Here is a 43,335-nt window from a genome sequence, read left to right as displayed (position 1 = left end):
TTACCTCGTATTTTGTATAAGGATTCGACACCCATATAGCAAAGTCGGTAACTCTCAACCTTTCAAGGTTCAGTGTCAGATCACGTCGTGACTAATACAATTAATACCAATTTCATTAGGCGAATTCGCTCGGTTAATAAAATAATAAATCTCCTCAACTTGTATTGTTAGCCGAGGTGAGGATTTATCAATCAAGCCACACTCATCCATCATCGTAATCAGGACTAAATCGCCCGGACATGCGGTAATAGGTAAAGTTGTGTCATCGAACAAGCATTCAATATTAATATGTTTAAAAATAAAAATTTGACTGGCCGTTTCTAACTGTTCATCAGTTAACCCTTCCTCATACGTACCCGCAACGCCCAGAACCCGATTAGATTTAATGATATTAAATTCCTGTTCAGTGACAGAAACACGACGTAAAAAATTCATCTCATATATCCCGGTTATGTTTTTTAATTAATTCAAAATCAGCCTGACAATCCACACAGCGGGAACAACCCATTGCCTGAGTACGGCGCAGTGCAGGAATAGCCTCACCGCAGTCTTCACACGCAAACACGGAAACCCCGACCGAGCGGTTAACATGGGCGGCTATACGGCGTTCCAGCACTTCGTCAGCGTGTTGGCAAGCACGGTCGATAACATCAAACATAGTTCCATTCCTGCGCCTGGCGGTTGATGCTCTCCGATTCGCTTTTCAGCAGGGCAGAACTTACCGAGTATTCCATTTTGTTTTTCAAAACATGTGCGGATAATCTGTCTAAACGGGATGAAAACAAATCGGCATAATGCTTGCGCTCATCCTCCCGTACCTGCTTTATTAATTGTTCAATATCTTTATTTCCCATTTGTTATTTTCCTGTTTTTAGATAAAAAGAATCCCTGACGTGTTGACGCCATTAAAATTAAATCGGTGATTGTTATTATTTAATTAGAGAGCGATAACTTAGGCAATATGCCACTTGCCGCTTTAATTAAATTAACAGCTTTAATTAAACTCACTCGCTCTTCAGGGGTAAACTGACATAATTCCAGTCCATGCCTGTCTGTTCCTATCCGTGCAAGATAAAAAATAGCCGATAGCAGGCGTTTATTATCCGCATATTGAGGATTACGTTTATCACGCATGTCATCAATAAAGATAGCCAGTTGTTCATTACCGGACTTAAATACCTGCGCTCTGATTTTAGCCAGTTGATTTAATCCATTAACCCGCGATTCAATCGGCAATTTAAAAGCCCGTTGTTCTGTTGATTCAAATTGGTATTCCGTGTTCATTTACTTCACCTCATCTTAGACCAAGGATGCGCCCATGCCTGTCATTGCATCCATTGCGGAACTCAGCGCCGGGTTTGAGTGCAATCGTGATGAAATCGTCACACCCGCCAGCGTTAATAACCGCACTGCGTTATTAACCGTCTTCTTAAACTCCGCTATACGGGTCTGGCTAAAATGCTCACCCGAAACAGCCTCACTTGCCAGCTTTCCCACTTCTGCCGTAGCTCCTAACAAGTAACTTGGCATGTTGGCATCACACACTTCATTCACCGGCACTGATGGCTGACACTGTAATTGCTCCAGCAGACCATCCAAAATGGAAGCGTCTTCTGTTGCATCGGTTAACTTCATTAAGTCAACACAAGTCAGCATGTGAGGTTGCTCAGGGTTCAGCTTGTTGCGTAGCATTTGTGGCGTCATGCCGATGCTTTCGGCAATTTGTACTAAGCTACCTTTATGCGCATTGGAGAACGCACGACACGCATTATCAAAGTGGGATTGTTTGGATACTTGATAGTCAAACATTGCTTTAATTCTCCAAAAGCGAAATGCTTCACTCGTGTTACGCGTTAAGTGAAACTGGAATATGACAATCAGCTATTGCTTGTAGCGTCAATGCAACCATGTTGATTTCCACATTCTCATTAGCACAGGCTTTCTTACGGATTGGTAAACGACCATCACGAACCATGTCACGTGCTGTGCTTAAGGCTAGATTGTGAAGACGGCAATACTCTTTTATTGGAAGGTATGGTGTGGGGAAGTTAATTGAAATATTAGGACGCATAAGGCAAACTCCATTAGTTAACTTTAAAACGATTGCTATCGGTTGCTATCGATTGCTGACGAATAATAGCTTTTCACAAAACTGAGGCTAAGATTATATCGTAAAAAACTACACGTCAACATAGTTATTCGCTTTTTACGACAAATCTCTAATTCACTATGACCTTATTAGATATTGATATGACCGGGGACAGCGCCCCTGTACTAGATCGCATAATCGAAGCCTATGGCTTTACATCCAAAATTACGCTTGCTCAGCATTTTGATATGGCATCGAGCAGCTTAGCCGGAAGATATAAACGGAATATTTTTCCTGCTGATATGGTCGTTCGTTGCATGGCAGAAACTGGTGCTACCCTTGAGTGGTTAGCAACTGGTCAAGGAAAGATGTTTGCAAACGAGCAACTAGACATCATGAAATTTCAAAATCATAAGCTGATAGATGGAAAACTATATCAGTCTGGTTACGTGATGTTCGATAAGGTGGTGTTTACAGCTGGTATTCCGCTACCATCCGATCCTATTTGTGTTTTAGATAATAAAATCCATTACATTATCGACCGCAAATTTGTTGATGTTTATGACGGCACATGGTTAGTTGAGATTGAAAGTAAAACCAGTATCCGCGAGTTAACTAGAATTCCAGTTAAACGTGTTCGTGTTTCTGGTGTAGGAATGGCATTTGACTGTGACCTAAGTGATATAACAGTTATTGGTCGTGTAATCAAAGTAATAAAGGATTATTGAAGTGAAAGTTATAAACTTTATATTAACAATAGTAAAATTTTCTTTACTAATTTTCTTAGCTCTATTTTTTATTACTGGGATAGATTTCCATTCCAAAACTATCCCTGCAAACAAAACGTTTGTTAAAACTTTATTATTCATTACTGCTTCAATCTTCTGCTACTTATCCTATCGTTGGGTTTGGATACCACGTAAAAAAGCAAAAAGCAGCACTACGCCTTTATTTGATAGAACTTCTTCTATAACTGACAGAATTAGCGCCGAGTTTGAGAATACCAAAAAAGAACTCAATATTGATGAATCAACCAAACACAATACAACTGGCAATACTGAAACTATTAATCATCAAGAAAAAAATAAAAATCAAGAAGTTAAAGATGAAACTTACTGCATGCAAAATGGCGAAGCCCTCATTTGGGAAGGAACCACCAAGCCAGCTTCATTAAGAATGATTGGGGAAACTCAAAAAATTCTCGGTATCTTCACTAAACTGACTATTCGAGAAGATGGCGAATTTTATCTTGATATCACTAACACTGATACTGGTGAAATTACTCAAATAAAAGAGAAAGAGATTTTTTCAGTAATTACAGTTGGTTCAACCAGATATAACTTTGTAGAGCTTTGCAGAAAGGTATTAAAATTAAATCTCTCTGAGGTTTTCGATTATGCGAAACTCATCAGGAAAAATGCTACTGAGATAAAATTAATCAATAATTTTGAAGCCATCTCATCAACCTTTACATATTTATCTGGCTCAGGAAAGAGCCGCCGCACTGTAGATATAGATAAATACCTAAAGAATGGTTACGGCAATGAATATATTTCTGGTTATTGTCACTTGCGCAACGAATACAGAACATTTGCTGTTGGAAAAATCCAGACAATGATTTCATCTGAAGGTCATAGAAAATATTATTTTCATGATTGGTTAACTAACGTAGCTGGCATCAAATAACAAATGGCAATAAAGAAACAATCTAACGGCAAATGGCTAGTTGAACTTTATCCCAACGGCAGGAACGGGCGCAGAATCCGCAAACAGTTTGCCACCAAAGGCGAAGCCACAGCCTACGAACGCCATATCTTAGATGAAACCACAGATAAGCCCTGGCTTGGAGAGAAGCAAGATAAACTCTTTCTTTCTGAACTGGTTGATATCTGGTATCGGGCACATGGTATAACGCTGAACGACGGTGAAAGCCGTAAGCAGATGATGCTTTTTGGTTGTCAGGCAATGGGTGAACCTTTAGCAACTGAATTCGATGCTAAGTTATTTTCTGTTTACCGCGAAAAAAGGTTAAGCGGAGAAATAACCCGTGCTGACAGAGTTAAATCGGTTGCCCCTCGCACAACTAACCTAGAGCTATCTTATTTCCGAGCTATGTTTAATGAGCTTAGTAGGCTCGGTGAATGGAAAGAAGATAACCCGCTAAAGAATGTCCGAGCGTTCCGTACTGATGAATCAGAAATGGCATTTCTGACTAATGAACAGATTGTAACGTTATTAGAATCTTGCACCAAAAGCAGAGCTAAAGATTTGCTGATTATCGTCAAGATAGCTTTATCAACAGGGGCAAGGTGGTCTGAGGCGGAAGAGTTAACAGACTCACAAGTCACACCTTATAAAATCACGTTCACCAAAACAAAAGGCAAACGCAACCGGACTGTTCCGATCACGCCAGAGCTTTACGATGAGATACCGAAGAAGAAAGGCCGATTATTCACGCCTTGCTATTCGGCATTCCGTGCTGCAATTAAGCGTGCAGGTATAGAGTTGCCACATCGCCAGTCATCACACGTAATGCGCCACACGTTCGCATCACACTTTATGATGAGCGGAGGTAATATTCTTGTCTTACAAAGGATACTGGGTCACACCGATATCAAGATGACCATGAGGTATGCACATTTTGCCCCAGATCACTTAAATGATGCCTTGATATACAATCCGTTAGTGCAGTTAAAAAATGGCGGCAGAGATCCCCAACCCTCGACAACAATCGATAGCTATCGCTGCATAAGCCTTTGATAAATATATAAATTACTGATTTTACTGGGGTATTTATCGGACTCTTAATCAATTGGTCGGGAGTTCGAGCCTCCCACGACCCACCAGATTTATCAAAGGCTTACGTTAATTTCGTAAGCCTTTTTCTTTACCAAGGATACCCTTACAAAGTAATAGAAAGTATAACTGGTGAATTTAATTCTTGTACAAAGCGAGAAGTGTTAAGGCACAAAAAACCTCGAGATTAGGGGCTGTTGATGTTTTAAGGTCATCAACAGCCCCTAATATAAATAAGATTAAACCACCTCCCAGACAATCAGGAGGTGGCTGGTCTTTATCTTTTTCCTTTATTTCGACCACGAGGTAGGCTTGCAGAGCCTCTGCCACTTGCAGAACCTAAGCCACTAGTCGATGGTAAATTAGATGATCCCGGTATACCGCCCCTGCTTCCCATTGGATTTTGGGCAATTGATTCATAGAATAATGGTGGCGCTTCACTATAAGCAGGTGGGGAACCGTAAGAAGGTGGTGAGCCATAAGCAGGTGGTGAACCATAAGCAGGTGGCGAGCCGTAAGCAGGTGGTGAACCATAAGAGGGAGGAGCAGCTCCATGAGAGGGAATATTACGTGAGCGTCTGTCTGGGCGCCCTCTGACATTTCTGCTTGAAGCATGCGGAGGCGGTAAATTAGATGGGCCTGGCGCAATACCACTTCTCACTGCTTCATAGTATTCTCGAGTTGGGGATCGTTGTACATCCTCCTCTGCCTGTGGTGGCGATGTAGCGCTAAGTAATCCGGCAAGCTCAAATTTGTTTATCGCCTCAGTTTCATCAAAGGTATATGACAGATGAGGGAGAATATCCTTCAGATATGTATCTATGGGTATACTATTGAGATGCTTATTCCGCCGTAATATATATTTACTTTTGTCACTTGTATCGTCATCACTGCGTATAAATCCCATGCTCATTAGTCTGGCGTAAGTATAGATATCATCTTCATTTTTTAGAGAGGGGGGTCTTAGTTGGTTTAATTCCTTGTATTTTATTTGTATTGATTGACCTCCACCCGCTATGAGATAGATGCTGACAAGACATCTTTTGCGCAGAATATCGAAATACTTCGATAAGTTCAGTGTGGTACTCGATGAATTATCCATATACTTCTCCTTACAAAGCAAAAAAAGATGAATAGTTTTTTATCCTCCTATTTTTACCAAAAAACAAGCGAATAATTCTTAATAATCTACCTTCTGCCTACTCAATATCTCGGAACTCAACTCCAAAGTATTACTTTGATAATATGTGTTTTTTAAAGGCATAGGGATATCATCATGACCGTCACGATAGGCGTTGTTTGCCAATATTGCGAACAAACCAAACCGATACGTAAACACGGTACAAGTAAAGCAGTTTTTCCACGCGATAAGAGAAAGCGATTGATATGACGATGGATGTTTTGGCCTGCTTTGGATACAAAAAAATCGGTCAATACCCATGTCTTTGGTTCCCGAAACGACGAAATCTGCCGAAAATTGCTTGATTGATTGGTATAGAACGATTTAACGAATCGAAATAATCTGGCCTATTAATACTGAAAGATTTTGATCTGGGTATCATAAGTCGATTCCCTTAGTCATAAGGATGAAGGGACTACTAATTATCGATTGGCATAGTGTTGTGTGGTTAGAAACTAGCAGGCCGGTATACACATGGTCAAGCCTTCGATATTGGTATCCTTCTCTACATTGGCAACCGAATTTGATGATTTCGCTATACAGTGATCCAGATAAACACATAAATATTTTTCATTTACAAGATGAAATATTAGCCACGCAAGCTGAACCCTACGTTATTTTCATTGTACTTGAAAATTGAATTCGCGTTCACTCAACTAATAACAACAGTAACCAGACAATAATTAAATAGGGAGATATCAAAGTTGAACAGAATATTACAACCCCCTCACCAGAAAAAGCAGCTCAATATGTTTATATCAATATCGGCATAGTGATAAATAGAGCAAATTATACGTTAGTAGATATTTTATTCCGCCAATAGTTAATTATATGTTTTTGACAAGAATGAAATAAAAAAATATTATTGCGGCTGGTGTCAGAACCGCTACCACAAATATATCGCTTAAATAGAGCGAATATGAATAAAACTTAAATTTAGCAATGCCGAGATGGTGGTGAATATAATACCCCGTAGTGGGGAATCAGCCCAACCTTTCTGTGGTCGGCTTCTGAACATCTTGGCAACTCAATTAGGGATGTTTAAAAATGAAAGCATTATCTATTATTGCTCTTGTATTTGCTGCTTTGTCTATCTTTATTCCAGTTGGTGGCGTATTTATCGCTATGTTTTGTAGTGTTCTTGCTCTAATAACATTTTATAAAACCCCAACATTATCTGGTGTAACGTTTGGTATTAACATCATTTCTACGGCGTTTCTATCACCAAGCCTTATGGTAACGGCTGCCTCAATACACAGCGACGGTGGCGATGGCGTAGGGCTTTATTGGTTCTATGTTGGCTTTCATATCGTTCTTTTTGTATTGGCAATTATTATTGCCATGATTTTGAAGAAAAAAGCAAGTAAAAAAGAAACTGCTACAGCGAGTTAATTGCAAAATGCCCCTTAAAAAGGAGCTTAATAATCACGCAATAACTGTATCAGAAAACACCAACAAACTTGACATTAGATAATTAAAGACAGAATTAATAATTAATTAACTTAATGTATGTGGATATATAAATGAAAAACGTATTGAAATGGGTAGGGATAGTATTTGTTGTTATTATCGTTATAGGCTTCATTGCAGGAAATGGAGATGAAAGTAAATCATCAAACAACAATTCCTCTGCGGCAGCGTCATCGAAAAAAGCCATTAAGTTGACCGAAAATGAATTAAAAAGCATCAAGGACACAATTCGCGATGACGTGGAAACCAGCTTTGATGGAGATAGTTCGCAGCTAGATACGGAGTATTTAGCTGTATCAGCCAGAGAAATGCAAAAAGTCTACGCAGGCAATGAAGCCAGAGGTGATAAGATCTACAAAGGTAAAAAAATTATCCTATCTGGCACTATTGATTCAATAGATTCTAGCTTTAGCGATATTCCTGTTGTGACATTAAAAACAGGTGATATGTTTAATAAGGTACATGTCAATTTCTCTAAAAAATATAGAGATCTTGCCGCCGAGTTAAATAAAAACCAGAAAGTTAAATATGCCTGCGTTGGCAGTAGCGTCATTATAGGCTCTCCAACGGTGCGGGATTGTACTCCGGTTTCAGAAGCTGTAGATGAATTGACCGATAAATTTGTATCATCTGTAAATAATGCTTTAAAAAATCCAGGTAAAGCAAGCGAGTATGATAAACAAGTCATTCTTTCTGTTAAGATTGCTTCTGTAGCAACAGAAGATTTTAAAACTTGCAACGTCATTGATCAGAAATGTTTATCTTCTGCCATCTCTAAGTACGGTGAAGATAATTTGAAAAATAATGAAGAGATTAAGGCAGTAATGGAAAAGTTAGGGATAGATCCCGTTACACTCGAAATATAATTCAGCCCCGAAAGGGGCTTTTGCCATTCTTCGACTGTGCAGATCTGTCAGCGGTAAATTTACGAAGATTATCAATAAAATGATTGCTGGAGATAAACCAATAAGCCCCTGAATAATCAGAGGCTTTTTATTTTATTGGATTATTTGGTCTTATAATGCGCTTCTGCTTCAATAAAACGCTGTTGTGTCGCCTGACTTGGCGCTTTTCCTAGCAAGCTCACCACAATAATGGCAATCGTCGCGAAGATAAAGCCTGGAATAATTTCATACAGGGCAAACCAGTGGTACTCCATCCAAACCAGTACGGTAATCGCTCCCACCAGCATACCAGCCAACGCGCCGTTACGGGTCATTCGTTTCCAGAGTACGGAAATCAGTACCACAGGGCCAAATGATGCACCAAATCCGGCCCAGGCATTACTGACTAAAGCCAGTACCTTATTGTTCGGGTTGGTTGCGATCACGATGGCAATGATGGCTACCAGCAAAACCATCATACGGCCAACCCATACCAATTCTTTCTGGCTGGCTTTGGAACGTATAAATGCTTTATAGAGATCTTCAGTCAGTGCGCTGGAACACACCAGTAACTGACAACTCAATGTACTCATAACCGCAGCCAGTACCGCAGACAGCAATATTCCGGTGATCCACGGATTAAACAAGAGCACACCTAATTCGATAAAGATACGTTCACGGTTTTGTGATACTGCCCCGGCCTGATCCGGATATATTTCAAAATATGAAATACCAAAGAAGCCAACGGCCACAGTACCTGCAAGACACAGTAACATCCACGTCATACTGATGCGACGGGCTTTATGTATAGTCTGATGGGAATCAGCCGCCATGAAACGAGCCAGAATGTGTGGCTGACCAAAATAGCCCAATCCCCATCCCAGCAAAGAAATAATGGCAATAATATTCAGATTCTTAAACATATCTAAATAGGCCGGATTTTTTGCTTCAATAATATTGATGGCGGAGTCAACTCCTCCCACTTTGAACAGAACCAGCACAGGGACCAAAATCAAAGCAAAAATCATCAACGTTGCTTGAACCGTATCCGTCCAGCTTACTGCAAGAAAACCGCCGAGGAAGGTATAGGCTATGGTCGCCAATGCACCCAGCCAAATTGCTTTCTCATAGCTGATACCAAACGTGTTTTCAAACAACAGACCACCCGCCACAACACCCGATGCACAGTAAATAGTAAAGAAAATTAAGATAACCAGTGCAGAGATAATACGCAGGATTTTACCTTTATCTTCAAAGCGATGGGTGAAATAATCCGGTAACGTCAATGCGTTGTTATTCACTTCAGTATGTACGCGTAATCTACCCGCGATCCATCGCCAATTCAGGTATGCGCCCAGCAATAGCCCTAATGCGATCCAGCTTTCTGAAATACCAGAGAAAAAAATAGCCCCCGGCAACCCCATCAATAACCAGCCACTCATATCAGAAGCGCCAGCAGATAATGCTGTTACCACACTACCTAATCTTCGTCCACCCAATATGTAATCATCAAAATTCTTGGTGGAACGATAAGCTATGAAACCTATCAGCAGCATTGCTGCGATGTAGATAATGAAGGTAATGAGCATTGGTGAATTTACTGTCATGCAGGTTCTTCTCCATAGTGTTTTTATAAATTATGTCTCTGCAAATGTGTCATTTGCGTAAATAATGTCATCTTGATTTGAAGTATTTTAAGTGACACCTCACTTGTTTATCAGGCGGTAACAAGTTGTACCTGACGATGCCATTAGTTTTCATACGTACTATTTACATTTGTAATTATTTTAAAATTACATTCTATCCTAAATTAGCCAAAACATTTTTAACAACTAATTAACTATATTTTTATAAAAAACGCTTGCTAAATCACATTTATGACCCAAAAAGTTGCACCTGGAATTAAGTCACTGGTTATACCTAAAATTCATACCATCAAAGTAAAACCATTAAAATATTAATAACATAACTAAATATCAATAATAAATTTCATTGAAAAAATGATGAAAACAAGATTAGTTTCACAAAATTAGAATAATCGCTTTTAACAAAGTTGCACAAAGTTGCAACATGAAAGATATTGTTACGTAACTTGTTTTAGTTTTACCTATTAAGGAGTGAAAATGGGTAGTACCACGATGGGTGTTAAACTCGATGAAGCAACGCGTAATCGAATTAAAACCGCAGCACAACGAATTGAACGCACACCACACTGGCTAATTAAGCAAGCCATTTTTAATTACCTTGAACGTCTGGAAAATGAAGAGAAGTTACCAGAAATATCAGCGGGTCAGGATAACAAAGAAGAAATGATTTCCGAAGTAGAATCACAGATTGAGGCGTCTTATCAGCCATTTCTGGATTTTGCCGAGCATATTTTACCCCAATCGGTGAAACGTTCTGCAATTACTGCGGCCTATCGTCTCCCTGAAATCCAGGCAGTTCCTATGCTACTGCAACGTGCACAGCTATCTGAAGAACAAACCAAAGCAACTCATAAGCTCGCTTATTCTATCGCCGAAAAACTGCGCCAACAAAAACAGGGCATTGGCCGCTCAGGTTTGGTTCAGGGATTGTTGCAAGAGTTTTCACTTTCGTCACAGGAAGGTGTGGCATTGATGTGCCTCGCCGAAGCGCTGCTGCGCATCCCCGACAAAGCCACCCGCGATGCCCTGATCCGCGATAAGATCAGCAACGGTAACTGGCATTCCCATTTAGGCCAAAGCCCTTCCATGTTTGTCAACGCTGCAACGTGGGGTCTGCTGTTCACAGGTAAGCTGGTGTCTACCCATAATGAAGCCAAGTTATCCAAATCCCTCAACCGCATCATCAGCAAAAGCGGCGAACCGTTGGTGCGTAAGGGCGTAGATATGGCGATGCGCCTGATGGGTGAGCAGTTTGTGACGGGAGAAACCATCGCTCAGGCGCTTGCCAATGCCCGTAAACTGGAAGAAAAAGGCTTTCGCTATTCTTATGATATGCTCGGCGAAGCTGCATTAACCGAAGACGATGCGCAAGCCTATATGGTTTCCTACCAGCAAGCTATCCATGCCATCGGCAAAGCATCAAATGGCCGTGGTATTTATGAAGGGCCAGGAATTTCCATCAAACTTTCTGCCCTGCACCCACGTTATAGCCGTGCCCAGTACGAACGTATTCTTGATGAACTCTACCCTCGCCTGCTTTCCCTGACCTTACAGGCTCGCCAATATGATATCGGTATCAATATTGATGCAGAGGAAGCCGATCGTCTGGAAATCTCTCTCGATTTGCTGGAAAAACTCTGTTTCGAACCCAAATTAGAGGGCTGGAACGGCATTGGTTTTGTTATTCAGGCTTACCAGAAACGCTGTCCTTTCGTCATTGACAGCATGATTGATTTGGCACAGCGCAGCCGTCACAGATTGATGATCCGTCTGGTGAAAGGCGCTTACTGGGACAGTGAAATTATGCGTGCCCAAATCGATGGACTGGAAGACTATCCGGTGTATACCCGCAAGGTTTATACCGATGTTTCCTACCTTGCCTGTGCCCGCAAACTGCTTGCTGTCCCTAATTTGATCTACCCACAATTTGCTACCCATAACGCCCATACTCTGTCTGCCATTTATCATCTGGCAGGACAAAATTATTATCCGGGACAATATGAGTTCCAATGTTTGCATGGCATGGGCGAGCCGCTTTATGAGCAGGTTGTCGGTAAGATCTCAGAAGGTAAACTTAATCGTCCATGCCGTATTTACGCCCCGGTAGGCACGCACGAAACCCTATTAGCCTATCTGGTACGTCGTTTACTGGAAAACGGCGCCAATACTTCGTTTGTCAACCGCATTGCAGATACTTCCCTGCCGATTGATGAATTAGTCGCTGATCCGGTAAAAGTTGTCCAGGAATTGGCACAGACCGAAGGGCAAATCGGCCTTCCCCATCCCAAGATCCCCCTGCCACGTGATTTGTACGGCAAAAACCGCGTTAACTCGTCAGGTCTGGATCTCTCCAATGAACATCGTTTGGCTTCCCTTTCCAGTGCCCTGCTCAGTTCGTCAATGGAGACGTGGAGCAGCGAACCGTTGTTAGGAGGTAATGAGCAACCGACGGGGGAGCTGCCTGCGGCTAAACCGGTGAATAATCCAGCCAGACATTCCGATATCGTCGGTTATGTTCGTGAAGCCACTGAACAGGAAATCAGTCATGCGCTGGATGTGGCAACCGATGCCGGCGCAATTTGGTTTGCCACGCCACCCTCAGAACGTGCCGCAATTTTAGTGCGTGCAGCGGAGTTGATGGAAAATAACCTGCAATCCTTGCTCGGAATTCTGGTTCGTGAAGCGGGTAAAACATTCAGTAACGCGATTGCTGAAGTGCGCGAGGCCGTGGATTTTCTCCACTATTACGCCAGCCAGGTTCGCCAAGACTTCGCCAATGATACCCACCGCCCCTTGGGACCTGTCGTCTGTATCAGTCCGTGGAACTTCCCTTTGGCAATTTTTACCGGCCAAATCGCGGCGGCATTGGCAGCAGGCAATAGTGTTCTGGCTAAGCCCGCAGAACAGACCCCCCTTATTGCCGCCGTTGCGGTAAAAATATTGCATCAGGCGGGGATTTCTCGCGATGTACTGCAATTACTGCCCGGACAAGGGGAAACCGTGGGAGCGTCACTGGTTGGTGATGAACGTGTACGCGGTGTGATGTTTACAGGCTCTACCGAAGTTGCCAGCTTGTTACAACGCAATATTGCCCGCCGCCTCGATGCACAAGGCCGCCAAACGCCGTTGATCGCAGAAACCGGTGGCCTGAATGCCATGATTGTCGATTCTTCTGCGTTGACTGAACAAGTGGTTACCGATGTCATCGCTTCCGCTTTTGACAGTGCCGGCCAGCGTTGTTCTGCCCTGCGTATCCTGTGTGTTCAGGAAGATGTAGCGGAGAAAACGATCACCATGCTGAAAGGGGCGATGGCTGAATGCCGGATGGGTAATACTGAGCGCTTGTCCACCGATATTGGCCCAGTCATTGATGCCGAAGCGAAAGCAAATATCGAGCGTCATATCCAAACCCTGCGCACCAAAGGCCGGACAATTTATCAGGCGGTATATGAAAATGCCTCAGACGATCAGGCGTGGTCACAAGGTACTTTCGTCAAACCAACCCTGATCGAGTTGGAAAGTTTTGATGAATTGAAGAAAGAAATTTTCGGGCCTGTCCTGCATGTCGTCCGCTTTAAACGCAATGAGTTGGATAAACTACTGGAACAAATCAACGCGACCGGTTATGGCCTAACCTTGGGCGTCCACACCCGTATTGATGAAACCATCGCGCAAGTCATAGGCAAAGCTAAAGTCGGCAACATCTATGTCAATCGCAATATGGTCGGTGCCGTTGTCGGCGTACAGCCATTTGGCGGCGAAGGTTTGTCAGGCACAGGGCCGAAAGCGGGCGGGCCACTTTATCTGTACCGCCTGTTGTCACAACGCCCGCTCAACGCCGCCAGCCAAACCCTGGAGCGGCAAGATACAGAATATGAACTTGATGCCAAAGTCCGTATTGCCCTGCACTCGCCGCTCTACAAGCTGGCAGATTGGGCCACCAAGCAGAATCATGAAACATTACATCAGGTGATCCAGGAATACAGCTTACTGGCACAAGGCGGAACAATACGCTTATTGCCGGGGCCAACCGGGGAACGCAATACCTATACCCTGTTGCCGCGTGGTCGTGTCCTTTGCCTCGCAGATAATGAACAAGATGCATTGGTGCAATTAGCCGCGGTACTTTCTGTCGGTTGCCAGGCTATTTGGGAAAAAGACGAACTGCATCAAGGATTACACCATCAGTTACCCGATGAAGTTCGTCAACATATTAATTGGAACAACGATTGGCAGAATGAAGAAACAGAAATGGAAGCGGTTATTTACCACGGTGATAGCGACCAATTACGCCAAGTATGCGAAGTTATTGCACAACGTAAAGGGCCTATCATCTCCGTACAAGGTTTTACCCGCGGTGAAACCAATCTGCTGTTAGAGCGCTTACTGCATGAACGTTCATTAAGTGTTAATACGGCAGCGGCGGGAGGTAATGCCAGCTTGATGACTATCGGTTAATGTTATTTTTTCGTGCCCGTCATTTGTATAAAGCCATTTATTTAATGATGAAAATAAGTGGCTAAATTAAATGGTTAAAAGTAAATTGATTTTAACTGGTTAATTAAAATTAATTCATTGTAAATATTTAACCATTTACGCGGTAAAAATAACGTAACAGACTAAAATACATAGAGGGGAATGCGTGATCATCCATCACACTCCCCTCTTAAATCGTTTCAATTTGACAACATTAACTATCGGTACAATCAATCAATGACCGTTTTGTTGCCAACTCAGATATTGCTCATATTTACGCAGGGCAATATTGTAATTGCTGAAAGCAGATTGCGATAATTTCTCACTGAGTTTTTCCTGAATTTTTTCTGGCGTAAACTCACTGGTTGGATAATTACTTGAAGTCAGTAACTCATCCAAACGCCTTAAACGAACCACATATTCACGCACCGTACTATGGCTCATCTCCGTTTGTTCAAACAGATACTGCTTAAACGACATAATGTCGAAATAATCAGTCTGGCTATTGCAATAAATCTCACTACAAAAGCGGCACAACGCTACAAATTTACCCTGCAACTCATTCCAGGTTTTGTCATCCACCAATTCAGTCATCTCAGAAATCGCTTCCTTATTGATGACCTGACCGTTAAAAACAAGCGAAATACGGTCAAGGGTTTTATGACAGTGCAGACAGTGAGTCTGGCTATGTTTATAGTCTTTAATATAACGGCTAAGAGGCCGTTTCTTTTGTGTTGTAACAGACATAAGAGAGAAAGCCCTGTGTATAGTCTTAACAAAAAAAACAAACAAAAAGTTACTTTTCTGGATTCAGACGCGCCCTCAGCCTTTTTATCGCCTGGCTGTGAAGCTGACTGACGCGGGATTCACCCACATCAAGCACTGCGCCGATCTCTTTAAGATTAAGTTCTTCCTGATAGTACAACGTAAGCACCATCTTTTCCCGTTCAGGCAACGATTCAATGACATCGATCACCCGTTGACGAAGATCACCTTCCAGCAATTGTTGGAGAGGATTGGCTTCATGCTCTTCCTCAATCACAGGTTCACAACTTTCACCGTGAATTTCGTGCCATTCATCATAAGAAAACAGTTGGCTGTTATTCGTATCTAACAGTATTTGCCGATATTCTATCAGATTAATCTTTAATTCTTTAGCAACTTCCTGCTCACTGGCTGGACGGCCTAACTCTTGCTCAAGTTTACGGATGGTTTGCGTGACTTCACGTGCGTTACGCCGCACACTACGCGGAGCCCAATCACGACTCCTCAACTCATCCAACATTGCACCTCTGATGCGCTGTACCGCATAGGTGGTAAAGGCGGTTCCCTGCATGGAATCAAACCGATCCACCGCATTCAGTAAGCCTATGCCACCGGCCTGAAGCAAGTCATCGAGTTCTACACTGGCAGGCAATCTGACCTGTAGCCTCAATGCTTCATGGCGAACTAGTGGTACATAGCGCTTCCAGAGGCTATTTTTGTCCATCACGCCTTCGGCGGTATACAAATCGCTCACAACAACAGACACCTTTGGATAAGAGACTGGATACCATTATCCAATCCCCTAATCGGTACAATCGTTGGAACAATGAAGTAAAAGCGCTTCTTTTTCACCTATGCGAAATTTTTGTTGTCCGCCCAAATGGATCACAAGTTTCAGGCTGTCCTTGACAATAGCTAAAAAAATAAGGATCGGCGAACCGATCCTTATTTTATAAACGTTGTTTATGCAGGCTGCCCCGCATAAATGTTCTACTGGAAAATAAAAATTAACGCAGCAGAGACAGAACGGATTGTGGGATTTGGTTCGCCTGAGCCAGAACAGAAGTACCCGCTTGTTGCAGGATCTGGCCACGGCTCATATTGGACACTTCCGTTGCGTAGTCAGCGTCTTCGATACGGCTCTTCGCTGCGCTCAGGTTGTTAACGGTGTTATTCAGGTTGTTAACGGTGGACTCAAGGCGGTTTTGGACTGCACCCAAGTCGCTGCGCATATCGTCAACTTGAGCCAATGCCTTATCCAATGCTTCCAACGGATTAGCAGTTTTTACAACAGCTGCTTTAGCTGCAACAGCTGGTTGAGCTGCAACAGCTGGTTGAGCTGGAGCAGTTGCAGTAGCTAGAACAGCTGGTTGAGCTGCAACAGCTGCTTTAGCTACAACAGCAGGTTCCTCAACTACACTAAAGTCCTTTAGCCCCAGTTTTTCGCTATTAATTTGTCCGAGTTTGATATCGATCGTTTCACCATCATTAGCTCCAACCTGAATTTTCATTTCAGTTACACCACCATTCAGTACCTTGGTGCCATTGAACTGAGTTTGTGTAGAAATACGATCGATTTCCTCCAGACGCTTAGTGACTTCTTTCTGAATGGATTTCCGGTCACTTGCAGAGTTAGTACCGTTTTCAGACTGAACAGTCAGTTCACGGATACGTTGCAGGTTGTTGTTGATTTCGTTCAGTGCACCTTCGGTCGTTTGGGCAATGGAGATACCGTCGTTAGCGTTACGGGAAGCCTGATTCAGGCCTTTCACGTTCGCCGTAAAACGGTTAGCGATCGCTTGACCAGCCGCATCATCCTTCGCGCTGTTAATACGTAAACCAGAAGACAGACGTTCAATAGCGGTGCCCAGAACACCTTTAGATCTTGTCAGGTTATTCTGCGCCAACAGCGAGGAGTAGTTGGTATTAATGACTGATGCCATAGTAGAGTTCCTTTTAAAATCAAGCCGATATAATTAGTTTGAGCCTATTGCTCACGGTGTTCATCACCGACAACAGTTTTATCGGCTGCTTAAAAAGAACCTTTAATATTTCTTGAAAAAACTTTTTTATTTTTTTCTCTCTTTTCCCCGATAACCCAAACAGCGCCCGTTCTCATCAATTATTCCGTCCATCAAAAAAATCATTTTGTCAGTAAACTTTTCGTCAATTAATCCGATAACACACCCAGTGATACTTTTTATTAAAAGGAGTCAATATGGCTATTTCCACAGTAGGAGCCACATCTGGGGCATCCGGGAGACTAGATCAACTTGAAGCACAAGAAAGAAAACGTTTACAACCAATAACTCAGCAACAAAGCAGCCATAAAGCCAAGCTAACCGGTTTTGGCACATTAAAAGGCAGTCTGGAAAAATTAAAGAGTGCATCCGAGGAACTGAAAAAGTTCGATAAACTCAGTACCACGAAAACCAGCGAAGATCATAAAATATTTACGCCGAGTACAGATTCCAAAGCCAGCCCGGCTAGCTATGACATTGAAGTCGAACAGCTTGCCAAGGCTCAATCCCTGAAATCTACGGCAGTTGCTGATGTACAAACCCAGTTAGGCAAGTCAGGCCAAGGCACCCGTACCATTACGATTACGCAACCCGGTGAAAAAAAGGCAGGCGAGAAAGAAAAAGGGCCGATGCTCATTACCCTGAAAGATAATGAAACCTCCCTGGTTGAAATCCGCGATGCCATTAATAAACAAGAAGGCAACGTGAATGCCAGCATCATCAAGGCAGAAGATGATAAAAATTATCTGATCCTGACGTCGAAAAAAGCCGGCACAAAATCCGTCATGACGATTGACGTTCAGGGTGATGATAACCTGGCCAGCTTTCTGAACTACAAATCTAACAGCGACGGCAGCAGTGCTAGCAGCACGAGTACAATGGAGCAAGTGGCAGCGCCTGCTAATGCAAAATTAAAAGTCAATAACATCCAGATTGAACGCCAGACGAATGAGATAAAAGATGCCCCCGAAGGCATTACCCTGAATTTGAAAAAGGTTTCCGAAAAAGCAGCCGATGGAAAAACACTAAAATTAGAAACATTGGTGGTTTCCCGCGATATAGAACCCATGAAAGAGGCGATTAAAAAATGGGTGGATAGCTACAATGAACTGCAAAACACCTTCAGTTCATTGACCAAATTCAAGCCCGTTGGGAAAGGCGAAGAAGCCTCAAAAGACAATGGTCCCTTGCTGGGTGACAGTACATTAAAAAGCATTCAAAACCAGCTAAGGCTACAACTGTTTGCGGCACAGGATGTGGCGGATATTGCGACCCTCAATAAACTGGGCATCAAACAAAAATTGGATGGTACGCTGGAAATCAGTAATGAAAAACTGGAAAAGAACCTAAAAGAGAAACCGGCTAATGTTAAAGCGTTCTTTAAAGGTGATGGCGAAAAAACCGGTTTTGCCACCCAGACCTATAATTTATTGAAAAAAACCCTAGATAGCCATGAAGGCACTATCGACACAGCCACAGAAGGTATCAAAAAGACGCTGAAAACACTGGAAAAGCAAGCAGAACAGACTAACAGAAACATTGATGCCACAATCGAGCGCTATAAAAAACAATTTACCGCACTGGATAAACTTATCGGTTCAATGAATTTATCTCTGGCCCAACTTTTAGGATAAAAAAGGACACTAATGTATCAACATACGGCAAGCCAGTTATACGCTCAGGTCGATCTTGAGAGCGAAATTATGAATGCCTCTCCCTATCAGTTGATTCAGATATTGTTCAACGGGGCGCTCAGCGCCCTGCGTCGTGCGATTATTCTGATGCAACAAGGGAATATTCCAGAAAAAGGCTTAGCTATTTCAAAGGCGATCAATATCATCGATAATGGTCTGAAAGCGGGATTAGATTTCGAGAAAGGCGGCGAGATTGCCCAAAATCTGTTTGCTTTATATGATTATATGGGTCGTCGTTTACTCCATGCCAATTTACGCAATGATGAGAAGGCCATTACCGAAGTAATTAATTTACTTACCGAGATTTCAGACGCTTGGCGGCAAATAGGTCCTCATTACAACGCCAGTCAGGATATTGTTTAATGAAAAATGATATGGATCTTTTGTCAGCTTACCAGCGGATCCTGAGTATAAGTGAGCAAATGATTGAGTTAGCTAGAAATGAAAAGTGGGATGAACTGGTTGATATGGAGATCACTTATCTGACGGCAGTGGAAATAGTGACTTTACTATCAAAAAACGCAGACGCTCCCATTTCATTACAGCAACAATTGACCAAAATTTTACAAGCTGCCTTGGATAATGAAAAAGAAACTAAGAGATTGTTGCAAAGAAGGTTAAATGAACTCAGTGACTTGATTAAACAGGAAAGCCGTAAACAACTCTTACATGATACCTACGGGCAGTTCCCGATCAATAGCTATGAAATGGAGTTGACGACGACGGAGTCAAAATAGAGATAACACAGACACCCGTGATCCCATTTAACAATAATACTGCTTAATGGTGTCATTTATTTTTTCATTTTAGGTTAGGTGTCAATTCGTCACTATCATTTTTTTGGTTAATCTAATTCGGCACTTTATTGTATTTATAATTTGCAAACAATCAAGATATCTTATCTATAATTTTTAACAAAAAATTAACCAACAAATGATAGTGGCGACTCACTGGAGAAATTAACCGGATATATTATCATTAGGTATTATTTTCAATGAGAGGATAAATAATACTAACAAACTATATAAATAACTTTGTTATCATTGTAATATTATTCATTCATCAAATAGGATTTTCTTAGGCAATCGTTTTTATCGCCAACTCAATTAGTTAGACCGAAGAGTGTTCATTAACCGAAACCCGCTTCTTATATCGATATCACGCCTGAAAAGAGAGTGACACCCACTCCCCTGACTGATAATAAATAACCATCCAGCGAGAAAATGAATAATCTTGAATGGCGGCTAAAAATGCAGAAATGGAATAATAGAGGGAAATAGATTAGAGCATTAACCAGCCAGTATATAAATCCTGACAGCGATTTTATGTCTTTCTTTGTTGAAAAAATATGAAAATAATTACACAACCAACAGAAATTAAACCAAAAGAAGAAACCCAAAATCCAGTCTAACCCATTTATGCTCTTCTCTTTCCAAAGAGAGATTATGGTCATAGCTGAATTTTTAAAGACAAAGACTAAAAAAATACACACGGCTTGTTACAGCTGATCAGTGATACTCATCATCTGTAACATCCCGTCATCTGTATAACTCAATATTCACCTGAAACATCACACCTGCATATTCATAATCTCGTGATAGGCGCTAACCAGCTTATTCCTCACCTGAATGCCCATTTGCAGGGAAATGCTCGATTTTTGCATCGTTACCATAACATCATTTAACTCCACACCGGGCGCCCCCAAAGTGAAATTTTGTGCCTGCTTGGTCGCATTCAGGCGGGTTTGGTTTATTTTTTCCACTGCCGCAGTCAATTGGCTGGCAAAACCGCCTTGTACTGGAATAGGTTTGGCAATGTTTGCTGCTTGTAATGACTGGACCTGCATCTGTTGCAGTACACCTTCAATTGCCGGAATTGACATAAAAACCTCGCGTTAAATCACCCTATTGATTATGTGATTAAGTGCCATATTAGCCATAGGCTGATTGGCAGTTTCCACGACTGCCACCGTAACATAGCCTTTCTAAACTAAAGCGGGTAATTAAAGTAAAAATTCGAAGCTTATTGTGCCATTAAAAGAGGTGTGAACAGCGAATAATGATGGGATTAATAGTAGAAAGAACCTTTTCGCTTGCGTATGGGGAGTCTGTTTTGTTACGCCACGCTTTTAGTTTTCATGTTGACCAGCAAGGCAAGGATCGTCTATGAGTGCAGCAACAACCGACGTTGAAAACCAAAATAAAGGTTTCAACGCTATCATCAGCAGGATAAAAGCTGATCCAAAAGTTCCGTTATTAGTTGCTGGCTCTGCTGCCATCGCTATCGTTATCGCCCTGTTTCTCTGGTTACGCAGTCCCGACTATCGGGTGCTTTACAGCAACCTGAGTGATAAAGATGGCGGCGCGATCGTTACGCAATTAACCCAAATGAATATCCCTTACCGTTTTGCCGACAATGGCTCGGCCCTCATGATCCCTGCCGACAAGGTGCATGAGACTCGCCTGAAACTGGCACAACAAGGATTACCCAATGGGGGAGCTGCGGGTTTCGAACTCTTGGATAAAGAAAAGTTCGGTATCAGCCAATTCAGTGAACAGATAAATTACCAGCGCGCGCTGGAAGGTGAGTTGTCTCGTACCGTGGAATCACTTGGCCCGGTCCAGAGTGCCCGTGTCCATCTGGCCCTGCCGAAGCCTTCCCTGTTCGTTCGTGAACAAAAATCACCATCAGCCTCAGTGACAGTGGGATTACTGCAAGGCCGGGTGCTGGATGAAGGACAAATCAATGCCATCGTGCATATGATTTCAAGCAGTGTTGCTGGCTTACCCGCAGCCAATGTCACGATTGTCGATCAATCCGGGCGCCTGCTAACACAAAGTGATGCCACCGGCCGTGATTTAAATACCACCCAGTTGAAATATACCCAGGAAGTGGAAAACCGTTTCCAGCATCGGATTGAAACCATTCTGGCACCGGTGGTTGGCCGGGGTAACGTGCATGCACAGGTCACTGCACAAATTGATTTCTCCCAGCGCGAAGAAACCGCGGAAGAATATAAACCTAACCAACCCCCGAATCAGGCTGCGGTTCGTTCTAAACAGAGCAGTACCAGCGAGCAAAGCGGCGGGCCATTGGTCGGTGGTGTGCCGGGGGCATTATCAAACCAGCCAAGTGCTGCCCCCAGTGCGCCCATTGAAAAACCGAACGCCAATGCCAAAGGCAACGGTGACGAAAAATCTGACCAACCGCGCAACAATACTAACAAAAACAGTAGCTACGAGCGCATGTTAAGCAATAACCGCAATAACCGTTATGACGAAACCACAAACTACGAAGTGGATCGCACTATTCGTCATACCCAATTGCAGGCTGGCGCAGTGAAACGTCTTTCGGTTGCAGTTGTGGTTAACTATGCCACCGTTCAGGGGGAAAAGGGCCCTGAAACACAAGCGCTGACACCAGAACAATTATCACAGATTGAAGCACTAACCCGTGAAGCGATGGGTTTCTCTCCTGACCGGGGTGATAGCCTGAATGTGGTTAATACACAGTTCAATGACACCACCGAAGTGATAGCGCCGTTGCCATTCTGGCAGCACCCTGCCCTACTGGAGAAATTGTTGGAAGCCGGCCGTTGGTTACTGTTTGTCTTCGTTGCATGGTTACTGTGGCGTAAGATGATCGTCCCACAAATCGCCAAAAAACGTGCAGCGGAAAAAGCGGCCTTGGAAGCGCAAAAGAACCCGCCGAAGCAGCGCGTCGAAACCCATGCTGAATTGGACGAAAAAATGCGCCGCAAGTTAGCGCGCCAACGTGTCAATGTTGAGCTTCAAAGCCAGCGTCTCCGTGAACTGGCAGAAAAAGATCCGCGCGTCGTCGCGCTGGTGATCCGTCAATGGATGAGTAACGAACAATGAGCCTGACCGGAACAGAAAGAAGTGCCGTCATGTTAATGACCTTGGGAGAAGATCAGGCGGCCGAGGTGTTTAAGCACCTGAACTCCCGTGAAGTACAACAACTGAGTGTGGCGATGGCAGGGACGAAACAAGTCTCCAATCAGCAACTGGTTGAAGTGCTGGCCGCGTTTGAAGAAGATGCGGAGCAGTACGCTGCCCTTAGCATCAACGCTAACGACTATTTGCGCAATGTCCTGATCAAGGCATTGGGTGAAGAGCGCGCTTCCAGCTTGCTTGAGGATATCCTTGAGTCCCGTGATACCACGACCGGCATCGAAACGCTCAACTTTATGGAGCCGCAGATGGCGGCCGATATGATCCGCGATGAACATCCACAGATCATTGCCACCATTTTAGTTCACCTGAGCCGGGGTCAGGCAGCCGATATCCTTGCCTTGCTGGATGATCGCCTGCGTAACGATGTCATGCTGCGTATCGCCACCTTTGGTGGTGTACAGCCATCTGCGTTGGCGGAATTGACGGAAGTACTGAATAACCTGCTGGATGGTCAGAACCTGAAACGCAGCAAAATGGGGGGTATTCGTACTGCGGCAGAAATCATTAACTTGATGAAAAGCCAGCAGGAAGAAAGTGTCATCGAGGCGGTTCGCTCCTACGATAACGAACTGGCACAGAAAATCATTGATGAAATGTTCCTGTTCGAAAATCTCATCAACGTGGACGATCGCAGTATCCAACGTCTGTTGCAGGATATCTCAACCGATTCCTTGCTGGTGGCATTGAAAGGTTGCGATCAGGCACTGCGCGATCACTTCCTCAATAATATGTCGCAACGTGCTGCTGAAATCATGCGCGATGATTTGGCGACTCGTGGCCCGGTACGGATGTCCCAAGTGGAAGCCGAGCAGAAAACCATTTTGCTTGTTGTGCGTCGTCTGGCAGAAAGTGGCGAAATGCTCCTAAATGGGGGTGACGATACCTATGTCTGATAAGTCGAATAATGGAAACTGGCGGCCTTGGCAGCCAGGTGAATTGACTCAGTGGGAAACCCTGCGGGCAAAACTGGAGCCAATGGATGAGAAACCGGAGCCAAGCGAACAGGATCGGCTGCTGGAACAAGCAAGAGTGCTGGACGAGCTAAAAGAACAAGCGCGTCAGGCAGGTCATGCGCAAGGTTTTTCTGAAGGCCAGATACAAGGCTATGAACAAGGGCTCAATGAAGGCCGACAAGCCGGGCTGGAACAAGGGTTGCAGGAAGCCAGACAGCAACAACAAGTGATTATCGATCAGTGGAAAGCCTTGCTAACGGACTTTAACCATTCACTGGATGGTTTGGATACGGTGATTGCTTCCCGTCTGATGCAACTGGCACTGACCGCTGCCCATCACATTCTGGGGCAGCCTGCTGTGTGCGATGGCACTGCCCTCTTGAATCAGATCCGTGAATTTATCCAGCAAGAACCCATGTTCAGCGGAAAACCTCAATTACGTCTCCATCCACAAAATATCCCCCTGGTTGAGCAGCAACTGGGGGAAGTCCTGGCGCTGCACGGCTGGCGCTTAGTGGCTGATAACAAATTGCATCCGGGCGGCTGTAAAGTCAGCGCCGATGAAGGGGATATGGACGCCAGTTTAGCCACTCGCTGGCATGAAATGTGCCGTCTGGCAGCACCGGGAGAATTGTGATGACGGCAAGACTGGGTCGCTGGCTGGCAACCTTGGATTCATTGGAAAAGCGGTTGGAAAAAACACCAAAAGTACGTCGCTATGGACGGCTAACCCGTGCCACCGGCTTGGTGCTGGAAGCCACCGGCTTACATATGCCTCTCGGTGCAACCTGCCTGATCGAGCGTCAAAATGGCAACACCATTGAAGAGGTGGAAAGTGAAGTTGTCGGCTTCAATGGCGAAAAACTGTTGTTGATGCCACTGGAAGAATTGGAAGGCATCGTGCCGGGCGCCCGTGTCTACGCCCGTTCTTATGGCGAAGACACCGGGGCCGGACGCCGTTTACCTCTGGGGCCAGAATTACTTGGCAGGGTTCTGGATGGAGCCGGTCGTCCCCTTGATGGTTTGCCTGCCCCCGATACAGGCTATCGCGCCCCGTTGACAACCCCCCCGTTGAATCCCTTGCAACGAACCCCTATCAGCAATGTATTGGATGTCGGTGTCCGGGCGATTAACGCCTTGCTGACTGTCGGTCGTGGGCAACGCATGGGATTATTTGCTGGCTCCGGTGTTGGTAAAAGTGTCCTGCTTGGCATGATGGCACGTTATACGCAGGCAGACGTGATTGTTGTGGGATTGATTGGCGAACGTGGCCGTGAAGTTAAGGACTTTATCGAAAATATTTTAGGGGTGGAAGGTTTGTCACGCTCTGTCGTTGTCGCCGCCCCCGCCGATGTTTCACCGTTACTGAGGATGCAAGGCGCCTCTTATGCCACGCGCATCGCCGAAGATTTTCGCGACAAAGGGAAACATGTTTTGTTGATCATGGATTCCCTGACCCGTTACAGCATGGCGCAACGTGAAATTGCCCTGGCTATCGGTGAACCCCCAGCGACTAAAGGTTATCCCCCTTCGGTATTTGCCAAGTTACCGGCACTGGTGGAAAGAGCCGGTAATGGTGTCAGTGATGGCGGCTCCATTACTGCCTTTTACACCGTACTGACAGAGGGCGATGACCAGCAAGATCCGATTGCCGACGCTGCCCGCGCCATCCTTGATGGTCATATCGTGCTATCGCGTTCACTGGCGGAATCAGGTCATTATCCTGCCATTGATATCGAGGCGTCCATTAGCCGTGCCATGACCGCGCTCATCGACAATACCCATTATCGGCGAGTACAACATTTCAAACAGTTGCTTTCCAGTTACCAGCGCAACCGGGATTTGATCAACGTGGGTGCCTATGCAGCGGGCAGTGATCCCCTCCTTGACCGGGCAATTGAGCTTTATCCGCATATGGCTCAATTCCTGCAACAAGGCATTGACGAGCGCAGCGAGTATGATGTGGCCAGTGCCCAGCTTCAACAATTATTGCCGATATAAAATCTTGCTTATGGGGGGCTTAGCCGGGAAATATTTTGCCAAGGGGTATAACGTTTATCGATACAGTGCCGATATAACTTAATTCAGTCACGCTGACGTCTGTTTGGTGATTAACACGAGGAAATACATGCAACAACACTCCCCTCTCATGACCTTGCGTGAACTGGCCCAGGATGCGGTAGAAAAAGCCGCTTCCCAACTTGCACAGATTCGGCAAAGTCACCAACAAATGGAGCAACAACTCACGGCGTTAATGGATTATCAGGATGAGTATCGTGGCCGTTTGAATAACACGCTCAGCAGTGGGATGTCCTGCTCGACTTGGCAAAATTACCAGCAGTTTATGAAAACGCTGGAAATGGCCATTGAACAGCACAAATTACAGCTTAACCAATGGAAAAAACGCCTTGAGCAAGCCATGTCACAATGGCAGGAAAAGCAGCAACGCCTGAACGCCTTCGACACACTGCAACAGCGGGCAGAGCACAATTTGAAGTTACACCAAAATCGCATGGAGCAAAAACAAATGGATGAGTACGCACAACGCGGTGCACAACGGAGAATGAAACAATGAATCTCACTCTTTTGCCTACTGATATTAAATTCACGGACAAAGGTACGGATAAAAGTCAACCGACTTTGAAGAATACCGTGACAGATAACCATTCTTCTCAATTTGGGCAACTTCTCAATGCCGAAACAGCCGCTATGCGCAAGCCTGCCCTCCATGCGGCGAATAATAGACTGAAAGAGGAAAAACCGACCCCCGATAAAACAAACTGGCCGCCATTAACCGCAGAGTCAGACAAGCGTGTGGTTACGGACAAATCTCAGTTGGAAACAGCAACCGCACCACAAGAAAACTGTGCTGAATTTGCGGTATTAAAAGATGAAGACCTCTTGTCAGCCGAAGCATTAAGTGCAGCGATACCTGTCCAGCTTGCCGGGTTGCTTAACCCTCAGGCCAAGTCTTCTATTCTGCCTGAAAACGCCAATGGATTGATGGGCAATGGCCGGTTAGAAAATAGCTTATTAGAAAATGAAGGGCTGAAAAACCCATCCCCAGAAGAAACCTTGCTGGAAAATGAAGGGCTGGATAGCGCAAACAGCACGGTTAACTCACTTTTGGCTGGCAGTGCCAAAAAGGGCAGCTTCACTGACACGCACTTTGCCAGCGAATTTAAAACCCATGAGCCAGATGAAAGCCTCCAGCTTGCTTCCCAGCAGGAGATTTTCCCGAATAATAAAACCGAGGGTTCTGCCGACCTTCCATCTGCATTGGCACCGCTCGCCGGACAAATCAAACTGGCCACCAATAACAAGGCAGGTATTGATAATGCACGGCCCAAAAATGCAGCTTCAAATAATAGCAACGAGCTAAACCTGCCCCAGATAGCAATTCAGGCAACCGCTGCATTGACCACCTCTACGGCAGAGACAACGTCCATAGACTCACCTGCGGTATTGGCACCCTCTACCCCGCTTGCCGCCGGACAACCCCCAGCGGGGCAATTCCAACTGAACAGCACAACAATGCCTTTAACAACACCTTTATTGAATGCGCATCTTGGCAGCGAAGAGTGGCAGCAACAACTCAATCAACAGGTGCTGTTCTTTAACCGTAATGGTTTGCAACAGGCAGAACTTCGCTTGCATCCCCAAGAGCTGGGGGCACTGCATATTCGCATGAGTGTTGAAGATAATCAGGCGCAGTTGCACTTTATGTCCGCCCATCAAAATATCCGTGCGGCTTTGGAAGCAGCATTACCAGGGTTACGCCATGCGCTGGCTGAAAATGGTATCCAATTGGCACAAAGCAGCGTCAACAGCGATACCCAGCAAGGAAACGGGCAACAAGCGCATTTTGCCAATAACCCAAACCGCGACCCCAATTCCCATGCGGAAAATCAAGACCCGGGTTTAGCGCCGGCAATCTCACATACCGCCGCCATCAAAGTGACACCGCAACCGCTCACCACTATCCGAGGAGGCATTGATACTTTTGCCTGATTATCCACCCAAACATTCGTCCAATGTCATGGGATCATCCGAATAAAACGAAAACGGATCGATAGCAAACGCGTGAGTTAATGGTTTTTTCCCCGTTTGTTCCGGCCATTGCCGGAACAAAGACGCGGGATAATTGATATCGATTTTGATGGATAAGGCTTCCGCCACGGAATGCGCGGTAACTTATTCGCAACAGAAAACAGGAATTTATCTGTCCATGTCTGATTATAGCTACGAGCATAAACGCACAAATCCAATTTGGATGATACTGTTAGTACTAATTGCTGTTCTTGGTGTTGCCATCGGAGGGTATAGCTGGTGGGTAATGAACCAGTCAGCCAACAACAGCACTACAGAGAAAACCAAGGCCATTGATGCCCCCGTATTCATGACCCTGGAGCCTTTTACCGTCAATTTGATCGACAACGAAGAGCATTTCGATCGTGTCTTGTACGTTGGCATCACTTTGCGTTTGGTTGACGAGAAAACCCGGCAGCGCTTCCATGAATATCTGCCAGAAGTTCGTAGCCGTATGTTGCTGTTATTGTCTCGCCAGAAAGCCACCGATCTGGCAAAAGATGACGGCAAGTTGCGTTTGGTGACAGATATCAAACAGACACTGCACCCGACACTAATACCCGGTGAACCCGATCAGGAAATCACCGATGTGTTGTTTACCACGTTTATTCTGCGATAATCACAATGAGTGACAATATTCTTTCACAAGCAGAGATCGATGCTCTGCTCAATGGTGACAGTGTCTCTTCTGATGACGTAGAACAAACTGCGTCCCAAGAAAACGAAGTTCGCCCTTACGATCCGAATACACAGCGCCGTGTTGTGCGCGAACGTTTGCAGTCACTGGAAATCATCAATGAACGTTTTGCCCGCCAATTCAGGATGGGGCTGTTTAACATGCTGCGCCGCAGCCCGGATATTACGGTCGGCGCTATCAAGATCCAGCCTTACCACGAATTTGCCCGCAATTTGGCCGTCCCCACCAACCTCAACCTGGTTCATCTGAAACCGTTGAGGGGAACGGCACTGTTCGCTTTCGAGCCTAGCTTAGTTTATATCGCCGTTGATAACCTGTTTGGGGGGGATGGCCGTTTTCCAACCAAAGTGGAAGGCCGTGAATTCACCTATACTGAGCAGCGGATCATCAACCGGATGCTGAAACTGGCACTGGATGCCTATCGTGACGCCTGGGATTCCATTTTCAAACTTGAAGTGGAATACGTGCGTTCCGAAACGCAGGTGAAATTCACCAATATCACCACGTCACCGAATGACATCGTGGTGACAACACCATTCCAGGTAGAGATCGGCGCATTGACCGGGGAATTCAATATTTGTATCCCATTCGCCATGATCGAGCCTCTGCGCGAGCGCCTGACCAATCCACCGGTGGAAAATGTGCGTCAGGAAGAGAGCCAGTGGCGTGAAAGTCTGGTGAAGCAAGTTCAACATTCAGAATTAGAACTGGTGGCGAACTTTGTTGATATTCCGCTACAGCTATCAAAGATACTTCAATTGAAAAGAGGCGATATCTTGCCGATTGAAAAACCTGAACGCCTAATCGTTCACGTTGACGGTGTGCCTGTGCTCACCAGTCAATATGGAACCCTGAACGGGCAATATGCCCTGCGTGTTGAACACCTGATTAACCCTGTCTTAACGGCTCTGGATGAGGAAAAGCCCAATGAGTGATGCTAAACAACCTACAGATACCAGCTCGACTGAAGATATGTGGGCAGAAGCGCTGGAACAACAGGCCGCACAGCAAACCTCTGACGGCGGCGCGTCAATATTTGAGAATCTGGAAGCGCAGGATGCGTTAGCGCAACTTTCTGATATTGATTTGATCATGGATATTCCCGTTAAGCTCTCTGTCGAGCTGGGGCGTACCAAAATGACCATTAAACAATTGTTGAGACTATCACAAGGCTCAGTGGTTCCCCTTGATGGCCTGGCGGGTGAACCATTGGATATCCTGATTAATGGTTATTTGATCGCTCAAGGAGAAGTGGTTGTCGTATCCGATAAATACGGTATCCGTATCACCGATATCATCACGCCTTCTGAGCGTATGCGTCGCTTGAGTCGTTAACCATGATGGCAAACCCGCCTTCCATGCATACTGCTTTTCAACAAGGTGCGGCATCTGATGCTGCACCTGTTAACACGGCAACCCACCATGCCCCCCTGCCAGCCAGCCAAACGTTGATGCAAATCAGCAGTGCCCTGGGCGGGGTTTTATTGCTGATTTTTTTCATCACATGGCTAGTTCGCCGTTTGGGTTTTGCCCCTGCCAAAAGCAAAAATCCTCGTTTGCTAAACGTTAAGGCAAGCTGCTCCCTGGGGCCGAAAGAACGGGTTGTTGTGGTAGAAGTTGACGATAACTGGCTGGTTTTGGGTGTCACATCCCAACAGATTAATCTGCTGCATCAGATGCCTGCACCACCTGACACCGTGGACAAGGAGACTGCGTTCAAGTCACAGCCATTTGGTCAGATGCTGAAAAATACTCTCCAGCGAAAAAATAAGAATAATCAGGACGATGATGAAAAATAACGTTTTTTTTGTGGCCGGCAAAAAATGTGTCTCGCGACTTTACCAAATGCGTTTGACCACGCTGTTTATGGCGCTCCTGCTGCCGCTGTTCCCCATGAACGCGGCGGCTGAGTTTCCTGGCATCATCAGCCAGCCTTTAGCCAATGGCGGACAAAGTTGGTCATTGCCCGTGCAAACCCTGATTTTCATCACGGCACTGGGGTTTATCCCCGCCGCCCTGCTCATGATGACCAGTTTTACCCGCATCATCATTGTACTTGGTTTGTTGCGCAATGCGCTGGGAACCCCTTCTGCACCGCCTAACCAAGTGATGCTGGGTTTGGCGCTGTTTATGACTTTTTTCATCATGGCGCCGGTATTCGATAAAGTCTACCAAAACGCCTACCTGCCCTACAGTGAGGATAAAATCACGCTGGAAGCGGCACTGGATCATGGTGCCAAGCCCTTGCGCCAATTCATGTTACGCCAAACACGGGAAAATGATCTGGCCCTGTTTGCTCGTCTTGCCGATCAAGGGACATTTGAAACGGCGGATTCCGTTCCAATGCGCGTACTCGTTCCCGCGTTTATTACCAGTGAATTGAAAACCGCGTTCCAGATTGGCTTTACCCTCTTCATTCCGTTCCTGATCATCGATCTGGTTGTTGCCAGTGTCTTGATGGCGTTAGGGATGATGATGGTTCCACCCGCCACCATCTCACTGCCCTTCAAACTGATGCTGTTTGTCTTAGTCGATGGTTGGCAATTATTACTGGGTTCACTGGCACAGAGTTTTTATGTCTAATCAACAGCTTGATGTCTAGCGTGAAATCTCATTGGAATAAAGATCAAAAAGCGGTTTGAGAAAATTATGACTCCAGAATCAGTAATGGCCCTCGGTGTTGAGGCAATGAAAGTGGCGTTGGCACTGGCTGCGCCACTCCTTTTGTCTGCCTTAATTTGTGGTTTGATTATCAGCTTATTGCAGGCGGCGACTCAGGTAAACGAGATGACCCTATCGTTTATTCCGAAAATTTTGGCCGTTTTCGTGACTATCGTCACCGCCGGGCCATGGATGCTCAATTTACTGCTGGATTACATGCGCACCCTGTTTAGCAGCATTCCGGCTATTATCGGTTAATTATGATCCCGTTTGATAGCGAAACCCTTTCCCGCCTTGCCAGTGATTTTTTCTGGCCCTTGGCGCGCCTGTTAGCCTTGTTCAGCACCGCCCCTATTTTCAGTGAAAAACAGATACCAATAAAAGTTAAAATTGGCGCGGCATTAGCGATCACCGCCTTACTCGTTCCAACGCTGCCTTCCCCGCAAATTCCGATTTTTTCGGTTGCCGGAATTTGGGTTTTGCTACAACAAATCTTGATTGGTATGGCGTTGGGATTGACCATGCAGATCGCCTTTGCCGTAGTGCGTCATGCCGGTGAAGTGCTCGGCTTACAAATGGGGCTTTCATTCGCCACCTTTTTTGATCCTACCGGCGGCCCGAATATGCCTATTTTAGCCCGCATTCTGAATATGATGATGATGTTGCTGTTCCTGGCGCTTGACGGGCATTTATGGTTATTGTCGATTCTGGCAGATACGTTTTATTCCATTCCAATCCATACAACCCAATTGAATCCAAAGGGTTTCTTATTGCTATCCCAAAGCGCCAGCCTGATCTTTGTCAATGGCATGATGCTGGCTATGCCAATGATTACTTTACTTCTGGTGTTGAATCTTTCTCTGGGCATGCTAAATCGTATGACTCCCCAACTTTCTGTCTTTGTCGTCGGTTTTCCCCTGACCCTGACCGTCGGCATTTTCACCCTTTCCCTGTTGTTCCCCATGCTGGTGCCGTTTACTGAGCGGCTATTTGGAGAAATGTTTGATCGCCTGGCGATCATTGTTCATGAACTGGTACTGTAGCCATTTTTTCTGGTAAGCCCGCCATCTGGCGGGATAACTTCCACCTTGTCCCAGATCTTTAGAAGAACTTTATTGTTGCGTCGATGACTTTTATCAAAAATTTATCCCTCTCTGGCATCAATAACTCATTGAAAACAATTGAAAACGGATGACTCAAACATTGTGGTTCAATAATTTTGGTCACCTTCTGAGAGGTGTTATTATCACCCATCGTTATAACTTGAATGAAACTGTATTGTCTCCTGAAGAATACAAACTACCCTGCACCGTGGTTAACAATGCCTTTAGGCTAGTTGTCAAATAGGTAGAAAATGCTTCTTGCCCTACACTTCTGTCGTATAGACATAATCGAGCTCCTCCCGTTGAACTAAATGCATATTCCTCCCCACTCTTTTTTGGTCACGCAGAGCCGTTTCTTTTTTTGCGATACGCAGGGGACCACGGCTTTCTAACGTTGCCTTCAAAATTTCGCTAGGCTCTCTGCTGGTGTGGGTGATTTCAATTACCCCCCACGGGGTTTTAAACTCCCCTGATCTGCCAGTAGACATAATTGTCAGGCGGTCGATTGGGATTTGCGAGATGAGTCCATATTGAGATAAAGCTGACTCTAGGCTGATATAATTATATTCGCCTCGTCGGATGTTTTTGGCGATAGTCTCCAGAGGGTAGCTTCCCATGCTGGCTCGCGTATAGACATAAACGCCTTTGGTGATGCGGAGTAACAGTCCGGCTTTGGCGAGACGAGCAATAGATTTTTGTAATGTCTTGGAGGGCTCATCAACAAAGATGACTTCCAAATCTTGTAAAAGAAAAATGGCTTTCCCCATTTTGCTGAATTCATCTAACTTATTAATTGCTGTGATCCTATCCATTTCATTATCTCTACTCTAATACCCCTTTAAAGGGTTATATGTGTATAGATATCTATCATAGCAATTATTTTTATACACAAAAACCCCATTTTTGGGGTTTTTGTGTAAAGATGCATGAATTTTAGATCCCTTTGACTCTGTCATGACTTATCTGGCTGAACTTTGCCAGCCCACCCCCCGATTGAGAAAAACGCCCGCCCTAGACGATGGCAGAAAGCAAGGTGTGATTCATCGTACGCTCACACAAAAAGTATCGACACAGGGTGGTTATTTCAGTTAGCTTAATTTCATAGAGTTACTATAAAGTGCATATTTAGCATAAAAAACCACCTAAAAACACATAACCAGTTCATTTTTACAAAAAATTAATGGGAGGCAGTATTTAATTCATTTCCAGATAGGGGCAATCAGCCAAAACCTAACGAGCACAAAGGAGAAATAAAATGTTACATCATCACTCTTCACAAACTTCCCCAGCCGTGCGTAATACCCCTTCTCTCCCCCCGCAAACCTATCCTCTTAGTTCTCCCCAGCAAGCCATCTGGTTTGATCAGGCTATTCATCCCAATGCTTCCAGCTACAACATCAGCGTGTTTGTCTGCATTGAAGGGGAGCTGGATGAAACATTATTTGCCCGCGCCTTTGAATCTGTGGTTTATTGCCATGACACGCTGCGTTTGCAATTGCTCAACACCCACGCCTTACCCAGCCAAAAGGTTGCCCATTCTCTCCCAGTCGCCGTGGATATCGAGGATTTCTCATCGCATCCAGAGGCTGAAACCCGCGTAAAACAATACATGGATACCGAGTCCATGCGCCCATTTCACCTGAATGAAGCACTGTGGCGTTCCAAAATATTGCGGGTCAGTAAGACCTGCCGGTACTGGCAATTTTGCTGTCATCATTTGATCATTGATGGCACCGCTATGTTCATGCTCCTCAACAAAGTTATCGATAGCTATAACCGCCTGATGAAAGGCGAAACACTGAGCCATTCCGCGCATTCTTATCTGGATTTTATTACGGATAATCTCAATTATCTGGCTTCTGAGCACTACTCACACGATAGGCAATTTTGGCTGAAACGCTATGAAAACCTGCCACCGCCATTGCTTCCGCCAGTCAATCTCAATCACACGGCAAACCAGCAGCAAGCCACCCCCGCGGCTTCCCCGCCGGTCATTTGGCCAATCGACCAGAGGCTTTTTAAACGCATCGAAAAAGCGGCCGGCGGACAGGGGTTACCCTTCCTGCACTTCATGTATGCCATTCTGGCCTGCTATTTCGCACGGACGGCCGATGTCGATGACATTGTCATCGGTATTCCCTTGCACAACCGTAAAAATACGCGACAAAAAGACACGATGGGCATGTTCGCCTCCGTGATCCCCATTGGCATCACTCTTGCGCCGGAGGATACGTTTCGTGATGTCATGCGCAAAGCCGCAACCGAAATGAGTCTTTGCCATGAGCATCAACGCTTTCCCATCGCGGAACTCAATCGACAAGTCCATGCACGGCAACAAGTCGGAAATGCGCGATTATTTGACGTGACTTTATCCCTCGAACCGTTTAAAGCACATTTGCACCTGGAAGGGGAGAATATCCGCGCCAGAGAGTTCGACTTACATTCCGGTGTTCCCTATCCTCTTTGTATCAGGATGAAGCAATACACAAACACCGCCTGTCCTGAAGATACCGATACCTCTTTCCCGCTTTCCATTGAATTCTATTTCTCTCCTGAGCATCTGAATACCACGGAGGTGATGGCGCTCCGCTCCCGTCTTGCTGTCTTGCTTGACGCCGCTCTCACTTCGCTGGAGATACCATCACTTGCGCAGACAAAAATAGTCAATCTGCCAATCCTGCCCGACATTGAACGCCAACAGGTATTGAGGGATTTCAACGCCACCCAAGCTGAATTCCCGCAACATGCGTTGACTCATCAACTGTTCGAAGCACAAGCGCAACGCACACCCGATGCCATTGCGGTGGTCTTTGACGGGCAATCGCTGAGCTACGATGAACTCAACAAACGTGCCAATCATCTGGCGCACCATCTGATTGCTCTCGGCGTGCGTCCTGATGATCGGGTGGCAATATGTATTGAGCGCAGTCTGGAAATGATGGTCGGTTTATTAGGTATCCTCAAGGCCGGCGGCGCTTTTGTTCCCCTCGATCCGGCTTATCCAACCACGCGGCTGACCTATATGCTCAATGATTCAGTCCCCGTGGCGCTGATCACGCAAACAACAATGGCAGAAACATGGGACTGTGACCTGCCAACCCTACTGCTTGATACCCCTGAATATTCGGTTTTGGATGAAAGGGCGGAAGAGAACCCAGCGGCTCAGGCATTGGGGCTGACCTCCCGCCATCTGGCTTACGTCATCTATACTTCTGGCTCCACAGGGCAACCCAAAGGGGTCATGATAGAACATCGCAGTTTGTGTAACTTGATTACCACCCAACAAGATAAGTTAACCATCACACCCGACAGCCGGATCTTGCAGTTTGCCTCAAACAGCTTTGATGCCTGTATTTGGGAATGCTGCATGGCGCTATTGGCGGGAGCTTGCCTTTACCTGGCCAAGCGGGAAAACCTGCTACCGGGCGCAACCTTGTCTCACTATTTAGAGACGCACGCTATTACCCATGCCCTTTTGTCTCCCACGGCGCTGGCAACCATGGACACGCTGCCAGCAACCCTGCAAACTTTATTGGTGGGAGGGGAAGCGTGTCCGCCTACGTTGACCAAACGCTGGGCACAAGGACGACAGATGATCAATGCCTATGGCCCGACAGAAGCCACCATTTGTGCCACCCTCTGCCAATGTGAACATCAGGGAGAGCATGCCCCGCCGATTGGTCATCCCATCGCCAATACCCAGATCTATCTCCTTGACAAGCATGGTCAACCCGTCCCGCAGGGCGTCGTGGGAGAAATTTATATCGCGGGTGTCAGCGTTGCCCGCGGTTACCTGAACCGCCCCGAACTCACTGCCGAACGTTTCCTCATCAATCCATTCTCTGCTGGGCACGATGCTCACGCCCGTATGTACAAAACCGGCGATCTGGGGCGCTGGCGACCCGATGGCAACATTGAATATCTTGGCCGGAATGATTTCCAGATCAAACTGCGGGGGTTCCGCATTGAGCCAGGGGAGATTGAGGCAAGGTTGCAGCAATGCCACGGCGTGCGTGAAGCGGTGGTACTGCTTTGTGAAAACGTCTCCCATCAAAGCGATGCCGATAAAAACAAGATCGATAAAAACAGTCCTGCGCCAAAACAGCTCGTCGCCTATTTGTTACCGAAGGCAAATGCTGAACTGGAACCCATGGCATTACGGCAACAACTTGCACAGCACCTTGCAGAATACATGATCCCCAGTGCCTTTGTGACGCTCAATGCCTTTCCACTCACCCCGAATGGCAAACTTGACCGCCAGGCGCTGCCCAAACCCGATCACACGGCAATCGTCACCCGCCGTTACCAGCCTCCTATCGGGGAAGCGGAAACTATCTTGAGTCAAATTTGGCAAAGGTTGCTCGGCGTACAACATGTCAGCCGCTGTGACCATTTTTTTGAGCTGGGCGGGCACTCGCTGATCGCCGTTAACCTGATCGAACAACTGCGGGAATGGGGCTGGACGCTTGACATCCGCATGGTATTCACCCACCCCGTATTGGAAGCGATGGCGAAAGCGATACAGTTGGTTCAACAAGGGGGCGTTCAAGAAAATACCGGGCAAGAAAGCACAACGGGGTTCACTGTCCTCCCCAATCTCATCCCCGAAGGTTGCGGTGCCATTACCCCCGACATGTTGACGTTAGTTGCCCTATCCCAGTCTGAAATTAATGCTATCACCGCGACGATCCCCGGTGGCGCGGCCAATATCCAGGATATTTACCCGCTCTCACCGCTACAAGAAGGCATGTTGTTCCATTATCTGTTGCAGAAACAAGGAGATACTTATCTGTTACGCGATTTGCTTGCCTTTGACACCCACGAACGGCTCGATACCTTTCTGGCAACCTTGCAACAGGTCATTAACCGGCACGATATCCTGCGTACCTCCATTTACTGGCAGGGATTGGCACAGCCGGTGCAGGTCGTCTGGCGGCAAGCATCGTTGAGCGTCAAGACCTTCTTACCCAATGACGAACAGGATATCCCTTGCCAATTGCTGGCGCATACCGATCCCCATCAGTGCCGTCTTGATGTGAGTCAGGCGCCACTATGTTCTGCCGACATCGCCTATGACCCGCATCAGGAGGCGTGGCTACTGGTTTTGCGCATCCATCATTTAGTTTGTGACCATGTCACGCTGGAGCGGATCATAGATGAAATCGATGCATTATTACCCAACCCTACCGAACATGGGTTAGCTGGCAACGGTCAGGGGGAAAAATTGTCCCCCGTATTACCGTATCGTCACTTTATCGCCCAATCCTTGCATTGGTCGACGTTAGATCATGAAACCTATTTCCGTAAGGTGCTCTCTGACATAGACTCGCCAACGGCGCCTTTCGATATCCTGGCTATTCACCGTGAGGATAAACAGATATCCGAGGCCAAACAGTCACTGGATGTGGCACTGTCCAACGCTATCCGCACACAAGCCCGACGGCAGGGGGTCAGCCCCAGTATATTGTTTCATGTTGCTTTGGCACTGGTGCTGGCAAAAACCAGTGGGCGCGACGATGTCGTCTTCGGCACGGTATTGCTGGGACGGATGCAGGGCAGTAGCGGCATCGATCACGTGATGGGGTTACTTATCAATACCTTACCCATTCGGATCAGGCTTAACGATAAGAGCGCACAGGCCATCGTCCAAGAAACCTACCTCAATTTGATGAGGTTGCTGGAACACGAGCAAGCGACACTGGCGCTGGCTCAACGTTGCAGTGGCGTGATCCCCCCTTTGCCGCTCTTTAACACGCTACTCAACTATCGCCATAGCCAGGCGGATACCACCTTTGCTAAATGGGAAGGTGTCCGTCTGCTGATGGAAGAGGAGAGAATCAATTATCCCATCGGCTTGTTTGTTGATGATTGGGGCGATGGATTCAGCCTGGTTGCCCAAACCGTATCGGACATCGATCCGATTCGTCTGATCGGCTATATGACCACTGCCCTGATGGGGCTGGTCGCAGCACTGGAAACCTCACCCCACCAGCCAATTTTGGATCTCTCGATTTTACCCCTGATGGAGCGTCAACAGTTGCTGGTGGATTTCAACGCATCCCCATCTCAACACCCGGTATTTGATCGCCCACAAGACGCGTATATTCACCAACTGTTTGAACGGCAGGTACAACAAAATCCCGATGCGGTGGCGGTCATCTTTGAAACGCAATCGTTACGTTATGCTGAACTGAACCGGCAAGCCAATTGTTTAGCGCATTATCTGCTGACCTTAGGTGTCCGTCCCGATGATCGGGTGGCGATTTGTTCTGAACGCAGTCTTGCCATGATGGTCGGATTACTCGCTATCCTGAAAGCGGGTGCCGCCTATGTCCCACTCGATCCAAACTACCCCGCCGAGCGACTGGCCTATCTCCTTGAGGATGCCGCCCCCGTTGCCCTGCTCACCCAAACGGTGTTTCCCCAAACAACGTCAATCAATCGGCTGACCAGCGTACCGATTGTGGATCTCAACAATCTTGCCCTCTTTACCGCGGATATGCCTGACAGCAACCCCGATCCCCAAACCCTTGGCCTGACCCCGCGCCATCTGGCTTATGTGATTTATACCTCTGGTTCGACGGGCTTGCCCAAAGGGGTAATGAATGAGCATCGTGCTGTCATCAATGGCCTGCTCTGGTCACAGAAGACTTATCAATTCACCCCGCAGGATCGGGTCTTGCAGAAAACACCGTTTAGTTTTGATGTTTCCGTTTGGGAACTCTTTCCGCCCCTGATGTCTGGCGCTCAATTAATTTTAGCGCGCCCCGATGGCCATAAAGATCCGCACTATTTACGGTCTGAGATAGAAAAACGCAGGATTACTGTCATCTACTTCGTGCCGGCCATGCTACAGCAATTTCTCTATGCTATCCCTGCCGGATGTTGCCCTTCCTTACGGCACATTTTATGCAGTGGCGAGGCGTTTCCTTATGCCTTGCAGCAGCAATGTCTGTCCCATTTTACCCACTGTCAGTTACATAACTTATATGGCCCGACGGAAGCGGCGATCCATGTCACCGCCTGGCAATGCCAGCCAGATCGTTATACCGGCCGAGTACCGATTGGGAAACCCCTAACCCATACCCAAATTTATCTTCTTGATAGCCACAAAAACCCCGTGCCAATCGGGGTGACAGGGGAGCTTTACATTGGCGGGATCGGCGTTGCCCGCGGTTACCTGAACCTTCCCACGCTCACCGCAGAACGCTTCCTGCCTGATCCTTTTTCTTCCGATCCGGATGCCCGCTTGTATAAAAGTGGCGATCTGGCGCGTTGGTTACCTGACGGTAATATTGAATACCTTGGCCGTAATGATTTTCAGGTCAAGATACGGGGTTTTCGAATCGAACTTGGCGAGATTGAGGCGACATTAGCGCAATGTCACGGCGTACAGGAAGCGGTGGTGATTGCCCAGGAAGATACGTCAGGTGAAAAGCGCCTGATTGCTTATCTGATCGCCGAACCCAATGCGAATCTGGTGCCGGCACAACTACGCCAGCAACTGGCGCAACACCTTGCCGAGTATATGCTACCCAGTGCTTTTGTCACGCTGGATGCCTTGCCATTGACCCCCAATGGCAAGCTCAATCGTCATGCGCTGCCAATGCCCGATCAAACTGCCCTCGCGACCCGCCATTATGTGGCACCCATTGGAGACATAGAGACAAAGTTAGCCCGAATTTGGCAACATTTGCTGAAATTGGAACACGTCAGTCGCCATGATCATTTCTTTGAACTCGGTGGTCACTCCCTGCTCGCAATCCAGCTTGCCGCGCGAATACGCCAGCAACTGGCGCGAGAATTGCACTTGCAGCAACTGTTTTCCCATCCTGTCCTGACCGATTTGGCGGCCTTGCTCAGCGACACGCCGGAGGCAACCCAAGTCGTTATTCCTGCGGCTGATCGCAATCAACCCCTGCCGCTCTCTTTCTCCCAACAACGTTTGTGGTTCCTTGCCCGGCTCAATCGCAAAGCTAATCTGGCCTACCATATCCCGACGGTTCTGCATCTTAGCGGGTATCTCGATCATGCTGCGTTGACGACGGCACTTGACCAACTCGTCAGCCGACATGAAAGTTTGCGTACCCGTTTTGTCCTGATTGATGAACAGCCTTACCAACATATCGATGGCGCAGATACGGGGTTTTCTCTGGCCTGTCAGGATCTGCGCAGATTAGACGAAACCTCTCGCATGGCCCGCATTAACGAATTAGTAGAACTTGAAACACAAACCCCATTCGATTTCGCGAATGCGCCAATGATCCGAGGCCAATTATGGCAACTTTCTGATGAAGAACATGTGCTGATCCTTATCCAGCATCACATCATCACTGATGGCTGGTCGAAAGGCATATTGCTGCGCGAACTCAGTGCCCTCTACCGTACCGCACAAGGGCAATGTGGTGATCCTTTACCCCAGCTTCCCATCCAGTATGCAGACTATGCCGTCTGGCAACAAAAATGGCTACACGGTGAGGTTTTCACCGCCCAACGGGATTTTTGGCAGAAACAACTGCAAAACGCCCCGACATTGCTGGCTCTCCCGCTTGATCACCCGCGCCCGCCAGAACAAAGTTACACCGGTACCCATGTGCCCGTTCACCTGAATGCGGATTTATTGTCTGCCCTCAAAGCGCTCGGACAGCGGCAGAATGTCACATTATTCATGACGTTGCTTGCCGGCTGGGGCATCGTGCTTGCCCGTTTGAGCGGACAGGATGATATCGTCATTGGCACCCCGGTCGCTAACCGTCCATCGAGCCACCTTGAAGGCATCATCGGCTTTTTTGTCAATACCCTGCCTTTACGCATTGAGTTGGAACCGTGTCGCTCTGTGGCAAATCTGCTCGCCCAGGTTCGTGAACAGGCGCTGGCAGCTTATGCCCATCAGGATCTGCCTTTTGAACAATTGGTCGAAACCCTACAACCTGAACGCAGCTTGAGCTACAACCCGATTTTTCAGGTGATGCTCGCCCTGGACAACACGTCCACGCAATCCCTTGAATTAACCGGTTTAACGGTTTCGCCAATGGCGCCGCCACACCGTAGTGCCTATTTTGACCTGACACTGGCACTGACCGAAAGCCAAGCGGGTTTAAGTGGTTATCTGGAATATGCATCAAGCCTGTTCGACCGAACGACAATTGAACGCATGGTGGGCTATCTCACCCATGTATTGACGGCCATGACAGCCGATGAAACCCAAACGATTGCCGGCCTGCCGATGTTGTCCGTTACTGAGCGCCAACAATTATTGGTGGATTTCAATGCCCCTCAGGTTGATCTTCCGCATGACGAGTTAATTCACCCACTGTTTGAAGCCCAGGTGCAACGTACACCCGATGCCACGGCGGTGATCTTTGGTGAACACGCCTTGAGCTATGACGAACTGAACTGTCGCGCCAACCAATTGGCACATTGTTTAATTGCTTTTGGTGTGCGTCCTGATGATCGCGTAGCCATTCATGTTGAACGGGGATTGGACATGATCATCGGCCTGTTCGGGATCTTGAAAGCAGGTGCCGGTTACATCCCGCTCGATCCAGAATATCCTGCCGAACGGCTGGCTTATCAGTTATCAGACGGCAAGCCTGTCATATTGCTGACCCAGAAACATTTACAAACTCGCTTACCCATACACACTATTCCCATCTGGCTGCTGGACGATAAAGCCCACCACGATAATAGGCAAAAACAGCCTGTTGATAACCCTGACAGCCGGCAAGTCGGGGTGCAGCCGCATCATTTGGCTTATATTATCTATACCTCTGGTTCAACCGGCACCCCCAAAGGCGTCATGCTGGAGCATCACAATGTTGTCAGCCTGATCCACGCCCATTGCCAGATCAGCGAACCTTGTCCGGGGGATCGCGTTCTGCAATTTGTGACCTTCGCCTTTGACATTTCAGTGTCAGATATTTTTCCGACCTTGGCATCAGGTGCCACGCTGGTTCTGCGCCCACCCCAGATCAAAATACCGGATAGCACTTTTGTTGATTTTTTACGTAAACAAAAAGTGACAATCATCAATATACCGACCGCCTTCTGGCACCATTGGGCGCAAGAAATGAAAGCGGGACGTATCGGTTTCAGCCCCTATCTACGCACCGTGATTGTTGGTGGGGATAAAGTGGAACACCGCCATTTAGTGGATTGGCTGTCGTGCCCGGAAACCCAATCTTGCCGCTGGTTCAACGCTTATGGCCCCACAGAAATCACCATCACGGCCACGGCTATGCCAATAGATAAAGAAATGGTGATAGATAACACACTGACGCCGCCTATCACCAACAACATTCCGATTGGCCGGCCGCTGTCCAATACCCGTATCTATATTCTGGACGCACACGGTCAGCCGGTGCCTATCGGCGTCAGTGGCGAAATTTATATCGGCGGAATGGGGGTCGCCCGTGGTTATTCAAACCAACCAAAACTGACCGCAGAGAAATTTGTTATCGATCCCTTTAGCGAACAGCCGAATGCCCGCATGTATAGGACCGGCGATTTGGCTCGCTGGCGATCTGACGGCAATATCGAGTACCTTGGCCGCAATGATTTTCAGGTCAAGCTGCGCGGTTTTCGTATCGAATTGGGGGAAATCGAAACCCGATTGATGCAATGCGACGGTGTACGTGAGGCGATCGTGCTTGCCCGCGAGGATAAGTCGGGCGATAAGCGTCTGGTGGCTTACTTGATCGCCGAACCGAATACCAAGCTGGTGCCGGCAGAACTCCGCCAGCAACTCGCACAACACCTCGCCAACTATATGCTGCCCAGTGCATTTGTAACGCTGGCTGTATTTCCATTGGCGCCTAATGGCAAGATTAACCGCCAG

General features: G+C 46.4%; 36 protein-coding genes (1 of these 36 cut by a window edge). 23 read left to right on the top strand and 13 right to left on the bottom strand.

The window, feature by feature from the left end; all coding sequences use genetic code 11:
• Positions 1–75: 75 nt before the first annotated feature.
• The 6 genes from Xkoz_RS08175 to Xkoz_RS08150 all read right to left on the bottom strand — a co-directional run bounded on the left by Xkoz_RS08175 (position 76) and on the right by Xkoz_RS08150 (position 2,071).
• Entirely contained in the window at positions 76–435 is a 360-nt protein-coding gene (locus Xkoz_RS08175) for a hypothetical protein (RefSeq protein WP_099141693.1), read from the bottom strand.
• Between the two features lies 1 nt (position 436).
• Positions 437–658 carry a TraR/DksA family transcriptional regulator gene (locus Xkoz_RS08170; protein WP_099141692.1) on the bottom strand — a complete coding sequence of 74 codons (222 nt, stop codon included), beginning with the start codon at positions 656–658 and terminating at the stop codon, positions 437–439.
• The gene (locus Xkoz_RS08165) at positions 651–854 is read right to left on the bottom strand and encodes a DUF2732 family protein (protein WP_099141691.1); all 204 of its coding nucleotides are present in this window, start codon (positions 852–854) and stop codon (positions 651–653) included. Before Xkoz_RS08165 ends, Xkoz_RS08170 begins: the two co-directional genes overlap by 8 nt.
• Before the next feature lie 79 nt (positions 855–933).
• Positions 934–1,284, bottom strand: coding sequence for a DUF5347 family protein (locus Xkoz_RS08160; protein WP_099141690.1), 351 nt, complete (start codon positions 1,282–1,284; stop codon positions 934–936).
• Positions 1,285–1,299: 15 nt separating this feature from the next.
• Positions 1,300–1,809, bottom strand: coding sequence for a phage regulatory CII family protein (locus Xkoz_RS08155; RefSeq protein WP_099141689.1), 510 nt, complete (start codon positions 1,807–1,809; stop codon positions 1,300–1,302).
• Positions 1,810–1,846: 37 nt separating this feature from the next.
• Entirely contained in the window at positions 1,847–2,071 is a 225-nt protein-coding gene (locus Xkoz_RS08150) for a regulator (RefSeq protein WP_099141688.1), read from the bottom strand.
• A 158-nt stretch (positions 2,072–2,229) separates the two neighbouring features.
• Here Xkoz_RS08150 and Xkoz_RS08145 point away from each other — a divergent pair, with 158 nt between their 5' ends.
• From Xkoz_RS08145 to Xkoz_RS08135, 3 genes are read left to right on the top strand one after another with little or no spacing between them, the layout of a single operon-like run.
• Positions 2,230–2,817, top strand: coding sequence for a phage repressor protein CI (locus tag Xkoz_RS08145; protein WP_099141687.1), 588 nt, complete (start codon positions 2,230–2,232; stop codon positions 2,815–2,817).
• A gap of 1 nt (position 2,818) precedes the next feature.
• Complete coding sequence (locus tag Xkoz_RS08140; RefSeq protein WP_099141686.1) at positions 2,819–3,775, top strand: WYL domain-containing protein; 957 nt, start codon at positions 2,819–2,821, stop codon at positions 3,773–3,775.
• 3 nt (positions 3,776–3,778) lie between these two features.
• Positions 3,779–4,849, top strand: a complete 1,071-nt coding sequence (locus Xkoz_RS08135) for a phage integrase (RefSeq protein ID WP_099141685.1) — start codon at positions 3,779–3,781, stop codon at positions 4,847–4,849.
• Positions 4,850–5,162: 313 nt separating this feature from the next.
• Here the strand turns inward: Xkoz_RS08135 and Xkoz_RS08130 are convergent, their stop codons facing one another.
• Positions 5,163–5,987 (bottom strand): hypothetical protein, encoded by an 825-nt coding sequence (locus Xkoz_RS08130; protein ID WP_099141684.1) that lies wholly within the window; start codon positions 5,985–5,987, stop codon positions 5,163–5,165.
• Between the two features lie 1,125 nt (positions 5,988–7,112).
• Between Xkoz_RS08130 and Xkoz_RS08125 the strand changes: the two genes are divergently transcribed.
• Together Xkoz_RS08125 and Xkoz_RS08120 are read left to right on the top strand one after the other, a co-directional pair.
• On the top strand, positions 7,113–7,457 hold the full coding sequence (locus Xkoz_RS08125; RefSeq protein ID WP_099141683.1) for a hypothetical protein: 345 nt from the start codon (positions 7,113–7,115) through the stop codon (positions 7,455–7,457).
• Between the two features lie 131 nt (positions 7,458–7,588).
• Complete coding sequence (locus tag Xkoz_RS08120) at positions 7,589–8,401, top strand: OB-fold protein (protein WP_099141682.1); 813 nt, start codon at positions 7,589–7,591, stop codon at positions 8,399–8,401.
• A gap of 140 nt (positions 8,402–8,541) precedes the next feature.
• On the opposite strand, the gene putP is transcribed toward Xkoz_RS08120, so the two are convergent.
• The gene (putP, locus tag Xkoz_RS08115) at positions 8,542–10,026 is read right to left on the bottom strand and encodes a sodium/proline symporter PutP (RefSeq protein ID WP_099141681.1); all 1,485 of its coding nucleotides are present in this window, start codon (positions 10,024–10,026) and stop codon (positions 8,542–8,544) included.
• 516 nt (positions 10,027–10,542) lie between these two features.
• On the opposite strand from putP, the gene putA reads away from it, so the two are divergent.
• Positions 10,543–14,523 (top strand): trifunctional transcriptional regulator/proline dehydrogenase/L-glutamate gamma-semialdehyde dehydrogenase, encoded by a 3,981-nt coding sequence (putA, locus tag Xkoz_RS08110; protein WP_099141680.1) that lies wholly within the window; start codon positions 10,543–10,545, stop codon positions 14,521–14,523.
• Between the two features lie 252 nt (positions 14,524–14,775).
• On the opposite strand, the gene fliZ is transcribed toward putA, so the two are convergent.
• From fliZ to Xkoz_RS08095, 3 genes are all read right to left on the bottom strand, one after another.
• Positions 14,776–15,288: a flagella biosynthesis regulatory protein FliZ gene (fliZ, locus tag Xkoz_RS08105; RefSeq protein ID WP_099141679.1), complete on the bottom strand. Its 513-nt coding sequence runs from the start codon at positions 15,286–15,288 to the stop codon at positions 14,776–14,778.
• Between the two features lie 49 nt (positions 15,289–15,337).
• Positions 15,338–16,060: an RNA polymerase sigma factor FliA gene (locus Xkoz_RS08100; protein ID WP_099141678.1), complete on the bottom strand. Its 723-nt coding sequence runs from the start codon at positions 16,058–16,060 to the stop codon at positions 15,338–15,340.
• A 253-nt stretch (positions 16,061–16,313) separates the two neighbouring features.
• Positions 16,314–17,249, bottom strand: a complete 936-nt coding sequence (locus Xkoz_RS08095) for a flagellin N-terminal helical domain-containing protein (protein ID WP_099141677.1) — start codon at positions 17,247–17,249, stop codon at positions 16,314–16,316.
• Positions 17,250–17,524: 275 nt separating this feature from the next.
• Between Xkoz_RS08095 and fliD the strand changes: the two genes are divergently transcribed.
• The 3 genes from fliD to fliT are packed head-to-tail and all read left to right on the top strand — an operon-like array spanning position 17,525 to position 19,758.
• Positions 17,525–18,961: a flagellar filament capping protein FliD gene (gene fliD / locus Xkoz_RS08090; protein WP_099141676.1), complete on the top strand. Its 1,437-nt coding sequence runs from the start codon at positions 17,525–17,527 to the stop codon at positions 18,959–18,961.
• 12 nt (positions 18,962–18,973) lie between these two features.
• Positions 18,974–19,384 carry a flagellar export chaperone FliS gene (gene fliS, locus Xkoz_RS08085; protein WP_099141675.1) on the top strand — a complete coding sequence of 137 codons (411 nt, stop codon included), beginning with the start codon at positions 18,974–18,976 and terminating at the stop codon, positions 19,382–19,384.
• Positions 19,384–19,758, top strand: a complete 375-nt coding sequence (gene fliT / locus Xkoz_RS08080; RefSeq protein ID WP_099141674.1) for a flagella biosynthesis regulatory protein FliT — start codon at positions 19,384–19,386, stop codon at positions 19,756–19,758. The genes fliS and fliT overlap by 1 nt, the downstream gene beginning before the upstream one ends.
• Before the next feature lie 833 nt (positions 19,759–20,591).
• On the opposite strand, the gene fliE is transcribed toward fliT, so the two are convergent.
• Positions 20,592–20,903 (bottom strand): flagellar hook-basal body complex protein FliE, encoded by a 312-nt coding sequence (gene fliE / locus Xkoz_RS08075; RefSeq protein WP_099141673.1) that lies wholly within the window; start codon positions 20,901–20,903, stop codon positions 20,592–20,594.
• A 283-nt stretch (positions 20,904–21,186) separates the two neighbouring features.
• On the opposite strand from fliE, the gene fliF reads away from it, so the two are divergent.
• The 13 genes from fliF (at position 21,187) to fliR (ending at position 32,438) form a co-directional block, all read left to right on the top strand.
• Positions 21,187–22,899 carry a flagellar basal-body MS-ring/collar protein FliF gene (gene fliF, locus Xkoz_RS08070; RefSeq protein ID WP_099141672.1) on the top strand — a complete coding sequence of 571 codons (1,713 nt, stop codon included), beginning with the start codon at positions 21,187–21,189 and terminating at the stop codon, positions 22,897–22,899.
• Entirely contained in the window at positions 22,896–23,888 is a 993-nt protein-coding gene (gene fliG, locus Xkoz_RS08065) for a flagellar motor switch protein FliG (protein ID WP_099141671.1), read from the top strand. Before fliF ends, fliG begins: the two co-directional genes overlap by 4 nt.
• The gene (fliH, locus tag Xkoz_RS08060) at positions 23,881–24,585 is read left to right on the top strand and encodes a flagellar assembly protein FliH (RefSeq protein WP_099141670.1); all 705 of its coding nucleotides are present in this window, start codon (positions 23,881–23,883) and stop codon (positions 24,583–24,585) included. Before fliG ends, fliH begins: the two co-directional genes overlap by 8 nt.
• Complete coding sequence (gene fliI, locus Xkoz_RS08055; protein ID WP_099141669.1) at positions 24,585–25,949, top strand: flagellar protein export ATPase FliI; 1,365 nt, start codon at positions 24,585–24,587, stop codon at positions 25,947–25,949. Before fliH ends, fliI begins: the two co-directional genes overlap by 1 nt.
• A 127-nt stretch (positions 25,950–26,076) precedes the next feature.
• Positions 26,077–26,523 (top strand): flagellar export protein FliJ, encoded by a 447-nt coding sequence (gene fliJ / locus Xkoz_RS08050; RefSeq protein ID WP_099141668.1) that lies wholly within the window; start codon positions 26,077–26,079, stop codon positions 26,521–26,523.
• Positions 26,520–27,959, top strand: coding sequence for a flagellar hook-length control protein FliK (locus Xkoz_RS24955; protein WP_099141667.1), 1,440 nt, complete (start codon positions 26,520–26,522; stop codon positions 27,957–27,959). Before fliJ ends, Xkoz_RS24955 begins: the two co-directional genes overlap by 4 nt.
• 217 nt (positions 27,960–28,176) lie before the next feature.
• Positions 28,177–28,656, top strand: a complete 480-nt coding sequence (gene fliL, locus Xkoz_RS08040) for a flagellar basal body-associated protein FliL (protein WP_099141666.1) — start codon at positions 28,177–28,179, stop codon at positions 28,654–28,656.
• Between the two features lie 5 nt (positions 28,657–28,661).
• Entirely contained in the window at positions 28,662–29,669 is a 1,008-nt protein-coding gene (gene fliM / locus Xkoz_RS08035; protein WP_099141665.1) for a flagellar motor switch protein FliM, read from the top strand.
• Positions 29,662–30,069 carry a flagellar motor switch protein FliN gene (gene fliN, locus Xkoz_RS08030; protein WP_047767905.1) on the top strand — a complete coding sequence of 136 codons (408 nt, stop codon included), beginning with the start codon at positions 29,662–29,664 and terminating at the stop codon, positions 30,067–30,069. The genes fliM and fliN overlap by 8 nt, the downstream gene beginning before the upstream one ends.
• Positions 30,070–30,071: 2 nt before the next feature.
• Positions 30,072–30,533, top strand: a complete 462-nt coding sequence (fliO, locus tag Xkoz_RS08025) for a flagellar biosynthetic protein FliO (protein WP_099141664.1) — start codon at positions 30,072–30,074, stop codon at positions 30,531–30,533.
• A gap of 46 nt (positions 30,534–30,579) precedes the next feature.
• Positions 30,580–31,317, top strand: coding sequence for a flagellar type III secretion system pore protein FliP (fliP, locus tag Xkoz_RS08020; protein WP_099141698.1), 738 nt, complete (start codon positions 30,580–30,582; stop codon positions 31,315–31,317).
• 66 nt (positions 31,318–31,383) lie between these two features.
• Complete coding sequence (fliQ, locus tag Xkoz_RS08015; protein WP_099141663.1) at positions 31,384–31,653, top strand: flagellar biosynthesis protein FliQ; 270 nt, start codon at positions 31,384–31,386, stop codon at positions 31,651–31,653.
• Positions 31,654–31,655: 2 nt separating this feature from the next.
• Positions 31,656–32,438 (top strand): flagellar biosynthetic protein FliR, encoded by a 783-nt coding sequence (gene fliR, locus Xkoz_RS08010; protein ID WP_099141662.1) that lies wholly within the window; start codon positions 31,656–31,658, stop codon positions 32,436–32,438.
• Between the two features lie 323 nt (positions 32,439–32,761).
• Here the strand turns inward: fliR and abiEi are convergent, their stop codons facing one another.
• The gene (gene abiEi, locus Xkoz_RS08005; protein ID WP_099141661.1) at positions 32,762–33,310 is read right to left on the bottom strand and encodes a type IV toxin-antitoxin system AbiEi family antitoxin; all 549 of its coding nucleotides are present in this window, start codon (positions 33,308–33,310) and stop codon (positions 32,762–32,764) included.
• Positions 33,311–33,753: 443 nt separating this feature from the next.
• On the opposite strand from abiEi, the gene Xkoz_RS08000 reads away from it, so the two are divergent.
• Positions 33,754–43,335: the 5' portion of a non-ribosomal peptide synthetase gene (locus Xkoz_RS08000; RefSeq protein ID WP_099141660.1), read on the top strand. It continues 2,043 nt past the right edge of the window; the window shows 9,582 of its 11,625 coding nt (coding positions 1–9,582); the start codon lies at positions 33,754–33,756; its stop codon lies beyond the right edge, outside the window.

The sequence above is a fragment of the Xenorhabdus kozodoii genome (assembly GCF_002632875.1).
GTDB lineage: Bacteria > Pseudomonadota > Gammaproteobacteria > Enterobacterales > Enterobacteriaceae > Xenorhabdus > Xenorhabdus kozodoii.
Note: the sequence above shows the minus strand (reverse complement) of the source record. Positions and strands in the feature narration are given on the sequence as shown.

Coding starts and splice junctions, on each gene's coding strand:
- Xkoz_RS08175 (WP_099141693.1), bottom strand. CDS start 435: ATGAATTTTTTACGTCGTGTTTCTGTCACTGAACAGGAATTTAATATC.
- Xkoz_RS08170 (WP_099141692.1), bottom strand. CDS start 658: ATGTTTGATGTTATCGACCGTGCTTGCCAACACGCTGACGAAGTGCTG.
- Xkoz_RS08165 (WP_099141691.1), bottom strand. CDS start 854: ATGGGAAATAAAGATATTGAACAATTAATAAAGCAGGTACGGGAGGAT.
- Xkoz_RS08160 (WP_099141690.1), bottom strand. CDS start 1,284: ATGAACACGGAATACCAATTTGAATCAACAGAACAACGGGCTTTTAAA.
- Xkoz_RS08155 (WP_099141689.1), bottom strand. CDS start 1,809: ATGTTTGACTATCAAGTATCCAAACAATCCCACTTTGATAATGCGTGT.
- Xkoz_RS08150 (WP_099141688.1), bottom strand. CDS start 2,071: ATGCGTCCTAATATTTCAATTAACTTCCCCACACCATACCTTCCAATA.
- Xkoz_RS08145 (WP_099141687.1), top strand. CDS start 2,230: ATGACCTTATTAGATATTGATATGACCGGGGACAGCGCCCCTGTACTA.
- Xkoz_RS08135 (WP_099141685.1), top strand. CDS start 3,779: ATGGCAATAAAGAAACAATCTAACGGCAAATGGCTAGTTGAACTTTAT.
- Xkoz_RS08130 (WP_099141684.1), bottom strand. CDS start 5,987: ATGGATAATTCATCGAGTACCACACTGAACTTATCGAAGTATTTCGAT.
- Xkoz_RS08125 (WP_099141683.1), top strand. CDS start 7,113: ATGAAAGCATTATCTATTATTGCTCTTGTATTTGCTGCTTTGTCTATC.
- Xkoz_RS08120 (WP_099141682.1), top strand. CDS start 7,589: ATGAAAAACGTATTGAAATGGGTAGGGATAGTATTTGTTGTTATTATC.
- putP (WP_099141681.1), bottom strand. CDS start 10,026: ATGACAGTAAATTCACCAATGCTCATTACCTTCATTATCTACATCGCA.
- putA (WP_099141680.1), top strand. CDS start 10,543: ATGGGTAGTACCACGATGGGTGTTAAACTCGATGAAGCAACGCGTAAT.
- fliZ (WP_099141679.1), bottom strand. CDS start 15,288: ATGTCTGTTACAACACAAAAGAAACGGCCTCTTAGCCGTTATATTAAA.
- Xkoz_RS08095 (WP_099141677.1), bottom strand. CDS start 17,249: ATGGCATCAGTCATTAATACCAACTACTCCTCGCTGTTGGCGCAGAAT.
- fliD (WP_099141676.1), top strand. CDS start 17,525: ATGGCTATTTCCACAGTAGGAGCCACATCTGGGGCATCCGGGAGACTA.
- fliS (WP_099141675.1), top strand. CDS start 18,974: ATGTATCAACATACGGCAAGCCAGTTATACGCTCAGGTCGATCTTGAG.
- fliT (WP_099141674.1), top strand. CDS start 19,384: ATGAAAAATGATATGGATCTTTTGTCAGCTTACCAGCGGATCCTGAGT.
- fliE (WP_099141673.1), bottom strand. CDS start 20,903: ATGTCAATTCCGGCAATTGAAGGTGTACTGCAACAGATGCAGGTCCAG.
- fliF (WP_099141672.1), top strand. CDS start 21,187: ATGAGTGCAGCAACAACCGACGTTGAAAACCAAAATAAAGGTTTCAAC.
- fliG (WP_099141671.1), top strand. CDS start 22,896: ATGAGCCTGACCGGAACAGAAAGAAGTGCCGTCATGTTAATGACCTTG.
- fliH (WP_099141670.1), top strand. CDS start 23,881: ATGTCTGATAAGTCGAATAATGGAAACTGGCGGCCTTGGCAGCCAGGT.
- fliI (WP_099141669.1), top strand. CDS start 24,585: ATGACGGCAAGACTGGGTCGCTGGCTGGCAACCTTGGATTCATTGGAA.
- fliJ (WP_099141668.1), top strand. CDS start 26,077: ATGCAACAACACTCCCCTCTCATGACCTTGCGTGAACTGGCCCAGGAT.
- Xkoz_RS24955 (WP_099141667.1), top strand. CDS start 26,520: ATGAATCTCACTCTTTTGCCTACTGATATTAAATTCACGGACAAAGGT.
- fliL (WP_099141666.1), top strand. CDS start 28,177: ATGTCTGATTATAGCTACGAGCATAAACGCACAAATCCAATTTGGATG.
- fliM (WP_099141665.1), top strand. CDS start 28,662: ATGAGTGACAATATTCTTTCACAAGCAGAGATCGATGCTCTGCTCAAT.
- fliN (WP_047767905.1), top strand. CDS start 29,662: ATGAGTGATGCTAAACAACCTACAGATACCAGCTCGACTGAAGATATG.
- fliO (WP_099141664.1), top strand. CDS start 30,072: ATGATGGCAAACCCGCCTTCCATGCATACTGCTTTTCAACAAGGTGCG.
- fliP (WP_099141698.1), top strand. CDS start 30,580: ATGCGTTTGACCACGCTGTTTATGGCGCTCCTGCTGCCGCTGTTCCCC.
- fliQ (WP_099141663.1), top strand. CDS start 31,384: ATGACTCCAGAATCAGTAATGGCCCTCGGTGTTGAGGCAATGAAAGTG.
- fliR (WP_099141662.1), top strand. CDS start 31,656: ATGATCCCGTTTGATAGCGAAACCCTTTCCCGCCTTGCCAGTGATTTT.
- abiEi (WP_099141661.1), bottom strand. CDS start 33,310: ATGGATAGGATCACAGCAATTAATAAGTTAGATGAATTCAGCAAAATG.